The 57,671-nt window shown below is 62.5% G+C and carries 49 protein-coding genes (2 of these 49 running past the window's edge); 19 read left to right on the forward strand and 30 right to left on the reverse strand.

Annotated elements, in window-relative coordinates:
• A protein-coding gene (locus QTL56_RS07785) for a DUF4159 domain-containing protein (protein ID WP_245136383.1) crosses the window boundary here: on the forward strand, positions 1 to 155 show its end. 2,668 nt of this gene lie to the left of the window's left edge; 155 of the gene's 2,823 nt are visible here — the last part of the coding sequence; its start codon lies off the left edge, out of view; the stop codon is at positions 153 to 155.
• A 4-nt stretch (positions 156 to 159) separates the two neighbouring features.
• The gene (locus QTL56_RS07790) at positions 160 to 2,229 is read left to right on the forward strand and encodes a hypothetical protein (RefSeq protein WP_245136640.1); all 2,070 of its coding nucleotides are present in this window, start codon (positions 160 to 162) and stop codon (positions 2,227 to 2,229) included.
• 45 nt (positions 2,230 to 2,274) lie between these two features.
• Here QTL56_RS07790 and QTL56_RS07795 read toward each other — a convergent pair whose 3' ends face one another.
• The gene (locus QTL56_RS07795) at positions 2,275 to 2,787 is read right to left on the reverse strand and encodes a GNAT family N-acetyltransferase (RefSeq protein ID WP_245136382.1); all 513 of its coding nucleotides are present in this window, start codon (positions 2,785 to 2,787) and stop codon (positions 2,275 to 2,277) included.
• A 219-nt stretch (positions 2,788 to 3,006) separates the two neighbouring features.
• Between QTL56_RS07795 and QTL56_RS07800 the strand changes: the two genes are divergently transcribed.
• On the forward strand, positions 3,007 to 3,462 hold the full coding sequence (locus QTL56_RS07800) for a GNAT family N-acetyltransferase (RefSeq protein WP_245136381.1): 456 nt from the start codon (positions 3,007 to 3,009) through the stop codon (positions 3,460 to 3,462).
• A 35-nt stretch (positions 3,463 to 3,497) separates the two neighbouring features.
• On the opposite strand, the gene QTL56_RS20950 is transcribed toward QTL56_RS07800, so the two are convergent.
• On the reverse strand, positions 3,498 to 3,584 hold the full coding sequence (locus tag QTL56_RS20950; RefSeq protein WP_444875226.1) for a small membrane protein YohP: 87 nt from the start codon (positions 3,582 to 3,584) through the stop codon (positions 3,498 to 3,500).
• Positions 3,585 to 3,723: 139 nt separating this feature from the next.
• Positions 3,724 to 4,293, reverse strand: coding sequence for a GNAT family N-acetyltransferase (locus QTL56_RS07805; protein ID WP_229574145.1), 570 nt, complete (start codon positions 4,291 to 4,293; stop codon positions 3,724 to 3,726).
• Positions 4,294 to 4,541: 248 nt separating this feature from the next.
• On the opposite strand from QTL56_RS07805, the gene QTL56_RS07810 reads away from it, so the two are divergent.
• On the forward strand, positions 4,542 to 5,525 hold the full coding sequence (locus tag QTL56_RS07810; protein ID WP_245136380.1) for a glutathione S-transferase family protein: 984 nt from the start codon (positions 4,542 to 4,544) through the stop codon (positions 5,523 to 5,525).
• Positions 5,526 to 5,529: 4 nt separating this feature from the next.
• Here QTL56_RS07810 and QTL56_RS07815 read toward each other — a convergent pair whose 3' ends face one another.
• Positions 5,530 to 6,036 carry an NUDIX domain-containing protein gene (locus QTL56_RS07815; protein ID WP_370660334.1) on the reverse strand — a complete coding sequence of 169 codons (507 nt, stop codon included), beginning with the start codon at positions 6,034 to 6,036 and terminating at the stop codon, positions 5,530 to 5,532.
• A gap of 41 nt (positions 6,037 to 6,077) precedes the next feature.
• On the opposite strand from QTL56_RS07815, the gene QTL56_RS07820 reads away from it, so the two are divergent.
• Positions 6,078 to 6,986 carry a metallophosphoesterase family protein gene (locus QTL56_RS07820; RefSeq protein WP_245136379.1) on the forward strand — a complete coding sequence of 303 codons (909 nt, stop codon included), beginning with the start codon at positions 6,078 to 6,080 and terminating at the stop codon, positions 6,984 to 6,986.
• Positions 6,987 to 6,990: 4 nt separating this feature from the next.
• Here QTL56_RS07820 and QTL56_RS07825 read toward each other — a convergent pair whose 3' ends face one another.
• The 4 genes from QTL56_RS07825 to QTL56_RS07840 form a co-directional block, all read right to left on the reverse strand.
• A complete protein-coding gene (locus tag QTL56_RS07825; protein WP_245136378.1) occupies positions 6,991 to 7,767 on the reverse strand; it encodes an alpha/beta fold hydrolase in 777 nt (258 codons plus the stop codon).
• A 5-nt stretch (positions 7,768 to 7,772) separates the two neighbouring features.
• Positions 7,773 to 9,488: a 2-isopropylmalate synthase gene (gene leuA / locus QTL56_RS07830; RefSeq protein WP_245136377.1), complete on the reverse strand. Its 1,716-nt coding sequence runs from the start codon at positions 9,486 to 9,488 to the stop codon at positions 7,773 to 7,775.
• A 160-nt stretch (positions 9,489 to 9,648) separates the two neighbouring features.
• On the reverse strand, positions 9,649 to 9,855 hold the full coding sequence (locus QTL56_RS07835; protein WP_245136376.1) for a hypothetical protein: 207 nt from the start codon (positions 9,853 to 9,855) through the stop codon (positions 9,649 to 9,651).
• A gap of 106 nt (positions 9,856 to 9,961) precedes the next feature.
• Positions 9,962 to 11,140, reverse strand: a complete 1,179-nt coding sequence (locus QTL56_RS07840; RefSeq protein WP_245136375.1) for a benzoate/H(+) symporter BenE family transporter — start codon at positions 11,138 to 11,140, stop codon at positions 9,962 to 9,964.
• Positions 11,141 to 11,559: 419 nt separating this feature from the next.
• Between QTL56_RS07840 and QTL56_RS07845 the strand changes: the two genes are divergently transcribed.
• The 4 genes from QTL56_RS07845 (at position 11,560) to QTL56_RS07860 (ending at position 14,744) form a co-directional block, all read left to right on the forward strand.
• Complete coding sequence (locus QTL56_RS07845) at positions 11,560 to 12,657, forward strand: carboxynorspermidine decarboxylase (RefSeq protein WP_245136374.1); 1,098 nt, start codon at positions 11,560 to 11,562, stop codon at positions 12,655 to 12,657.
• A 50-nt stretch (positions 12,658 to 12,707) separates the two neighbouring features.
• Complete coding sequence (locus QTL56_RS07850; RefSeq protein WP_245136373.1) at positions 12,708 to 13,946, forward strand: saccharopine dehydrogenase family protein; 1,239 nt, start codon at positions 12,708 to 12,710, stop codon at positions 13,944 to 13,946.
• Positions 13,947 to 14,015: 69 nt separating this feature from the next.
• Complete coding sequence (locus QTL56_RS07855; RefSeq protein ID WP_280640722.1) at positions 14,016 to 14,150, forward strand: hypothetical protein; 135 nt, start codon at positions 14,016 to 14,018, stop codon at positions 14,148 to 14,150.
• Between the two features lie 90 nt (positions 14,151 to 14,240).
• Positions 14,241 to 14,744 carry a hypothetical protein gene (locus QTL56_RS07860; protein WP_245136372.1) on the forward strand — a complete coding sequence of 168 codons (504 nt, stop codon included), beginning with the start codon at positions 14,241 to 14,243 and terminating at the stop codon, positions 14,742 to 14,744.
• Between the two features lie 7 nt (positions 14,745 to 14,751).
• On the opposite strand, the gene QTL56_RS07865 is transcribed toward QTL56_RS07860, so the two are convergent.
• Together QTL56_RS07865 and QTL56_RS07870 are read right to left on the reverse strand one after the other, a co-directional pair.
• Positions 14,752 to 16,125, reverse strand: coding sequence for a putative bifunctional diguanylate cyclase/phosphodiesterase (locus QTL56_RS07865; RefSeq protein ID WP_245136371.1), 1,374 nt, complete (start codon positions 16,123 to 16,125; stop codon positions 14,752 to 14,754).
• A gap of 305 nt (positions 16,126 to 16,430) precedes the next feature.
• Positions 16,431 to 17,015 (reverse strand): ATP-dependent Clp protease proteolytic subunit, encoded by a 585-nt coding sequence (locus QTL56_RS07870; RefSeq protein ID WP_229574172.1) that lies wholly within the window; start codon positions 17,013 to 17,015, stop codon positions 16,431 to 16,433.
• 186 nt (positions 17,016 to 17,201) lie between these two features.
• Here QTL56_RS07870 and QTL56_RS07875 point away from each other — a divergent pair, with 186 nt between their 5' ends.
• Complete coding sequence (locus tag QTL56_RS07875) at positions 17,202 to 18,545, forward strand: HD-GYP domain-containing protein (RefSeq protein ID WP_280640721.1); 1,344 nt, start codon at positions 17,202 to 17,204, stop codon at positions 18,543 to 18,545.
• Between the two features lie 6 nt (positions 18,546 to 18,551).
• Here the strand turns inward: QTL56_RS07875 and QTL56_RS07880 are convergent, their stop codons facing one another.
• The gene (locus QTL56_RS07880; protein WP_245136369.1) at positions 18,552 to 18,983 is read right to left on the reverse strand and encodes an Lrp/AsnC family transcriptional regulator; all 432 of its coding nucleotides are present in this window, start codon (positions 18,981 to 18,983) and stop codon (positions 18,552 to 18,554) included.
• Positions 18,984 to 19,132: 149 nt separating this feature from the next.
• Here QTL56_RS07880 and QTL56_RS07885 point away from each other — a divergent pair, with 149 nt between their 5' ends.
• Entirely contained in the window at positions 19,133 to 20,236 is a 1,104-nt protein-coding gene (locus QTL56_RS07885; RefSeq protein WP_245136368.1) for a saccharopine dehydrogenase family protein, read from the forward strand.
• Between the two features lie 279 nt (positions 20,237 to 20,515).
• On the forward strand, positions 20,516 to 21,880 hold the full coding sequence (locus QTL56_RS07890) for a putative bifunctional diguanylate cyclase/phosphodiesterase (RefSeq protein ID WP_245136367.1): 1,365 nt from the start codon (positions 20,516 to 20,518) through the stop codon (positions 21,878 to 21,880).
• Between the two features lie 16 nt (positions 21,881 to 21,896).
• On the opposite strand, the gene QTL56_RS07895 is transcribed toward QTL56_RS07890, so the two are convergent.
• From QTL56_RS07895 to QTL56_RS07910, 4 genes are all read right to left on the reverse strand, one after another.
• Positions 21,897 to 23,351, reverse strand: coding sequence for a coniferyl aldehyde dehydrogenase (locus QTL56_RS07895; RefSeq protein WP_245136366.1), 1,455 nt, complete (start codon positions 23,349 to 23,351; stop codon positions 21,897 to 21,899).
• Between the two features lie 972 nt (positions 23,352 to 24,323).
• On the reverse strand, positions 24,324 to 24,578 hold the full coding sequence (locus QTL56_RS07900) for a GlsB/YeaQ/YmgE family stress response membrane protein (protein ID WP_245136365.1): 255 nt from the start codon (positions 24,576 to 24,578) through the stop codon (positions 24,324 to 24,326).
• Positions 24,579 to 25,328: 750 nt separating this feature from the next.
• The gene (locus QTL56_RS07905; protein ID WP_245136364.1) at positions 25,329 to 27,890 is read right to left on the reverse strand and encodes a GcvT family protein; all 2,562 of its coding nucleotides are present in this window, start codon (positions 27,888 to 27,890) and stop codon (positions 25,329 to 25,331) included.
• Positions 27,891 to 28,124: 234 nt separating this feature from the next.
• Complete coding sequence (locus tag QTL56_RS07910) at positions 28,125 to 28,562, reverse strand: pyridoxamine 5'-phosphate oxidase family protein (RefSeq protein ID WP_245136363.1); 438 nt, start codon at positions 28,560 to 28,562, stop codon at positions 28,125 to 28,127.
• Positions 28,563 to 28,808: 246 nt separating this feature from the next.
• On the opposite strand from QTL56_RS07910, the gene QTL56_RS07915 reads away from it, so the two are divergent.
• A complete protein-coding gene (locus tag QTL56_RS07915; RefSeq protein ID WP_229574192.1) occupies positions 28,809 to 29,339 on the forward strand; it encodes a DUF992 domain-containing protein in 531 nt (176 codons plus the stop codon).
• A 441-nt stretch (positions 29,340 to 29,780) separates the two neighbouring features.
• On the forward strand, positions 29,781 to 31,796 hold the full coding sequence (locus QTL56_RS07920) for a methyl-accepting chemotaxis protein (RefSeq protein WP_245136362.1): 2,016 nt from the start codon (positions 29,781 to 29,783) through the stop codon (positions 31,794 to 31,796).
• A 54-nt stretch (positions 31,797 to 31,850) separates the two neighbouring features.
• On the opposite strand, the gene QTL56_RS07925 is transcribed toward QTL56_RS07920, so the two are convergent.
• Positions 31,851 to 33,314: a protein adenylyltransferase SelO gene (locus tag QTL56_RS07925; protein WP_245136361.1), complete on the reverse strand. Its 1,464-nt coding sequence runs from the start codon at positions 33,312 to 33,314 to the stop codon at positions 31,851 to 31,853.
• A gap of 111 nt (positions 33,315 to 33,425) precedes the next feature.
• Positions 33,426 to 34,784 carry a chloride channel protein gene (locus QTL56_RS07930; protein WP_245136360.1) on the reverse strand — a complete coding sequence of 453 codons (1,359 nt, stop codon included), beginning with the start codon at positions 34,782 to 34,784 and terminating at the stop codon, positions 33,426 to 33,428.
• 205 nt (positions 34,785 to 34,989) lie between these two features.
• Between QTL56_RS07930 and QTL56_RS07935 the strand changes: the two genes are divergently transcribed.
• Both QTL56_RS07935 and QTL56_RS07940 read left to right on the forward strand, forming a co-directional pair.
• A complete protein-coding gene (locus tag QTL56_RS07935) occupies positions 34,990 to 35,493 on the forward strand; it encodes a hypothetical protein (RefSeq protein WP_245136359.1) in 504 nt (167 codons plus the stop codon).
• A gap of 226 nt (positions 35,494 to 35,719) precedes the next feature.
• Positions 35,720 to 36,292 carry a HupE/UreJ family protein gene (locus QTL56_RS07940; RefSeq protein WP_245136358.1) on the forward strand — a complete coding sequence of 191 codons (573 nt, stop codon included), beginning with the start codon at positions 35,720 to 35,722 and terminating at the stop codon, positions 36,290 to 36,292.
• Between the two features lie 78 nt (positions 36,293 to 36,370).
• Here QTL56_RS07940 and queF read toward each other — a convergent pair whose 3' ends face one another.
• From queF to QTL56_RS07955, 3 genes are all read right to left on the reverse strand, one after another.
• Positions 36,371 to 36,835, reverse strand: coding sequence for a preQ(1) synthase (gene queF, locus QTL56_RS07945; protein WP_245136357.1), 465 nt, complete (start codon positions 36,833 to 36,835; stop codon positions 36,371 to 36,373).
• A gap of 23 nt (positions 36,836 to 36,858) precedes the next feature.
• Positions 36,859 to 37,761 carry a cation diffusion facilitator family transporter gene (locus QTL56_RS07950; protein WP_245136356.1) on the reverse strand — a complete coding sequence of 301 codons (903 nt, stop codon included), beginning with the start codon at positions 37,759 to 37,761 and terminating at the stop codon, positions 36,859 to 36,861.
• A 270-nt stretch (positions 37,762 to 38,031) separates the two neighbouring features.
• The gene (locus QTL56_RS07955; RefSeq protein ID WP_229574207.1) at positions 38,032 to 40,215 is read right to left on the reverse strand and encodes an anthranilate synthase; all 2,184 of its coding nucleotides are present in this window, start codon (positions 40,213 to 40,215) and stop codon (positions 38,032 to 38,034) included.
• Between the two features lie 289 nt (positions 40,216 to 40,504).
• Here QTL56_RS07955 and QTL56_RS07960 point away from each other — a divergent pair, with 289 nt between their 5' ends.
• Positions 40,505 to 41,491 (forward strand): extensin-like domain-containing protein, encoded by a 987-nt coding sequence (locus QTL56_RS07960; RefSeq protein ID WP_245136355.1) that lies wholly within the window; start codon positions 40,505 to 40,507, stop codon positions 41,489 to 41,491.
• Positions 41,492 to 41,550: 59 nt separating this feature from the next.
• Here QTL56_RS07960 and QTL56_RS07965 read toward each other — a convergent pair whose 3' ends face one another.
• The 3 genes from QTL56_RS07965 to putA form a co-directional block, all read right to left on the reverse strand.
• Positions 41,551 to 43,797: a TonB-dependent hemoglobin/transferrin/lactoferrin family receptor gene (locus QTL56_RS07965; protein ID WP_245136354.1), complete on the reverse strand. Its 2,247-nt coding sequence runs from the start codon at positions 43,795 to 43,797 to the stop codon at positions 41,551 to 41,553.
• A 234-nt stretch (positions 43,798 to 44,031) separates the two neighbouring features.
• The gene (locus QTL56_RS07970) at positions 44,032 to 45,705 is read right to left on the reverse strand and encodes a formate--tetrahydrofolate ligase (protein WP_245136353.1); all 1,674 of its coding nucleotides are present in this window, start codon (positions 45,703 to 45,705) and stop codon (positions 44,032 to 44,034) included.
• Positions 45,706 to 45,890: 185 nt separating this feature from the next.
• Positions 45,891 to 49,010: a bifunctional proline dehydrogenase/L-glutamate gamma-semialdehyde dehydrogenase PutA gene (gene putA, locus QTL56_RS07975; RefSeq protein WP_245136352.1), complete on the reverse strand. Its 3,120-nt coding sequence runs from the start codon at positions 49,008 to 49,010 to the stop codon at positions 45,891 to 45,893.
• A gap of 107 nt (positions 49,011 to 49,117) precedes the next feature.
• On the opposite strand from putA, the gene QTL56_RS07980 reads away from it, so the two are divergent.
• A complete protein-coding gene (locus QTL56_RS07980) occupies positions 49,118 to 49,582 on the forward strand; it encodes an Lrp/AsnC ligand binding domain-containing protein (RefSeq protein WP_112240108.1) in 465 nt (154 codons plus the stop codon).
• 154 nt (positions 49,583 to 49,736) lie between these two features.
• Entirely contained in the window at positions 49,737 to 50,453 is a 717-nt protein-coding gene (locus QTL56_RS07985; protein WP_289393495.1) for a helix-turn-helix transcriptional regulator, read from the forward strand.
• 216 nt (positions 50,454 to 50,669) lie between these two features.
• Here QTL56_RS07985 and QTL56_RS07990 read toward each other — a convergent pair whose 3' ends face one another.
• The 7 genes from QTL56_RS07990 to QTL56_RS08020 form a co-directional block, all read right to left on the reverse strand.
• Positions 50,670 to 51,779, reverse strand: a complete 1,110-nt coding sequence (locus QTL56_RS07990; RefSeq protein ID WP_245136350.1) for a DUF2333 family protein — start codon at positions 51,777 to 51,779, stop codon at positions 50,670 to 50,672.
• Positions 51,772 to 53,067: a DUF6638 family protein gene (locus tag QTL56_RS07995; RefSeq protein WP_245136349.1), complete on the reverse strand. Its 1,296-nt coding sequence runs from the start codon at positions 53,065 to 53,067 to the stop codon at positions 51,772 to 51,774. The genes QTL56_RS07990 and QTL56_RS07995 overlap by 8 nt, the downstream gene beginning before the upstream one ends.
• Complete coding sequence (locus QTL56_RS08000; protein WP_245136348.1) at positions 53,064 to 53,474, reverse strand: helix-turn-helix domain-containing protein; 411 nt, start codon at positions 53,472 to 53,474, stop codon at positions 53,064 to 53,066. Before QTL56_RS08000 ends, QTL56_RS07995 begins: the two co-directional genes overlap by 4 nt.
• Positions 53,474 to 53,734, reverse strand: a complete 261-nt coding sequence (locus QTL56_RS08005; RefSeq protein WP_245136347.1) for a type II toxin-antitoxin system RelE family toxin — start codon at positions 53,732 to 53,734, stop codon at positions 53,474 to 53,476. The genes QTL56_RS08000 and QTL56_RS08005 overlap by 1 nt, the downstream gene beginning before the upstream one ends.
• A 51-nt stretch (positions 53,735 to 53,785) precedes the next feature.
• Positions 53,786 to 55,699, reverse strand: coding sequence for an AAA family ATPase (locus QTL56_RS08010; RefSeq protein WP_245136346.1), 1,914 nt, complete (start codon positions 55,697 to 55,699; stop codon positions 53,786 to 53,788).
• Positions 55,700 to 55,701: 2 nt separating this feature from the next.
• Positions 55,702 to 56,853, reverse strand: a complete 1,152-nt coding sequence (locus QTL56_RS08015) for a hypothetical protein (protein ID WP_229574222.1) — start codon at positions 56,851 to 56,853, stop codon at positions 55,702 to 55,704.
• A gap of 78 nt (positions 56,854 to 56,931) precedes the next feature.
• On the reverse strand, positions 56,932 to 57,671 hold the 3' portion of the coding sequence (locus QTL56_RS08020; RefSeq protein WP_229574223.1) for a coiled-coil domain-containing protein. The gene runs 349 nt beyond the window's last position; only the last 740 of its 1,089 coding nucleotides appear in the window; its start codon lies off the right edge, out of view; it ends in the stop codon at positions 56,932 to 56,934.

Raw genomic sequence — 57,671 nt, forward strand, 5'->3', positions numbered from 1 at the left:
ACGGCGCCAGCGTCCTGCCGGTCGTGCCCGCCGACGAGATGCAGCGCGAAATGTCCTTCCGCTCCGGCGTCAACATCATGATGTACATGCTGACCGGCAACTACAAGGCAGACCAGGTCCATGTACCTGCCCTGCTCGAACGACTGGGGCAGTGAGATCATGACGCTCGAATTCGCCCCCTTCATCCCCTGGATCGCAATTGCACTGCTGGCCGTGCTGGCCGTCGTCCTGTCCGTCCTCGGCTTCCTGCGCGGCGTCCGCGGCACCGGCATCCGCCTGGCCGCTTCCATTGCCGTTCTCGCCGCGCTCGCCAATCCGCTCCTCCTTCAGGAAGAACGCGATCCGCTGACGACAGTCGTCCCCGTGATCGTCGATCGCAGCCAGAGCCAGCAGATCGCAGGACGGATCGATCAGACCGATCAGGCGCTTGAGGGGATCCGTGAACGCCTCGGCCGCTTCGCCAATATCGAACCGCGCATCATCGAGGTCACCGATCCCGGCGACAGCGATGCCCCGTCCACCAAGCTGTTCGAAGCGCTCGCTGCAGCCACCACGGACGTGCCCCCGGCCCGTGTCGGCGGCGCGATCTTCGTCACCGACGGTCAGGTGCATGATATCCCGGCTGAGAACCAACCGCTCCCCTTCGACGCCCCGGTGCATTCGCTGATCACCGGCAAGGCGGACGAGTTCGACCGCCGCATCGAGATCCTCCGCGCTCCCCGCTTCGGTATCGTCGACGAGGAGCAGGAACTGACGTTCCGCGTCTTCGACGACGGCGAGGCCTCGAACCAGCCGGCCGACGTCTCGGTCAGGATGAACGGCGAAGACCTTGGCATCGTCCCGGCGGTCCCCGGCGCCGAAACCTCCTTCGCCTTCCGGGTTCCCCGCGGCGGCAACAACGTTCTCGAATTTTCCGTGGCTGCAACGCCTGGCGAAGTCACCGACGTCAACAACCGCGCCATTCATCTGATTGAAGGCATTCGCCAGAACCTGCGCGTCCTGCTCGTGTCCGGAGAGCCGCATGCCGGCGAACGCGCCTGGCGCAACCTGCTGAAATCGGACGCCTCGGTAGACCTTGTCCACTTCACCATCCTGCGCCCGCCGGAAAAGCAGGACGGCACGCCGATCAACGAACTCTCGCTGATCGCCTTCCCGACCCGCGAACTCTTCGTCGAGAAGATCAATGACTTCGACCTGATCATCTTCGACCGCTACCAGCATCGCGGCGTGTTGCCGATCCTCTACTACGATTACATCGCCGAATATGTCCGCAATGGGGGTGCCCTTCTGATTGCGGCCGGCCCCGAACATGCCGGCCAGGATTCCATCGCGCTCACACCGCTGTCATCGGTCCTGCCCGCCACGCCGACGGGCGACGTGCATCAGGCCGGTTTCTATCCGCGTCTCTCCGACCAGGGCAAACGCCACCCGGTGACCCGTGGCCTTGATGGCTCCGCCGTCGAGCCGCCGCAATGGGGCCGTTGGTTCCGCAGCGTCGATGTCGGGCGGACCGACGGCGAAACGGTCATGACCGGCGACGGCGACCGTCCCCTTCTCGTCTTGAACCGTGCCAATGAAGGCCGCGTCGCCATGCTGCTCTCCGACCAGGGCTGGCTCTGGGCCCGCGGCTTCGAAGGCGGTGGCCCCCATGTCTCCCTCTATCGCCGCATCGCCCACTGGCTGATGAAGGAACCGGAACTCGAGGAAGAGGCGCTGAAAGCCCGCGCCACCGGCCGCACGCTGGAAGTCACTCGCCAGACCATTGGCGATGCCCCCGGCCCTGCAACGATCACCACCCCTTCGGGTGAAGCCATCGCGCTTGATCTCAACGAGATCCAGCCCGGTCTCTATCGCGGCGAACGCCGCATGACCGAAACGGGCCTGTTCACCATCACCAATGGTGACTTCTCAAGCCTCGTCCATGTCGGTGCCGTCGACGCCCCCGAATTCCGTGGCATGATCTCGACCACCGATATGCTCGCACCGATCAGCGAGAAAGCCAGAGGCCTCACCACCCGCCTCGACGCCGGCAGCGATACGGTCCGCATCCCCGACATCCTGCCCGTGCGCGGCGAGGTCCGCGTCGCTGACGACCGCCGCATGCTGATCCGTCTGACCGATGAGACCGTGCTCAAGGGCGTGAATACGCTGCCATTGTTTGCGGGCTTTGCGGGATTGGGGATCTTGCTGCTCGCAGTCTCGGCCATGTGGTGGCGCGAGGGGCGCTAGATCGGTGCCACCATCTGCCGGGTTGCCGCCTGTGTTTCCGGCACCCTAAGCCGGCATCGCGGAATAGTGGCGATAAACCAGATCTCCTGGCGCTGGCCGTGCCGCTGTTCGGTCCAGCACTGCGCCGAGTCGCGTGGCAAGGTTCGCAGATCTCTGGTTTTCCGGATCAACATAGCTGACGAGGCTCGGGAGCCGTCGAACCTCTTTGGCCCAATGAAGCAGCGCCTTGGCAGCTTCAAGGGCATATCCCCGCCCTTCGAATTCCGGATAGACGAACCAGCCCAGCTCCCACTCGGGAAACAGCGGCCCGGCATTGATGCCCACCTGCCCGATGCATGCGCCTGTCGTCTGATCATCGATCATCAGCGCACCGCAACCCAGCAGGTCCCATTGTGCATGATCGCTGCAGAACATGCCCCAGGCGAGCGTGTCGGAAAATGGGCCGCCCATGAACCGAGCTCGCTCCGACGCCATCAGTTGGCGATACGCGGGCCAGTCCTCGAAACGCATGGCGCGTAGGTTGAGGCGCGGGGTCACAAGCGTCGGAATGGGCGGCATCAACATGTCTTTCGGCGAAGATCGGCAATTGATTTATGCAGATTGGGATGGAGCATGTCTAAACACAGACCATGACAGAATGGCCATACAGGTGAAATGTTCAGCGTAGTGCCATCTCTCGTCCCTTCTGGCTTGCGAAGGGAGTTGGCCGTATTATGGCAGGTTCTTTGAGCCCGCCCCTCCTCGACACTCCACCGCCCCGGGCCTAGTCTCACGCCCATGACCACGCCCCTCACCCTCACCGATACCGTTCCCGAGGCGGCCCGGGATGCCATCCTCGCCGGCATCAGGGCCCATAATGACATCTTGCTGGGTCCGACCGACCGGCGTGACCTCTTCATCCCGATCTCAACGGATGAGGGAACGATCGACGGCGGCCTTGTCGGTTATACCGGGCGCGGCTGGCTTTATGTGGAAATGCTGTCTGTGCCCGAACGGCTGCGCGGCAAGGGTTTGGCCGGGAGGCTACTGGCACTTGCTGAAGAAGAGGCAAAAGATCGAGGCTGCGTCGGGGCCTATATCGATACGATCAACCCGGTCGCCCGCCGCGCCTATGAGCGCGCCGGATACACGGTTTTCGGGCGTATTGAGAATTTTAGCCGGGGCGAGGATATCTGCTGGCTGATCAAGCGCTTCCCGCCCGGTGTCGGCTCTGGGCAACAAGACCGGATCTGAAAGGACCCGGCGTCAGCCGACCGACCCCGTCCGCGTCAGAAGATCAGCTTCAACAACAGGACCACAACGATCAGGCCGATGAGGAAAATTGCTCCGATCGTACCACCGATGAATTTCAGCATGCCTGTCTCCTGTCTGTTTCAATGCGGGTTGGACAGGGAAAACAGATCGAAGCCGACTTGGTTCCGCAGACAGGCAAGCGCCGCAGGCACATGAGCGCCTGTCGGCCCCGGAGCTTGTGATCCAGAGATGCAAACGCAGTCAGGCCGAGGCGTAGGCCTTCTTCGCTGCGGAATCGTCAAAACCCGATGCTGCGGCCTTTGCCGCCCCGCAGTCGCGCCAGGCGATCACACCCTTCAGCCTGTCATGCACATCGCCCGCCAGCGGCACCACCAGCACCCGGTTCGGATCAACCGGCCCGGGAAAGGCGAGCGCCTGATAGGCGACCTTCTCGAAACCGAGCGGCATGTAGTAGGGCGGGTCACCGATCAGGATGACGCCCTCGGAACCCTTGCGCCGCGCCGCCTCGATGGCGATGCGCACGAGTTCGCGGCCAATACCCCGGTTCTTGTGAGAAGGTCGCACCGCAAGCGGTCCGAGCAGATGCCCTTTCACGGCCCCGGCAAGCACCGGCGTCATGCGCACCGAGGCGATCGCCTCGCCATTGTCGGTGCAGATGAAGGAAAGCGAAAGGTCATGCGGTCCCTGCTCGCGAATGCGCGCCGCCGCACGGGTGTGCCGGCCAGGACCGAAGGCTTCTTCGTTGATGAGTTCGATGACAGCGTCGTGCGACGCATCCTCGGTGAGGTAGACAAGGCCAGAGTGAAACATGGATGACCGAAACCAGAAAGACAGACAGCAATAGGGTTCACGCGCACGTCAGCGGTGCGTTCGGGAGCTTCAGCGTCGTCGTGGGTTCCGTGCGATGGTCATCGGGGCCTTCAAATCTTGAGGTGTGTTCCGATAGCAGCAAAATTTCGCTTCGTCCAACGGAAAACGCACTGTTCAATCCATTGCCCCTCGCAATCGCGCCCAACACCCGTATCTTCCGGGGCAAGTTGAAACGAGAGGAAACGACCATGGGCCGACTGGTGGATGGCGTCTGGCAGGACGTCTGGTACGACACGAAATCGACATCCGGACATTTCAAACGCGCCGATTCGAGCTTTCGCAACTGGGTGACGGCAGATGGTGCCGCCGGTCCCTCGGGCAAGGCCGGTTTCAAGGCAGAGGCCGGGCGCTACCACCTCTACGTCTCCTATGCCTGTCCCTGGGCACATCGCACATTGATCTTCCGCGCCCTGAAGGGCCTGGAAGACATGATCTCGGTTTCGGTGGTCGATCCGCTGATGCTGGAAAACGGCTGGGAATTCCACGACCGCGACGGCGCCACGCCCGATCATCTCTTCGGCTCGGATTTCCTCTGGCAGGTCTATGTGAAAGCCGACCCGACCTTCTCGGGCCGCGTCACCGTCCCAGTCCTCTGGGACAAACAGCAGGGCACAATCGTCTCGAACGAGAGCGCCGAGATCATACGCATGTTCAACTCGGCCTTTGATCACCTGACCGGCTCGACACTCGACATGCGCCCGGAAGATCTGCACGCCGAGATCGACGAGGTGAACAGCCGGATCTACGACACCGTCAACAACGGCGTCTACAAGGCCGGCTTTGCCACCACGCAGGAGGCCTATGAAAGCGCGGTTTACCCGCTTTTCGAGACGCTCGACTGGCTGGAGCAACGCCTGAGCAACCAGCGCTATCTTTTCGGCAACCGCATGACGGAGGCCGACTGGCGCCTCTTCACCACGCTGGTGCGTTTCGACCCCGTCTATGTCGGCCACTTCAAGTGCAACATTCACCGCATCGCCGACTATCCGGCATTGTCAGCCTATCTGCGCGACCTCTACCAGACGCCGGGCATCGCCCGGACGGTCGAGATGCATCATATCAAGCACCACTATTATCGCAGCCACACCATGATCAATCCGACGGGTGTCGTACCCGCCGGACCCGATGAAGACCTGACGGTGCCGCACGGTCGCGAGACATTGGGCGCCTGACCCGTCACCAGTGATGCGTGGGGGAAATCTCCCCGCGCAGTTCCGCAATCCGCCGTCGCGTCGCTTCGGTCGTGCCGTCTGGCAGTGCATCGGTTTGGAAGAACCCGCATTCCGCGATCTCCCGGTCCCCCGGGCGATCCGCCGTCTGGCGAACATCGACGCGGTAAAGCAGCACGTGGTCGCGACCGCTGACCCTGGCATTGAAATAGACATGAAAGAGCTCAGGCGCGCTCACCGCCTCAAGATTGCCCTCCTCGCGCATCTCCTTCAACAGCGCCTCCAGCGCCGTCTCTCCGCGCTCCACGCCGCCGCCGGGCATATGCCAGCCCGGAACATAGGTGTGGCGCACGAGAAAGATGCGGCCCGCATCATCGAAGCAGGCGGCCCGCACTCCGAGCGTCATGCCGCGACTGACCGCGAAATAGATATGCAGGACACGAACAAGGAACCTCTTCGGCCATCCGAGCCTTTCGCTATCGACGCCGGTCCCGGCACCACCCGCTGGCCTCATTTTTCTTGCCCCTCGGTTTCAGCGCCGCTATGAGAAGCGCCATGTTCAAGCTTGCCCACATCTCCGACGTGCATCTGGGGCCACTGCCGAACCTGACGATCCGGGAACTGGCGTCCAAGCGGATTACGGGCTATGTGAACTGGCATCGCAACCGCCGCAAGCATCTTTTCCCCAATGCTCTGGAAATGGTCCTGGAGGCGCTGCGCGCAGAAAACCCGGATCACCTGGCGATCACGGGAGACCTGGTCAATCTCGCCTCGAAGCTCGAGATCAAGCTGGTTGCGGAATGGCTGAAGGAAGCCGGCGCGCCGCTCGACACGTCGGTCGTGCCCGGCAATCACGACGCCTATGTGCCCGGCGCCCATGAGCGCGCCGTCCAGGCCTGGTACGACTACATGCGCGGCGACGACGACCCGCTGATCTTCCAGGACGACCACAAGCTCTTCCCCTATATCCGCCGCCGTGGACCGGTCGCCCTGATCGGCTGCTCCACCTCGCTTGCCACCCCACCCTTTTCCGCCCAGGGTTATTTCAGCGGTCGTCAGGCCCGCGAAACGGCAGCACTCCTCAAGGCCGCCGGCGAAGAAGGCCTCTTCCGCGTGGTCATGATCCACCACCCGCCGATCCGGGGAGCGGCCCCGCAGCACAAGCGCATGCTCGGCATCCGCCGCTTTGCCGCCGCCATTCGCAAGGGGGGCGCAGAACTCGTGCTGCATGGTCACACGCATCTCAACACGCTCCACTGGCTGGCGGACCGCGAAAAACCCGTCCCTGTGGTCGGCATTGCCTCGGCAAGCCAGGGCCCGGGCGCCAAGAAGCCGGCCGCCGGCTACAATCTCTTCTCGATCGATGGCGAAGCAGGGAAATGGCAGCTCGACTGGCAGCGCTTCAAGATCGAGAGCGAGGACGCGCCGCTCAAGCTCGACCACAGCGAACGCCTGCTCGGGTGAGCCTTCAGCCTTCCGCTACCGCCGCCCGGATCGCGACCGCCACCATGTCAGGCGCCTCGTCGATCAGCATATGGCCTGCCCCCTCGATCAGCGTGACCTCGGCCCCTTGCCAGATATTTTTCGCCTGCGAGACGGGCAGGATCGGGTCGGCTGTTCCCCAGAGCAATCGCGTGGGGGTCTGAAGACCTGCAAAGGTGGAGAGCGGTAACGTCCCCTGCCCCATCGAGCCATCACGCTCGACCAGGAAGGACGCGAGGATCTGCATCAGCCGATCGATCGCGCCGGGAAGTCGTCGAGCATCGGCAAGCCGATCGAGTCCCGCCGCCTCGGGCGCAGCAGTCTGGGCGACCATCGCGGCCAAACCGTGGGCCAACTCGTCGGGTTCGACCGCCAAACCATAACGCAGCAAAGCCTCGTGGTTGATCTCCGACCCAAAGCCACCAGGTGCCACAAGTGTCAGGGACGCCACCCGATCATGCACCCGCAGCGCGATCAGACTTGCAACAGCCCCGCCCATCGAGTGGCCGCAGAGATGGAAGGCGGGCAATCCTCGCCGCTCGATATCGTCAAGGATGGCCATGGCCATCACGCCGGCATGCCCGACACCCTCAGCGTTAAGCGACTGCCCATGCCCCGGCAGGTCATAGATGATAACCGGCTGGCCTAGATCCAGCTTGGCAATGACCGGTGCCCACAGCGCTCCGATCCCGCCGAACCCGTGCAACAGCACGAGCGGAGCCTTCGCCGAGGACGGATGTCGAACCTCGGCGAAAAGCGTCATGGCGCTTAAGCCTTCTTCTGCTCGTCGAGCACGCGATTGGCCGCAGACACGATCGCCTCGAGCGAGGCCGTCACGATATTGGTGTTGATGCCCGCCCCGAACAGCTTGCCGCCGGCATGCGCCATTTCGACATAGGCAATCGCCGCGGCGTTCGAACCGTGCTGCAACGAATGTTCGGAATAATCCTGCACCGAGAGATCGATGCCGAGATAGGTCGACAGCGCGTTGACGAAGCCGTCGATCGGGCCGGTGCCCTGGCCCTCGATCCGCTTCGTCTCGCCCTTGTCGGTAATCTCGGCCGCAACGACGCGAATGCCCTTCTGGTCCGATCCGGCCGGATAGGTATGGTGATCGACAAACTTGATCCGCGCCTCAGGCTGCTCGACATAGCGCTCGATGAAGCGCTCATAGATCTTCTTCGACGGCAGTTCCTTGCCATCCTCGTCGGTGATCCGCTGGATATCCTCGCGGAACTCCACCTGCAGGGCGCGCGGCAGGTTGATGCCGTAGTCTTCCTGCAGGATATAGGCGATACCGCCCTTGCCCGACTGTGAATTGATCCGGATGATCGCCTCATAGGTGCGCCCGACATCCTGCGGATCGATCGGCAGATAAGGCACTTCCCAGACCGGATGATTGGCGGTCTTGATCGCCTTCATGCCCTTGTTGATCGCATCCTGGTGCGAGCCGGAAAAGGCCGTGTAGACCAGTTCACCAACATAAGGGTGACGCTCGGGAATGACCATCTCGTTGGAATATTCGTAGACCGCCTTGATCCGCTCGATGTCGGAGCAGTCCAGCTCCGGATCGACCCCTTGCGTGAACATGTTGAGCGCCAGGGTGACGATGTCGACATTGCCGGTGCGCTCGCCATTGCCGAACAGAGTGCCCTCGACACGGTCTGCACCGGCCATCAGGGCCAGTTCCGTCGCGGCAATGCCGGTACCCCGGTCATTGTGCGGATGCAGCGAGATGATGACGTTTTCGCGTTGGTCGATATTGCGGCACATCCATTCGATCTGGTCGGCATAGATATTCGGCGTTGCCATTTCGACGGTCGACGGCAGGTTGAGGATCAGCTTGTTGTCCGCTGTCGGCTTCACCTCGGCGATCACGGCGTTGCAGATCTCCAGCGCCACGTCCAGCTCCGTGCCGGTAAAGCTTTCCGGCGAATATTCGAAGCGATAACCACCACCGGCCTTCTGCGCCATATCCATGATCATCTTCGCCGCATCGACGGCGATCTGCTTGATGCCGGCGACATCCTTGCCGAACACGACGCGACGCTGCAGTTCGGACGTCGAGTTGTAGAAATGGATGATCGGCTTGTGTGCCCCTTCCAGGGCCTCGAAGGTTCGCGTGATCAGCTCCGGCCGGCACTGCACCAGCACCTGCAACGAAACATCCTCAGGCACGCCGCCCTCTTCCACGCACCAGCGGGCAAAGTCGAAATCGGTCTGCGAAGCCGACGGAAAGCCGATCTCGATTTCCTTGAAGCCCATGTCCAGCAAGAGCTGGAACATGCGAGCCTTGCGGTCATGGCCCATCGGGTTGACCAGCGACTGATTGCCATCGCGCAAATCGACCGAGCACCAGATCGGCGCCTTCTCGATCACTTTCGACGGCCAGGTGCGGTCGGAAATGGCGATCTGCGGATAGGGGCGGTACTTGGCCGAAGCGTCCGGCATGCCCTGCTTGACGGTATGGGTTCTCAAAATCATCGTCTTCGTCTCTTCTCGTCCTCGGGCGGCTGCCATGGCTGATAACAAATCAGCAAAGCTTTGGCACGCGCGCACAGACCCTTATCAAGGGATGGATTACATCAATTGGGGAAGTTCGAGGAGCAATCGCCAAACGGCTGACCCGGCCGCCGGGCGCTCCTCAATGGACCCGGCAACCGCGGATAAGGCCGAGAAGAAGAAGCGAGTTTGGCACCGACGCGACGAAAGAGGCCGCAGCGCGGGCCGTCATCTCAGTCGCAGCAATGGTTGTGCCGTTGGTCTTCATGGCAAGAGAAATAACGCGATGAAATGAATCGCGCAAGGGCGTTATTCGCCAGCGGATCGAGACTCCGTCGGACAGGTTCATCAACCCTCGTTGAAACGAGCCCATCGAGCGGCACCGCCGGACGTTTGGCAAAGGCCGCGACATTCGCGAAGGGTGAAGGCCTGACAGACACATGGATCGAAAGTTCTCAACCACGTCGTGCAACCCTCACCAGCCCCAGCATCGCCACGCCGGCAATCAGGCCCCAGAATGCCCCGGAAATCCCGAGAATGGAAATCCCGGACGCGGTGACCAGGAATGTCACCGCTGCCGCCTCACGCGTCTCCGGCACCTGGAAAGCTGCAACCGAGGAACCCGAAAATGCGCCGATCAGCGCCAGCCCAGCGACCGACTGAATGAGGATCGGCGGCGCCAGGGACACGAAACCGGTCACAGCACCGGCCGCAAGACCCAGAAGCACATAGCCGATGCCGGCAATGATCGCCGCCCAGTAGCGCCGCTTCGGATCAGGATGCGCATCCTCACCCGCACACATCGCGGCCGTGATCGCCGCAAGGTTCACAGCATGCCCGCCAAACGGCGCCGACAGCGCGGAAAACAGCCCTGTCACGGCAAACATCGGGCCCGGCTGAGGCTCATATTTGTTGACCTTGAGGATCGCGATACCCGGAATGTTCTGCGAGGCCATGGTGACGATGAACAACGGCAGCGCGATCGAGACGAGTGCCGGAAGCGTAAAGGCCGGAAGCACGAATGCCACCGGCGGCGCAAGAGATGCTGCCCAGCTCGCCATGGCGCCCGCGGGCAAATCCACCCCGAAGATGATGACCACGACAAAGGCGACCAGTGCTGCCGGCACCGCATAGAGCCGCTTGAAGGCTGCCACCACCGCCCAGACGACCAGGATCGGCAGGCCAAGCGTCGCATCGAAGGCCACGGCCTGAAACGGCGCAAAGCAGAGATTGAGAATGACACCGGCCAGCATCGCATTGGCGATCGGCGCCGGAATGGCTGCCACCGCCCGCCCGAACGGGCGGACCAGGCCGGCGAGCACGATCAACGCCGCACACACCAGAAACGCCCCGACCGCCGCCGGAAAGCCGCCAACGGGAATGCCCGCCGTCACCATCAGCGCCGCCCCCGGCGTCGACCAGGCGACCGACACCGGTAGCTTCGTCCACACGCTCAAGACGATGCCGCAAATGCCCATGGCCAACGACAGCGCCATAAGCCCCGAGGCCGCCTCGTAATCCGTGGCGCCCACACCCTTCAGTCCCTGAAGCACGACTGCAAACGAACTGGCAAAGCCGACAAAGGCGACGAGCACGCCCATGAAGGCGGCCTGGGGGGAAAAGTCTTTCAACATGGCAGGGCTCACAAAGTCGATCTTGATAGACGAAAGCGGAAACAAATTTTCGTCCGTCTGGCAAGCCAGACGCGACCGCAGAAAGACCTGCAACCGCTCAGGCGTCGCTGGCGGTCATGATCGCACCATCTCCAGGGTCTTGCTCCGCCCGGTCAGTGTCCGCATGCCGATGTCTGAACACGGCCCATACGCTTGAAAGCAGGGCTGCACGCGCAGACACCCAAGGCGGCAGGTCGATACTTGGGTGATCAGCAGCGTCATCTGCCCTTCATGGAAATCGGGCAGGCAATCTCCGGGGTGAAAACCCAAGCTTCCGCTTGCCTTTTCGCCCCCTTTTGCCTATGGACCCCCCTCCGATGCATTCGGGGACGTCCCGTTCACTTCCGCCTCATATGGCTGGGTTCACGAAGGATATGGCCTTGATCCAGACTCCCTATTACCTGATCGACAAATCCAAGCTCCTGCAGAACATGGAGAAGATCGCGACCCTGCGCGAACTCTCCGGCGCCAAGGCCTTGCTGGCTTTGAAGTGCTTCGCCACATGGTCGGTCTTCGATTTCATGCGAGATTACATGGATGGCACCACGTCCTCCTCGCTGAACGAGGTCCGTCTCGGCCATGAGCGTTTCGGCAAGGAGACCCATGCCTATTCGGTGGCCTATGCCGACTACGAGATCGACGAGGTCGTGTCCCATGCCGACAAGATCATCTTCAATTCGATCGGCCAGCTGACCCGCTTTGAGAACCAGTCCTCCGGCATTATCCGCGGCCTGCGCCTCAATCCCGGCGTCTCCTCCTCGAGCTTCGATCTCGCAGACCCCGCCCGCCCCTTCTCGCGGCTTGGCGAATGGGATCTGAAGAAGGTCGAGCCGGTCATGGACCTGATCTCCGGCTTCATGATCCACAACAATTGCGAAAACGGCGATTTCGATCTCTTCGACAAGATGCTCGGCGACATCGAACAGAAATTCGGCCCCCTGCTGAAAAAAGCCGACTGGGTCTCCCTCGGCGGCGGCATCCACTTCACCGGCGAGGACTATCCGCTGGAAAAATTCGCCGAGCGCCTGAAGCGCTTCTCCGGCGAATATGGCGTGCAGGTCTTTCTCGAGCCCGGCGAAGCCTCGATCACCAAGTCGACCACGCTCGAAGTCACCGTGCTCGACAAGCTTTACAACGGCAAGGATCTTGTCGTGGTGGACAGTTCCATCGAAGCGCATCTCCTCGATCTCCTGATCTACCGGGAAAGCGCGAAGGTCCATCCCAACCAGGGACCGCACCGGTACCAGGTCTGCGGCAAGTCCTGCCTCGCGGGCGACATTTTCGGCGAGTTCAATTTTGAAGCAGAATTGAACATCGGCGACCGGATCTCGCTGCAGGACACCGCCGGCTACACGATGGTCAAGAAAAACTGGTTTAACGGCGTGCAAATGCCGGCAATCGCCATCCGCGAACTGGATGGCAGCCTCAGGACGGTCCGTGAGTTCGACTACACGGACTACGAACAAAGCCTGTCCTGAACTCCCTCAGGAACAGGTTCTGACGATTGGACGCAAGGAGTGGTCCCATTATGAAGAAGAACGTGCTCATCATCGGCGCCGGCGGCGTCGCCCAGGTTGTCGCCCACAAGTGCGCGCAGAACAATGACATGCTCGGCGACATCCATATCGCCTCGCGCACCAAGGCGAAATGCGACGCCATCATCGCTTCCGTGCACGAGAAGAAGGCGATGAAGCAGCAAGGCGTGCTCGAATCCCACCAGCTCGACGCCCTCGACATCGAAGCGACCAAGGCGCTGATCAAGAAGCTCGGCACCGAGATCGTCATCAATGTCGGCACCGCCTTCCTCAACATGTCGGTGCTGCGCGCCTGCATGGACACCGGCGTCGCCTATATCGACACCGCGATCCATGAAGAGCCGAACAAGATCTGCGAAACGCCGCCGTGGTACGGAAACTACGAGTGGAAGCGTGCGGAAGAATGCGCGGAGAAGGGCATCACCGCCATCCTCGGCGCAGGCTTCGATCCGGGCGTCGTCAACGCCTATGCCCGCCTCGCCAAGGATGAATATCTCGACAAGGTGACCGACGTCGACATCGTCGACATCAATGCCGGCAGCCATGGCAAATACTTCGCCACCAACTTCGACCCGGAAATCAACTTCCGCGAATTTACCGGCGTCGTCTATTCCTGGCAGGGCGGCGAATGGCAGGTGAACAAGATGTTCGAGATCGGCAAGGACTACGACCTGCCGGTCGTCGGCACGCGTCGCGCCTATCTCTGCGGCCATGACGAAGTGCACTCGCTGGCGAAGAACATGGACGGCGCCGACGTGCGCTTCTGGATGGGCTTTGGCGATCACTACATCAACGTCTTCACCGTGCTGAAGTCGATCGGTCTGCTCTCCGAACAGCCGGTCAAGCTCGCCGACGGTTCTGAAGTGGTCCCGCTCAAGGTCGTCAAGGCCTGCCTGCCCGACCCCTCCTCGCTTGCTCCCGAATATGAAGGCAAGACCTGCATCGGCGATTACGTGAAGGGCATCAAGGACGGCAAGGAAAAGACCGTCTTCCTCTACAACGTCGCCGACCACAAGGAAGCCTATAACGAAGTGGGCAGCCAGGGCATCTCCTACACGGCCGGCGTTCCCCCGGTCGCAGCCGCCATGCTGGTCGCGACAGGCGAGTGGGACGTCAAGAAGATGGCCAACGTCGAAGAACTGCCGCCCAAGCCCTTCATCAACCTCCTGAACAAGATCGGCCTGCCGACCCGCATCCAGGACGAGGACGGCGATCGGGCCGTGGAGTTCTAAGATCGCGGATGAGCGTTTGAGGATTGAGGGAATGCGGACCCCGCCGGAGAAATTCGGCGGGGTTTTCTGTTGGCCCACAAGGCCCACCGCATCATGTCAGGGCGAACTGAGGAGCTAGCGCCGCCAGCGGCAGACGACGAGGTCGATGGCGGCGTCGAACTCGTGTTCAAGACGCTGACGGCAAGGAAAGCCGTGTCGATCTGACGCCGGAGGCGACCTCCCCGTATCCACCCCGCCCCCACCATGTTACGAGGCCGCCACCAACCACCCACCCACTCGCCGAGATACCCGCCCATGCCCCCTGCCCTCTACGCTGACCTCACCGCCGCCCTCCGCCCCCTGCTGGCGGAACTCCACCACACACCCGAGCTCTTCCAGACCTGGGACGTCCATCTGGAGCTTGTCGCGGCCGGTGGTCTCGTGGTGGTGAAATCGAAGCGTTCAAAGGGGCTGGTCGACAGCCTGTTCTGGGGCCGCGCGCCCGGCTCGACCGAAAACAAGCAGTTGCCGGAGGCGGTAGCCTTTGCCGCTGTTGACCGCTTCCTCGGCCTTGGCGCCCATCTGGCGCTGTCGGATGCGCTGCCGGAAGGTGCCGTGCTCGACGAGGCCTATCCCCATTGCGCGGTCAAATTCGCCTATCGCAAGAAGGGCGCCCCGAAGGCGAAATCGCTGTCGATGATCTTCATCGGCTTCAACGACGAGGCGGACGCCCTTGCTTATGCCGAGCGCGCGGAGGGCAACCTGCCGCTGGTGACAGCCAGGCCGTTTTCGGGCGAGAAACTCCACGAATGGCGCTGACAGGCGCCTAGGCTGCCGCCGACCGCTGCGCCAACAACTCGCAAACCGGCACCGGCCGGCCGTAGAGGTAGCCCTGGAAACACTGGCAGCCGGCGGCCTCCAGTGCTGCGCGCTGCGCTTCCGTCTCCACCCCCTCGGCGATCACGGCGAGCCCCAGGCTGACGCTCAGCCTCATGATTGTCTCGACGATCGCCCCGTTGCGCGGGTCGGTCAGCAGTTCGCGCACGAAGGACTGGTCGATCTTGACCTGCTCGAAGGGCAGGTTCTTCAGCGAACTGAGCGATGAATATCCGGTTCCGAAGTCGTCGAGCGACCAGCAGATGCCGAAATCCTTCAGCGCCTTCATCTTGGTCTGCACCACGCCCATGTCGTCGGCCAGCACGCTTTCCGTCAGCTCCAGCTTCAGCGCCTGCGGCCGGGCGCCGGACAGTGTCACGATCGCCCGCACCTGCTCGACGAAATCCGGCTGGCGAAATTGCGTGGCGCTGACATTGACGGCGATGGTCAGGTGCTGGGTCTCGGGCAAGCGGGACCAGGCCTGCAGCTGGGCAGCGGCGGTTCTCAAGACCCATTCGCCGATCGGAATGATCAGCCCCGTCTCCTCAGCCAGCGGAATGAAGGCATTCGGCGGCACCATGCCCTTTGTCGGATGGCGCCAGCGCAAGAGCGCCTCGACCCCGGTCATTGCCCCCTTGAGGTCAACCTGCGGCTGGTAATGCAGCTCGAACTCGCCGCGCGCGATCGCCCGGCGGACCTCGCCCTCCAGCGCCCGGCGTGCATCGACATCGGCCTGCATGATGAGCACGACCACACAGGTCGCGACGGTCCCGGTGATCTGATTGGCGAAGACCTCGATGGTCCCTGCCCCCTGCATCACGCCGGGGATCGCCACATGCGGCATGATATCGAGTGAAAAGCCGAGAAAGCCGGCAAGCCCCAGAGAGGGAAGCAGGACCCGGAGATAGAAGCCCTCGCGCTGAAAGACGAGATAGCTGGCGGCCACCACCGGCAGGAAATTGAAGTGCACGGAGGCCTGGATCCCCGGCGCCGGATCTTCGCAGAGCGCTGCAAGCAAAATGCTCAGCAAGAGCCCATGCGACATCACCAGGGCGCCGGTCCGGATCCGGTTGCCAAAGGCCAGTGCCACCATGGCCAGCCCCAGCGCAAAGGACAAGGATGCGGTCAAGGCGGACCCCGCTGACAGAAGCGTCATCGAGGCCCCGAGCCAGAGTGCGCTCACGATCACGACGACCATGCCGCCGATCAGAACGAGATTCTTGACGCGCCTGTTGTGCCGCCCGTCAGCTGTCCAGCGGGACAGGTCGGACGCCGCGCGCTGGTAGGAAGGTGAGAAGAGGGAATCGGAGGAACTTGAACGCATCAGCCGTCACCAGGAAAAGAAGGGCTATCGGTGGTCGTCCCTGCATGAACGGAAAGATCAGCAATCGGATCAGGGAAAAACATGGGAAGCGTGAAAATCCGGAATGTATCGAGGGTCATGGCAGGTCTATCCGGTTACGGCGTCGGCCAAGCGGCGCAAAGCCCCGGATGGCATCGGCCCCGGCCCTCCGCGACCGCATGCCCAAACGCGGCTACGATCCGCTGGTCTGACCGCAGCAACGCCCAGATACGAAAAAGCTGCCGGATCGCTCCGGCGGCTTTCTTGATGTTTCCCGAAAATCGACCTCAGCCGATATCGGCATGGCTTTCGATTATCCGGCCGACCAGGCCATAGGTGACGGCGTCTTCTGCCGTCAGCCAGTAGTCGCGGTCGATGTCTTTCGCGATCTTCTCCTGGGTCTGCCCGGTGGCCTTGGCGTAGATCTTGATCAGGCGCTCGTTCATCTTGATGATTTCGCGGGCCTGGATCTCGATATCGGACGCCATGCCGCGCGTGCCGCCAGACGGCTGGTGCATCAGGAAGCGGGTGTTCGGCAGGGCCAGACGGCGCTCCTTGGGAACCGCGACGAAGATCAGCGAACCGGCAGAGGCGGCCCAGCCGGTGGCGATAATCCAGACCTTCGGCTTGATGAACTTGATCATGTCATGGATCGCATCGCCGGCTTCCACATGGCCGCCCGGCGAGCAGACGAACACGCGAATGTCTTCATCCGAAGCGGCAGCAAGCGCGACGAGCTGCGTGCAGACCTTCTGCGCCAGCTCCATGGTGATCCCGCCATAGATAAAGATCGAACGCGACTTGAAGAGGTTCGCTTCCGTTTCCTTGCCGATCGGCAGTTCCTTGCTCTTGTCGTCTTCGTCTTCGTTCATCACAGGGGATAGTCCTTCTTGCGTTTGGCTCATCCGCACATAGTGCGTCTGCAGGCTTAAGACAATGCGGGAAAAAGACAAGCATGGAAGCGATGAACAGGAGGTTACGCCGGTGCTCCGGCTTGCCGCGTTCGACACCCGTTCTTAACGCAAGCAGGCTAGGCTTCGCTCATGGAGGAGCCACCCGTGACCGACACCATCCGGCTTGCCGAACTGATCGAGGCGCTGAGCCATGCGCTCGACATGACCGAGGGACAGCCCCCCGGCCATTGCGTCCGCTGCTGCTTCATCGGCACGCGCATCGGCCGTGCACTTGGTCTCAGCGAAGAGGCACTGAGCGACCTCTATTACACGCTCCTGCTCAAGGATCTCGGCTGTTCGTCCAATGCCGCTCGTATCTGCGAACTCTATCTGGCCGATGACCTGAAGTTCAAACACGACTTCAAGCTGGTCGACGGCTCCTTCCCGCAGATCCTGAAATTCGTGCTGTCCCACACCGGCATGGAAACTGGTCTCGCCGAACGCTTCCGCGGCATCCTCAACATCGTCAAGAATGGCGGGGAACTCTCCACCAGCCTCATCCAGACCCGCTGCCAGCGCGGCGCCGAAATCGCCCGCCAGATGCGTTTTTCCGAAGAGGTCTGCCGCGGCATTCTCGATCTCGACGAACATGTCGATGGCGGCGGCCAGCCGCTTGGCCGCAAGGGCGCGGAAATCCACCTCTTCGCCCGCATCGCCCTGATGGCTCAGGTGATCGACGTCTTCTTTGCCCATGAAGGCGCGGAAGCCACCTTGAAGGAAGTGCGCAAGCGCGCCGGCGGCTGGTTCGATCCCGATCTCGTCGCCATTTTCGAGACGCTTGCCACACCCGTCTTTTTCGCCGAACTCGGCTCGGCCAATCTCGAAGCCTATGTGCTTGCCATGGAGCCCGGCCGTCAGGCCGTTCTGGCGGACGAAGATTATCTCGACGATATCGCCGCCGGCTTCGCCCGCGTCACCGATGCCAAAAGCCCCTACACGTCAGGCCATAGCGACCGCGTCGCCCTCTTCTCCGACCTGATCGCCGAGGAACTCGGCATGCCGCTTGCCGGGCGCCGCCGTCTCAAGCGCGCCGCTCTGCTGCATGACATCGGCAAGCTCGGCGTCTCCAACAGCGTGCTCGACAAGCCCGGTCGCCTCGAAGGCGAGGAATGGGAGCAGATGAAACGCCATGCCGAATTCTCCGAAACCATCCTCTCGCGGATCGCAGCCTTTGCCGATCTCGCCCTGATCGGCGGCGCCCATCACGAAAAACTCGATGGCACCGGCTACCCGCGCGGCCTGAAGGGCGACGAGATATCCTTCGAAACCCGTATCGTCGCAACCGCCGACGTCTTCGATGCGCTGACAGCCGATCGTCCCTACCGGGCTGCCATGCCGGTCGAAAAAGCGCTCGCCATTCTCTGGGAAGGGGCCGGCCGCCACCACGACGAAAGCTGCATCGCAGCGCTGGAGAGGGCACTCGCGCGGGCGGATCTGAAGGCGGCGTAGGACGTCCTACCGTGCAATCCGCGTCGACAGGATGATCGACGACAGCGTCCGCTCTACCCCCGACAAGTCCCCGATCCTGTCGATGATCCGGTCCAGTTCGGAGATCGACGGCGCAGCCACGACCGCGATCAGGTCGTAGGGTCCGTTTACCGAATAGAGTGCCGAAACCTCGCGGATCGCGTTGAGTTCGCTCGTGACCGCCGCCAGTGCCTTGGGCGCAATCGTGATCATCACATGGGCCCGGATCAGTCCGCTCTGATAGGCGTCCGACAACCGCACCTGATATCCGGCGATCACCCCCTGCCCCTCCAGCCGCTCCAGTCTCGCCTGCACCGTGGTGCGCGAGAGATCGAGTCGCCGCGCGAGCTCGGCCACCGGCGTGCGCGCATTTTCCGAAAGCAGGGAGAGCAGCTCCCGGTCCTTGTCGCTCAACTGCATTTTGCACATTCCATTCGTCGATCTGATCAGACACATACCCCATATCGTTCATATCGTCACTTGGAATCGACACGCCATGGGGGCAAGCTGGTTCGACCAAAACAAAGGCCCGTCCTGAACGGGTCATGCTGCATGCGAGGGGCAAAGCCATGAAAAACGTTACCATTATCGGGGCCGGCAAGATCGGCGGCGCAATTGCCCGCATGCTGGCCGAGACCGGCGACTACCAGGTTACGGTCGCCGACCGCAGCGCAGAACAGCTGTCCAAGCTCGACGCCCATGCGGCGGTGAAGACGCTTGAACTCGACATTTCCGACGCAGCCGCCCTGGATAATGCGCTTGCCGGCCAGTTTGCCGTGCTCTCCGCCGCCCCCTTCCACCTCACGGGCGCGATCGCCGAAAGCGCCGCCCGCACCGCGACGCACTATCTCGATCTGACCGAGGATGTCGCGACGACGCGAAAGGTCGAGGAACTGGCCCGTGGCGCCCGATCAGCCTTCATTCCGCAATGCGGCCTCGCGCCCGGCTTCATCTCGATCGTCGCCCAGGATCTGACGAAGCATTTCGACGCGCTGGATACGGTCCGCATGCGCGTTGGCGCACTTCCGCAATATCCCTCGAACGCGCTGAACTACAATCTGACCTGGTCGACCGACGGCTTGATCAACGAATACATCGAGCCCTGCGAGGCGATTGTCGAAGGCAAGCTCACAGTCGTGCCCGCCATGGAAGAGCGCGAGGAATTCTCGCTCGACGGCGTCACCTATGAGGCCTTCAACACCTCTGGCGGCCTCGGCACGCTGGCCAAGACGCTGGACGGGCGAGTGCGCACGATGAACTACCGCACCATCCGCTATCCGGGCCACCAGGCGATCATCAAGGCATTGCTCAACGACTTCAACCTGAAGAACCGCCGCGATGTGCTCAAAGACCTGTTCGAGAACGCCCTGCCCGCCACCATGCAGGATGTCGTGGTGATCTTCGTGACTGTCTGCGGCTGGAAGGATGGCCGCTATCTGCAGGAAACCTACGCCAACAAGGTCTATGCCGGCGTCGTCGCGGGCAAGAAGATGAGCGCCATCCAGATCACCACCGCAGCCGGGATCTGCACGGTTCTCGACCTGCTCGCCGACGGAACGCTGCCGCAGGCCGGTTTCGTCCGCCAGGAGGAGATCGACCTTCCCGCCTTCCTTGCCAACCGCTTCGGCCGGGTTTATGACCCCGAGGTCGTCAAGGTCGCCCGGGCGGGCTGACCAGAGCGGGCTGACCAGAGCGGGCTGAAATGCCCGACAGAGAGTTCTCCGGGGGGAGGCAGGACCGAACGGTCCTCGATGAAACGGCCGGCCAGCAACGGCTGGCCGTTTCCTTTTTCCTGAAGCCGAAGCAACCGTGATGGGAGCGGCTGTCCAATCAACGCCTGAAGCATCGCTGCATACTGTTTCTTTCCGATCGAAATGTTAGCATGTGCTGACTGGACCTTTCCACCTGCGCGTGAAGGGGTCTCACCACGGCGCGGTGCTGACGGGCGGGGCATGACAGGCAGAGGCAGCGAAGAGCAACAGACCACGAGGGTGATCCGCGCCTATCAGGCTGCAACGCTCGCGGTCGCATTGTTCTCGGCGCTCTGGGCCGTCATCTTCGCCATCAATGGCCTGCCCGCTGTCGCCATCGCCGAAAGTTACCCGGTTACCATTGCGCTGGTCTGCTTCGTTCTGGTCAGCCAAGGCAAGTTCGGTCTGGTCAATCTGGTCGTGCAGATCTCTTTTCTCGCTTTCACCATCGGCTTCTGCCTGATGTTCGACGTGCCAGAAACGGGTTCACCGCGGGTCACACATCTCTTCCTGCCGGTGCTCGGCATGCTCGGCTACCTGAACCATCTGCGCCATCCCTCGCGCCTGCAATTCGCCATCATCGCATCCAGCCTCGTCGCCTTCGTCGTCCTGCATGCGGCGGACCTCAGATTGCCCTTTGCCGAGCCTCTGCCGCCGGAACTGCGCATCGTCGGCATCTGGATGAACCCGACCATTGCCACGCTCGTCTTCTGCAGCACGATCTACATTCTCCAGAAACGCCTCTCGGCCCCGGGCGGCATGGCGCGTGATCTCATGCGGGCCATGCGGCGCGGCGAACTTACCCTCGCCTATCAGCCGCAGGTGGATCGCAAGGGCAAGGTGATCGGGGCCGAGGCACTGCTTCGCTGGAACCATCCGACGAGAGGCGCGATCGCGCCCACCACCTTCATTCCCGCCGCAGAAGAGGTGGGTCTGATGCCGATCCTCGGCGGTTTCGTGCTCGAAGAGGCGCTGACCACCCTCGCCCGCTGGCAGAAGGATCCACGAACAAAGGGACTCACCCTCTCGGTCAATGTCAGCGCCAGCCAGTTCAACGAGAGCGATTTCTGCGCCGTCGTGCGCGGACTTCTCACCCGCCATGCCGTCGATCCGGGCCATCTGCAGCTGGAACTCACCGAAAGCGTGCTGATCGCCGGGCTGGAGCCGGTCGCAAGGAAAATGGCGGACCTCACCGCGCTCGAGATCCGCTTCTCGCTGGATGATTTCGGCACCGGTTTTTCCTCGCTCGCCTATCTGCGCAGTCTGCCGGTGGCCGAGCTGAAGATCGACCGCAGTTTTGTCGCCAGCATCACCGAGAGCGATCGCGACGCCGCCCTAGTTCGATCGATCCGCGCGCTCGCCCGGGATCTCGGCCTGCGGACCGTGGCCGAAGGGGTGGAAATGCCGGCGCAATTCGCCTTTCTCCACGACATCGGCTGCGATGTCTTCCAAGGCTGGCTCTTTGGCCGGGCCATGCCACTCGACGAATTCGAGACCTCCCTGTCCGCACCTCCCAGGCTGCCGGCCACCGTGCCTCTTAGGCCTGCCCGGACCGCCAAGGGCTGACCGGCAGCCCACGCCTTCAGCCGAGCCGGCCAAGCAGTTTCAGCATCCAGGTCGCAAGCCGCCCATAGGGCGGATAGAGCAAGCTCACGCCCGAAAGCACCGACTGTCTCAAGACTGGCTTTTCCTTGCTGAGCGCCAGGAACCCCGCCTCGCCGTGATAGGCGCCATAGCCGGAGGCCCCGACCCCGCCGAAGGGCAGATCGTCCTGGGAAAGATGCAGGATCGTGTCGTTGATCGTCACGCCGCCGGCGATCGTGCCCGAAAGCACCCTTGCCTCGGCCGCCTTGTCGCTCCCGAACCAGTAGAGGGCCAGCGGCCGATCACGCAGGTTGATATAGGCGATCGCCTCGTCCAGCGTGTCATAGGGGACAACCGGGAGGATCGGCCCGAAGATCTCCTCGGCCATGACGCCGGTATCGTCAGGTGCGCCCACCACCGCAACCGGCGAAAACACGCGCCGTTCGGGATCATGCGGCCCGGCAAGCTCCACGACTTCGGCGTCCCTCTCGCGCGCCTCCTCGACCAGCCGCACGAGGCGATCGAAATGGCGCGGACTGATGATCGTGGTGTAGTCGGCATTGCCAGGCAGTCCCGGATATTGCTCTGCCACCTCCGCCTTGACCGCGGCGAGGAAATCCGGAACCCGCCCGCGCGGTACCAGCGCATAATCGGGCGCCACGCAGGTCTGGCCGGAATTGAGCAGTTTGCCCCAGACGAGCCGCGGCACGGCTTTGCCGAGATCGACGGACGGATCGAGGATGACGGGCGACTTGCCGCCGAGCTCGAGGGTGACAGGCGTCAGGTTCCTCGCTGCCGCTTCCGCAACCTTGCGGCCAACAGCGGTCGAGCCGGTGAAAATCAGGTGGTCGAAGGGTGCAGCGGTAAAGGCTGTCGCGACCTCAGGCCCGCCGGTCACCACGGCCACTTCGTCCTCGGCAAAGGTTTCGGCGACGGCCTTGGCCAGCACCTCGGAAAAGGCGGGGGTCAGTTCCGACGGCTTCAGCAGCGCCCGGTTGCCGGCCGCGAGCGCCCCGACCAGCGGCGAGAGCATCAGGTTGAGCGGATAATTCCAGGGCGCGACGATCCCCACCACGCCGAGTGGCTGGCGCAGGATTTGCGCCGAGGCCGGCTTGCCCGTCCAGGCCAGCGAGACGCGTCGCGGCCGCATCCAGCGCTTCAGCTCGCGCCGCGCATGGCGGATCGCGGCGCGCACCGGCACGATATCGGTCAATGTCGTGACCACCGCCGGCCGATTGCCGAAATCCTCCGAGATCGCCGCGGCAAAACGCGACTCCCAGGCCACCACCATCCGGTCGAGCCGGTCGAGCCGGCCGTCCCTGACGGCATGGCTGGGTGTGACGTCGGTCGACCAGGCGGCCTTCTGAGCGGCGAGCAGGACGGAAATGCGCGCGGCGGGATCCGCAATGCCGACCGCCGTCTCGTCCATCCTTGCTGCAACCTGTCCGTCCATGACCGTTTCCTCTCGTTTTTCTTCTGATCCAATGTGGGCAATGTAGGCTCAATTGTTCAAGATCGAACAAATGATTTTGATGTGTTGGGCGACGATCAGCCGTGTTCCCGGCATCTTGCTGAGATGCCCCGGCCGTCCGTGAACATCCGGCACACCGGCAGATCGGGGCCATGCGTGCGAGTTCGTGCCGCTCCCGCCTCGGCATCGGGGACAACCTGCGCCCAAACGCATCCGCCGGTCGGGATCGCTCCCTCCGGAGGTGGGCTTTCAAGTCTCGGACGAGGCGCCAGAAGCAACCTGTCTAAGTAAGCAATGTGGCTCCTTCCGGCGCCCCGTTCGGCGTCTATTCCCGCTGCATGCGTCTCTCTGGCAAGGCGGCGACGGTCCTCGTCATCCTCGTCCTCGGGTTTAACCCGAGGATGACCCGAGGACCGAGGAATGACCGGGCGCGGGTGCGGCTGCGGTGTCACCACGAAAGTGACGCATCAGCCTGGCCGGTGGCCCGGGAGGTTCCCGCCGAATGGTGCACCATACCGACCGGGACCCTCGCCCGGGGGATGATCGTCTGGCCATTCGCGACCTCACTGTCATCCCCGCCGTTCTATCCGCCCCCGCCGCCGGTTAAGTTCGCGACGGCGTGGGCGCCTTGTCTGTGTGCCTCTGAGGCACGTCCTTCCGATCGGGGTATCCAGTCCTCGGGGCATCCGACCCCAAAAACCTTCGTCCAGCCCCTCGTCCGGAGGGAGACCGTTACAGCGGGCCGGGGCTTCAGGTTTGCGACAACCCTCCATTCCGGCGCCGGTCCCGCCTCGCCTGACATCGCATCGTCAGGTGTATCCGAGGGCGGGACGGGTGCCAGGATAGAGGGCTGGAAAAGGTGGGGGATGAAAAAACATGTGCGACATTGATTCCGTTGGAAAATGTCTTGAATTCATCCCCCTCGCTCTGGTGAAATTGAGGGGTTTCCAGCGGCTAGCGTCGGATCATTCTGCCGATGGCGATCAGCATGCAGGCGCCGATAAAGCCGATGATCAGATAGGCGATTGCCCCGCCAAAGGCCACGTTGAACACAGCGGCCAGGATGAAATTCAGGGCGATGGCGCCGACGATGCCCAGCAGAATGTTCATCACGAGCCCCATATCGCTGCGCATGAACCGCTCTGCGAGCCAGCCTGCGAGGCCGCCGATCAAGATTGCGCCGAGTATACCTACGCCGTTCAGATCCATGGTCTTTTCTCCATCATTATTCGACTGATGGAACAATGGATTCTGTCAATAAATGTTCCATGCCAGCCGGCCCTCTTTTATGCGCTTGGGAGAAGCTGGAGCCCGCTCCTTACCCCGAATTCTCGGTTCTTGCCCCTCACCCTACCCTCTCCCCGCAGGCGGGGAGAGGGAGGGGCAAGCGGTGGCCATCTTGGCCTTCTCCCCGCCTGCGGGGAAAGGTGCCCCGAAGGGGCGGATGATCCTCGGGTCAAGCCCGAGGATGACGGAGTTCGGGGAGGAACGTTGTATCCTCCGCAGACGTCGCAACATGCCGGAGCAAGAGAGGAGAATACCAACCCCTCGCCACAGTCGTCATCCTCGGGCTTGACCCGAGGATCCAGACACAAGCCGTTCAGGAGCAACCGTTAAGGGCCAAACCTCAGATTTGGCGGTGAGGGGCTCGGTGAGGCTGGTTCCGACGGAACCTTGCCCCTCTCTTGGCAAATTGGAAGTTTAGGCGGCTTGCGCGGTCCTCAAGCCTTCGATTTTTCCGTCCTCCCCCACATGGGGGAGGTGGGAACCGGGTTGCCCGTCTTTGCCCCCGACCAGCAAGGCCGAATGCTTGAGTCCCAGGGCCTTCCGCATGAGCCTTTGAAAACACTTGAAACGCCTTCCAGCGGAGACGCAACAGTTGCTAGACGACCAGCTACAAACAGACCCGCCGGCCTTTCGACCGACGGGTCCATAACCCACTGAAACAGATGCGCAGCCTTAGCTGCGCGGCTTCAGATTCTCCGGATCATAAAGCGGCTTGTAGCCCACCGCCGCGACCTCGACCGGGAAGCTCTCGGCGAAATACTCGACATTGAGCTTCCGACCCACTTCGCAGTATTCCGCCGGCAGATAGGCAAGCGCGATGTTCCGGCCGATGGTCGGGCCATAGGCAACAGACGTCGTGTAGGAGCGACGGCCGAGGCTGTCGATCAGGACTTCGCCGGTTGCGGGGTCGACGACCGGCATGGAGCCGACGGGGTAGCGGGCAACGCCTTTGCTGTCGACATTGTCGGTCATCACGAGCGTGCAGAGCATGGCCGGCTGCTGGGCGCGGGCCTTGTATTCGAGATGCTTGGCCTTGCCGCGGAAGTCGGCTTCCTTGACCTTCGGGCGGGCGAGATCCGCCTCGATCAGGTTGTACTGGGTCAGGAGATCGCCGTTCTGCAGGCGCAGGCTCTTTTCCATGCGGCGCGAGTTCGCATAAGTCTCGACACCGAAGGCCATGACGCCGGTGGCACGCAGCGCATCCCAGACGGCAAGCCCGTCTTCGTATTTCATGTGCAGCTCCCAGCCCTGCTCACCGACATAGGAAATGCGGAAGGCGGTGACCGGCTTGCCTGAGATTTCGATCGGCTTGATCGCGGCGAAGGGGAAGTTCTCGATGTCGAGGCCGGCCGGGTCGGCAACGACCTTCTTCAGGTTTTCGCGGGCGTTCGGGCCCCAGATGCCGATCGTGATGAACTTTTCCGAGACGTCGGTGATCGTGACGTCGAGGCCGCGATCTTGCGCCACGCGCTTCATGTAGTGGAAGTCGCGCGGGCCGGCATCGGCGCCGTTCACCAGGCGGCAGCGGTCGGCCAGCCGGAAGACGGTGAAGTCGGCGCGCACCATGCCCTCGTCGTCGAGGAAGTGGGTGTATATGCCCTTGCCGATGTTTGCGTCGCCGCCGATCTTGGCAGCGCAGAGCCATTCGAGCAGCTCGACATGATCAGGACCTTCGATGTCGACCATGTGGAAATGGGAAAGGTTGACGATGCCGCAATCCTCGCTCATCGCCAGATGTTCGGCATTCGAAACACGCCAGAAATGTCTGTTATCCCATTCGTTTTCACGAACCGGAACGCGATCGCCGTATTTCTCCAGCAGGTGCTCGTTGGCGGCGTAGCCATGCGCACGCTCCCAGCCGCCGAGTTCCATGAAGTGACCGCCGAGCTCGACTTCGCGTTCATACATCGGCGAGCGCTTGGCGCCGCGACCGGAGGCATAGGGTTCGCGGGTGTGCACGGCCGGGAAATAGATCTTCTGGGCGGCCTCGTAGCAACGGCCGGCGATGAAGTCTTCGGTCAGCTGGTGCGGGTAGAAGCGCGAGTAGTCAATCGAGTTGTGGTCGATTTCGGTGCGGCCGTCGGTCATCCAGTCGGCGATCAGCTTGCCATAGCCGGGGCCGTCCTTGACCCAGATGGCGACGCAATACCAGAGGCCCCGCACCTTCTGGCTTTCGCCACAGGACGGGCCGCCGGCAGCGGACACTTGGAGAAGGCCGTTGAAGCTATGGCTTTCGTTATAGCCGAGCTCGCCGAGGATCGGAGTGAGTTCCATGGCCTTTTCGAGCGGCTCGAGGATCTGCTCCATGTCGAGATCGCGCTGCGAGGGCGACAGCCGCGCCTCGTGCTTTTCGAGCAGTTCGCGCGGATGGCACATGCGCGGATGGGTGGTCTCATAGTAGCCCCACTCGATCTGGCCGCCTTCTGACGTTTTCGGGTCGCCGGTGTCGCGCATGTAAGCCGAATTGCCCTGGTCGCGCAGCAGCGGATAGCCGATATCCTTGCCGGTGCCTTCGAACTCGTTATAGGGACCGAAGAAGGTGAGCGGGTGGTCGACCGGCATGACGGGCAGGTCTTCGCCCACCATTTCGGCAATCAGGCGGCCCCAGAGGCCGGCGCAGACCACGACGTGATCGGCCATGATCGTGCCGCGATGGGTGACGACGCCCTTGATGCGGCCACCCTCGACGATCAGCGACTGGGCCAGCGTATTGCCGAACATGGTGAGCTTGCCAGACTTTTCAGCGGCATCGACGAGCTTGCCGGCCACGGTCTGGGAGCGCGGAATGACAAGACCTGCATCGGGATCGAACATGCCGCCCATGACCTGATCTTCCTCGATCAGCGGGAAGAGCGCCTTGATTTCGGCGGGCGACACATAATGCGCGCGGGTGCCGAAGGCGCGGGCAGACGAGAGCTTGCGCTTGATCTCTTCCATCCAGGTGTCGTCGCCCGATCGGGCGACTTCGAGACCGCCGATGCGGGCGTAGTGGCCCATCTTCTCGAAGAAATCGATGGAATACTGCGTGGTCCAGACCGAGAGATAATCGTGGGACGTGGTGTAGCAGAAGTCCGAGGCATGGGCGGTGGAGCCGATGTCGGTCGGGATGCCCGACTTGTCGATGCCGACGATATCGTCCCAGCCGCGCTCGATGAGATGATGGGCGATCGACGCGCCGACGATGCCGCCTAGACCGATGATGACGACTTTCGCCTTGGTCGGAAACTCTGCCATAGCCTTGTGAACCCTGATGTCTGGGAGTGGATGATGTGGCGTCGATCTTAAAAGCCCCGCCGGGGCATTTGCAGCCTGTCTGCGACATTCTGCAAGAGACCCACGACCACTTGTCCACGCCCTCATCCGCCGGATCGCGGCGAGAGACCGGGTATCAGTGTCGCATCGAGAACGAGAAAGGGCGGCGGCGATGGCCGACGCCCTTCATGCGGCGCCCTTGCGGTCATCACCTGGTCAGGGTCTGATGCGGATCACGCCATTGTCCTCGCCATCCCAATACTGGATCGTGTCGGCATGCACCTTGATCAGCACAAGGCCGGGTGTGTCGATACCTTCAGGGAACCAGCGATCGAGATCCGAGGTCCAGTGGGCCTCGAAGACGGCCTTGTCCGCAATGAGGCTGGCGCGGCCCTCGACGGCGACGAAGATGCCGGGCTTGCCGAGCAGGCTTGGCGGCGCGGTCAGGGTCAGCGACACGGTCGGGTCTGCCGTCAGTTCACGGATCTTGCGGGTGTCGGTATAGGAAAAGAAGAAGCTGTCGCCGTCATAATCGACATCGCCATTGTTGCTCATCGGCCGGCTGGCGATGGCGCCGAATTCGGATTTGGTGAGCATCATGCAGAAATCGATCTTCTGCATCTTCTTGGCGAGTTCGGGAAGGGTCAATGTCATGGCTCAGTCTCCGGCTGGGGTGTCCCAGACAAGCGCCGGCTGTCACATTTGTTCCGGAAAGCCGCGTCGAAGCGCCGATGCAGCAAGCGGCCCCGATAGGCCGATAAGCCGGTGGATCGCCTTCTTGCCGCCTATCTTCAGCCTCAGTTGGATCAATCTTTGCCGCTAGGCGTTGTTCCACGCTGCCCGAGAAGCCGAAAACGGCCACCCTCCCCGCGGGCAGCCGAACATGGAAGGAGAATTGCCATGAAGACACTGCTCACCCTGAGCCTCGCCGCCCTGCCCGTCCTGACGACCGCCGGCATCACCGCAGCGGCCGACATGACCGGTGCCGCCCCGGCGCCCATAGCCATCGAAAGTGACCGCGTCGGCGGTGTGCGCATCGGCTATCTGGATTGCCAGATCGGCGGTGGCCTTGGCTACGTGCTGGGCTCTGCCAAGACGGCAGACTGCGCCTTCACCTCGGTCATCGACGGCGAGCCGCTCGACACCTACACAGGTTCGATCAAGAAGCTCGGCGTCGACCTTGGCTTCACCACCCGCAGCCGCGTCGTCTGGGCCGTCTTTGCCCCGACCGCCGGTTACCACAAGGGCTCGCTCGGCGGCCTCTATGGCGGTGCGACTGCCGAAGCGACCATCGGTGCCGGCATCGGCGCCAATGTCCTCTTCGGCGGCACGGCAGGCTCGATCCACCTGCAGCCGGTCAGCGTGTCCGGCCAGATCGGCCTGAACATCGCCGCCACCGGCACCTCGATGACGCTGCAGCCCGCAATCTGATCGGCATCAGCATTCGGATATGAAAAAGGCGCCTCGCAAGGGGCGCCTTTTTTGCATACGCGACGGAGGAAGAACACAAGGCGGGCTGCCAGTTCGGGTTCAGTCGCGCGACAGCAGGACGGCGCCACACTTGGCCGTCATTTCCTTGCCACCACACCCATGCCGGCAAGCGAGGAGGCAATTGCCCGTTGTCCGGGCGAATGGGTCACGACCAGCCGCCGGTTAAGATTTCCTTTGGGATTCACCATTAGAAATCAGGGGGAGAAATGTTGGGGAGAGCAGCTAAGCGCTTCAGCGCGTCGACCTTTGAGCCCGCTGGACGGGACAGCGACCTCCGACCCGATCAACGTACCACACGTACCAATCATCAATCATCACCCGAAACGGCAAAGACCCGCTCTTTGCTGGGTCTGTCCCCCTGCGAAACGGAAAGCGACTTCCATGAAACTGCGCATGCTCATTCCCATCGGCATCATGTCCCTTTCCACGATCGCTGCCGGCGCACTCGGACTTTCCGACTATCTGACGGAGAGGCAGTTGCAGGCAGGCATGGAAATTTTCAGTTCCGAGAGAAGCCTGAGCGGCCGGGTCCTGCAATTGGTGAGGCTGCAGAAGGGCATCGAACTCGACATTGTCAGCACCCAGGAATCGCTGACCGACGTCTCGGCAACGCAGGGCAAGGACGGCCTCGATGACGGGTTCCAGCTGGCCGAGGCTTCGGCGACGGCGCTGCGCGAAAAGGTCCAGCAGTTGAAATTGCTGGCAACCGAACTCGGCGAACCGGCAATGGCAAACCAGATCGGCAAGGTGGAAACCGGATATCTGGCGTTTTACGACGCGGGTCGGCGCATGGCGGAAAAATATGTCGCCGGTGGCCCCGAAGCCGGCAACCAGATGATGGGCGAATTTGACGGCATCGCCGACGTTCTTCAGTCCGAGGTCGATGCGACGGATGTGCTGGTGGACGGCATCGTTGAGACCGCAGCGAAAAATGCCGAAGTCAATTTCCAGACGATGGAATCGCAAGCCTATACCCTGAGCATGGTCATGAAAGCCCTGATGGCCCTGGGCCTGCTCAGCGGTGCCGTTCTGTCCTATTATCTCAATCGCAAGGCGCTGGCCCCGCTGCGCGCGATCGAGGGATATATGGGCCATCTGGCCGGGGGCGACTATTCCCAGGACGTCCCCTACGTGACACGAACCGACGAAATCGGAGCCATAGCGAACTCGGTCTCGGTCTTCAGGGCCAATGCCATCGAGCGCAATCAGAACCGCGAGCAGCGGGAAGCCGCGCGCGAGCAGGAGATCGCACGCGAGCAGGCGATTGCCGCAGAGAAGATGGCTGAAGACCAGAACCGGCAGATGGTCATCGGCCGCCTCAACGAGGGCCTGACCGAACTTGCTGCGGGCAACCTGGCTTTCAGAATTGCCGAACCCTTCACCGACGCCTATGAAAATCTCCGCGTCGGTTTCAACACCAGCCTCGAGACCCTGGCCGGCTCCCTGGGCGAAATCGCGTCCTCGACCTCCGTGGTCCGCAATGGCGCGGCGGAAATGACGAATGCGACAGAAAACCTGTCGAAGCGAACCGAACAGCAGGCTGCAACGATCGAGCAGACCGCCGCTGCGCTGGACGAGGTCACGGCGACGGTCAAGAACGCGACAGAACGCGCGAACGAAGCCAATTCCATGATGGCAGCCACACGCAGTGGAGCCGAAAGATCCGCTATCGTCGTCAAGGACGCGATCGCCGCAATGGACGAAATTGCCAATTCGTCGAACCAGATCGGCCAGATCATCAATGTCATCGACGAGATCGCCTTCCAGACCAATCTGCTGGCGCTGAACGCAGGCGTCGAGGCCGCCCGCGCAGGTGACGCCGGCAAGGGCTTTGCCGTGGTTGCCCAGGAAGTGCGCGAACTGGCACAGCGATCGGCATCTGCCGCGAAGGAGATCAAGACGCTCGTGACGACATCGTCATCGCATGTCTCGAATGGTGTGTCCCTCGTCAACCAGACCGGCACGGCCTTGATCGAGATCGAGGGACAGGTTCTCAAGGTCACGGATCTGATCGGCGAAATCGTCACGGCGTCGAAAGAACAGTCGATCGCCATTTCCGAGATCAACAGTTCGGTCAACCAGATGGACCGCGTGACCCAGGAAAATGCGGCAATGGCAGAGCAGACGACGGCCGCCTGTCGCGCCCTGAGCGACGAAGCCCAATCGCTGGACGGCGTCGTTGTACGGTTCAAACTCGGACATGGCTCTGATGCCAACCAGTACAGACAGGCAAACGCGCCGCGTCCCCTCGCCCCTGCACCGGCGAGCGGCAACCACAAGTCGTCCAGGGGACACAGCCCCTCCCCCGTGCAGCGCCTTGGCAACAGAATTGCCACGGCATTTTCTGGCAGGGGCAATGCTGCGATCGACACTTCGAAAGACTGGCAGGAGTTCTGAGCCGAAGACCTCTTGCAGCCGATCAGACCTTGCCGGGGCAATACTCCGGCAAGGTCACGTCCCGCAGAAGGTCCGTGTCACCCGCTCATCCGGCGTCGGCGGCAGCCGGAGATCGGCCGTATCGGGATCTTCGGCGTAGGGTGTCGCCAGCGCATCGACCAGTCGGTGAAAGAAGGAGTAGTCGCCGTAAATGGCCGCGGCAATCGCCTCCTCGATCCGGTGGTTGCGGGCAATGAGTGCCGGATTGATAGCCTCCATCGCCGCCTGCCGCTCGGCGTCCGAACGGCCATCATCGAGACGGGCGCGCCAGCGCGTGAGCCAGCCGGACAGACCCGGCGGTGACGCCGTGAAGAGATCAACCAGCGTCTCGTCCCCGGCGCCGCCAGCGACCTTGGAGAGGGTGCGGAAGGCCAGCGTGAAATCCGCCTCGCCCTGATGCAGGAGTTCGAGGAAATCGGTCACCAGGCCAATGTCGTCAGCGCCCTCGCCCGTCACGCCGAGCTTGGCCTTGAAGAGATCGAGCCACGCCTCCTGGAAGACATCGCCGAAGGCCTTCAGCACACCGTTCGCCGCTTCGATCGCCACGTCTTCGTCCGCATCGAGCAGCGGCAGCAGGCATTCGGCAAACCGGGCGATGTTCCACTGGCCGATACCGGGCTGGTTGGCATAGGCATAACGGCCGCGCTGGTCGATCGAGGAAAAGACTTTGCGCGGATCATATTCGTCGAGGAAGGCGCAAGGGCCGAAATCGATGGATTCGCCCGAGATCGCCATGTTGTCGGTGTTCATCACGCCGTGGATGAAGCCGATCGACAGCCATCGCGCAACGAGCCTGGCCTGCTGTTCCGCGACCATGGTGAGCATGGCGAGATAGGGATTTTCGGCTTTGCGGGCCTCCGGATAGTGCCGGTCGATGACATGTTCGGCCAGCGTTTGCACGGCCTGCTCGTCGCCTTGGGCGGCAAAGAACTGGAAGGTGCCGACGCGGACATGGCTGGCAGCGACCCGGGTTAACACAGCGCCCGGCATGATCGTCTCGCGCATGACCTGTTCGCCGGTCGCGACAGCCGCAAGCGCGCGCGTCGCGGGAACCCCGAGCGCGGCAAAGGCTTCCGAGACGATGTATTCGCGCAAGACTGGCCCAAGCGCCGCCATACCGTCACCATTGCGCGAAAAGGCGGTGGGGCCAGAGCCCTTCAGCTGGATGTCGCGGCGCTGGCCCCGGCGATCGATGACTTCCCCGAGCAGGAGCGCGCGCCCGTCGCCGAGCTGCGGATTGAAATGTCCAAACTGATGCCCGGCATAGGCCTGCGCCAATGGCTCGGCGCCGACAGGGATAACCTGCCCACCGAGCAATTGTGCAAGCCGCGCCTCGTCGGCCCCTTCCAGATCGAGCCCGAGCTCCTCGGCCAGCGCCTGATTGAAGCGGATCAGTTTCGGTGCACGGGCGGCGGCGGGTCTGGCCGGCCGGTGGAAGGTCTGCGGCAGGCGGGCATAGCTGTTGTCGAAGGAAAACAAGTAGACACTCCCTGTGCGGCATGACGCCGGACATGTGTTTCGATCTGTCACTCCAATATGGGGAGGCGCTGCGCAGGGGACAAGTTTGTCTCCGGCCAAGCCTTGGGAGTGTCAGCGCGGTAGCGCCTCTTCGCCATGGCGATGATCCGCCCGGCGCGCGCGGATGGCGGCGGCAACGAAATTGCGCGACAGGCCGTGGTAGAGCGGCTCCGGTGACAACAGGCGCGAGGTGACGTAACCGATCATCGACACCGCCATGATCGGCAGGACGGCGTGGTTGTTGCCCGTCATTTCCAGGATGATCACGAAGGCGGTCATCGGCGCCTGCACGACACCGGCAAAATAACCGGCCATGCCGAGCACCGCACCGAGTGCGACACTCGTTCCCATGATTTGCCCGATCGTGCTGCCGAAGCCGGCGCCGATCGACAATGACGGGGCGAAAATCCCGCCGGGAATGCCGGAGATCATGGAGAGGAAGCTGGCTGCAAACTTCTCGATGAAGAAGATCAGCGACGTCGGCTCCCCGGCCAGTGCGCCGCGCGCCTGCTCATAGCTGGTGCCGAAGGTGGTGCCACCCGAGATTACCCCGATCAGCGCCACCCCGAGCCCGCATGCACCGGCGAACAGCACCATGCGCTTGACAGGCGCCGGCTGCGCCCAGCGGCGGATCCGCAAGCCCAGATGGAGCGCCAATCCGCTGAAGACGGCGCCCAGCGCACCGCCGCCAATGCCGCAGATCGGCACGAGCGCCCAGTCACGCACCGAGACGGGCACGGCCGAGGTCGAGCCAAAATAATGATAGCTGCCGGCAAGGCCGAGCGCTGCAAGGCCTGACAGGATGACCGCCGTCAGCACGATGCCGTTGGCCCGGCTCTCATAGGCACGGCTCATCTCCTCGATGGCAAAGACGATGCCGGCAAGTGGCGTGTTGAAGGCTGCAGCGATCCCGGCGGCGGATCCAGCAAGGATCAGCCCCCGCGCCTGGGCCATACCCCCGAAACGGGCAGCCGCCAGCATGAAGGAAGCGCCAACCTGCACGGTCGGCCCCTCGCGCCCGATCGAAGCCCCGGTGAAGAGGCCGAGCGTCGTCAGAGCGATCTTGCCGACGGCAATCTTGAGAGACAGGAGACGCGCACGGTCCTCGTCCTCGTTCAGATGCCGGGCGGCGATCGCCTGCGGAATGCCGCTGCCCTGGGAGTTGGGGAAATAGGTCATGGCAAGCCAGGAGCACGCGATGAAGCCGAGTGGAGTGACCAGAAGCGGCAGCAGGAAATTCCACTCGCCTGCCACGGTCATATGCTGGAAGGTTTCCTGTGCAAAATCCGCGATCCAGGCAAAGCCCACGCTGGTGACGCCGATGGCGATAGCACCTGTCCAGAACACCAGACGCGGCCGCCAGAGTCCGAGCGACCCGCGAAACACCCTCGACCGCCGGACGAGCTTCGACTTGCTGTAGGATTTCTGCATCTTCTCCACCGGTGCCAATCCGATCGAGGCCGCTTATCGACCCCCTGACCGCGAGACGCAAGCACCGACCGCCTTTTTGCAGGAAAGGAAAGAACACGGCGCGTGCCACCTGTGGCGATTCGGCCCGGGACACTGGTCCGGGTCACTTGCGGCGCAGCGGGGCTGCAGGCTAGGATCGGCGCAATCGAACCCCTCGAGGAAGTCCATGCGAATTCACAGCGCTCTTGCCGCAGTCCTGATCCTGGGCGCGAGCGTCGTTTCAGGGTGCACGACGACCGAAGACGCCAACCGAGCGCTGCAGTCCCGCTGGATCGGCCAGCCCGTCGAGCGCTTCTTTGCAGCCTATGGCCCGCCGATCGATGAGTACCCGCTCTCTTCGGGCAAGATCTACACCTGGCGCGGCGGCGACAAGACGCGATACATCCCACCCGTCTACACCCGATACGAACCGGCCCGCACCATCGTGCGCACCGAAACCCGCCAGGACGGCTCGGGCCAGACCGTCACCCAGACCCGCGTGATCACCCGCGACCCCTTCTGGGAGCCGGAACTGATCACGCCCGGACGCTACGAGCAGCTGTTCTGCGAATTGCAGATCAACACGGACAAGGGCGGGGTGATTTCCACGATCCGCGCCAGCAACGACACCACCGGCAACGGCTTGAGCCTGTCCCGCTGCGCGGAAATTCTCGGTGTGGAGAAACAATGAACGAAGAAAAGTGACGGGTGCCACTCTCCTGTGCCCTGTCCTTTCCGCGTCATGGCCTGCCGCTGACACCATCACCCATTCAGGCCATTCGGCATAGGCTGATCCCAAGCTTTCCCGTGGACATCCGCGGACGGGTTACGTTAGGTTGAGCAATGGTTTAAGGGGACGATTGGCGGGACCGAATTCCGGCCGCCTTGAGTTGACCAAATAGAGGGACGAATAAGACATGTTGAAGCGCCTTTCATTCACCGCTGCCCTGATGACGATGGCAGCAAGCCCAGCCTTTGCCCATCTTGATCCGGCAGCCCACGGCTCGCTGATGGCCGGCATTTCGCATCCGCTCTTCGGCGCCGACCACATCCTGGCCATGGTCGCCGTGGGTATCTGGGCAAGCCAGATCGGCGGTCGCGCGTTCTGGGCCGTGCCAGCAGCCTTCGTCTCGATGATGGCCGTCGGCTTTGGCCTGTCTGTCGCCGGCGTATCCCTGCCCTTCGTCGAGCCGGCAATCCTCGCTTCCGTGATCGGTCTCGGTCTGCTGGTGGCTGCCGCCGTCCGTCTGCCGGTCGCAGCCTCTGCTGCCGTTGTCGGCATGTTCGCCCTCTTCCATGGCCATGCCCATGGTGGCGAGCTCGGCTCCGCGGGTGCGCTGTCCTTCGGCCTCGGCTTCCTCGTCGCAACCGCCGCCCTGCACGGTGCTGGCGTGGCCCTCGGCCTCGGCGTCACCCGGCTTGGCCCGACGGTTGCCCGCGTGCTTGGCCTTGCCACCGTCGTCGGCGGCGCCGCAATCGCCTTCGGCTGATCCAGCCTCCATTCGATCTTGCAAACGGCGGCTCTCGGGCCGCCGTTTTTCTGTGCGCGACGTCTTGGGGATCCGGTCTCAGCCGCGGCCGCGATAGGTCGCCACACCCTGCTCCGGCAGCCACACACCCTTGGGCGCCTCGCCCGTCTGCCAGAAGACGTCGATCGGGATCCCGCCGCGCGGATACCAGTAGGCGCCGATGCGAAGCCACTTCGGATCGAGCAGTTCGACGATGCGCTTGGCGATATAGACCGAGCAGTCCTCGTGGAAGGCGCCGTGATTGCGGAAGGCAAAGAGGAAGAGTTTCAGCGACTTCGATTCCACCAGCCAGTCACCGGGAATGTAGTCGATGACGATATGGGCGAAATCCGGCTGGCCGGTCATCGGACAGAGCGAGGTGAATTCGGGCGCCGTGAAGCGCACGACATAATCGGTGCCGGCATTGCCATTCGGTACCCGCTCCAGAACGGCTGTTTCGGGGCTGGTGGGGGCATCTACGGACTGGCCGAGCTGGGTCAGCCCGGACGTATCGGTCTTGCTCATGAATTTTGTCCTTTCATCATGTCTCAGAGTTCGACGCCGGCGCCATGCGCCATTTCGTTCTCCGGCTCGACGTGAATGGTGACGCGCGTGCCGGGCAAGGCCCTGTGCAGGGCCAATTCCAGCCGATCGCAGATCACATGAGCGTCGCGCACCGTCATGCCTTCCGGCACCACGAGGTCGAAGGCAACGAAGGTGGCAGCCCCGGCGCGGCGCGAGCGCAAATAGTGCACGCCGAGCGAGCCTTGCGAATTCTCCTTGATCGCCTGGCGAATTGCTTCCGCCTCCTGCGGCGACACAGCGACATCCATCAGCCCGGCCACCGACTGCGCGATGACCTTCCAGCCCTGCCAGATGATGTTGAGGGCAACCAGGATGGCGAGAACCGGATCGAGGATGGCATAGCCCGTCGCCAGGGCCAGCAGAAGGCCGATGATCACGCCGATCGAGGTGACCACATCGGACATGATGTGCTGGCCATCAGCCGACAGCGCCGGCGAGCGATGGCTGCGCCCCACCCGGATCAAGAGCGTCGCCCAGGCGGCATTGAGGACCGCTGCAAACGTGTTGATCGCCAGCCCCAGGACCGGTGCTTCCGGCAGCGAGGGGTTCTGCAGCGCCGGCACCGCCTCGCGGATGATCAGAAGTGCCGCGATCACGATCAGCACGCCCTCGAGGACCGCCGACAGATACTCCGCCTTGTGATGGCCGTAGGGATGGTCGTCGTCAGCCGGCTTTTGCGCATAGCGGATGACGAAATAGGCGATGAAGGCAGCAATGACGTTGACGGTCGATTCCAGTCCGTCCGAGAGCAGCGCCACCGATCCGGTCACCCACCAGGCGAGAAGCTTGAGCCCCATGACACCGAAGGCGAGCGGGATGCCCCAGAAGGCAATCCGCCGAACCAGATTGTTCTCATCAGCCGCCATGGCCTTCTTCCCTGCAGATGCGAGTGAATTGCAGACGCAATTCCAGAAACGACAAAACCGCCCGGCAATGCGGGCGGTTCGGTTGGATGTCGGCAGTGTAATGGCGAAGGGATGAGGCGAGGTCAAGGCGGGATATGGGTGTGTGCACAGGTGCGCATGCCCGTCAGATCCCAGGAAGTCCCGGTCGGATCGCAGTCAGCCATGCAGATCCGTGCCGTCCACGGTCCTGACGTCACCTGCGCCGACCAGCCACGTCCGTATTCTTGACCCTCAGGCCGCCTTGACCTTCTTCCGCTTCGCCAGCTTCTCCACGACGTTTTCGATCATCCGCATGCCGGCGTCACCGCCAAGTGTCATGATCGATTCCGGGTGGAACTGGACGGCGGCAACCGGTTCCTTCGCGTGTTCGATGCCCATGACCGTCCCGTCCTCGCTTTCCGCCGTGATGATGAAATCACGCGGCAAGGTCGAAGGGTCGGCGAAGATCGAGTGGTAACGGCCGACGGTCACTTCCTTGCCCAAGCCCTCGAAGACGAGGCCAGCTTCGAGCACGCGGATGCGCGACGGCTTGCCGTGCATGGGAACGGCGAGCTGGCGCAACTCCCCGCCATAGGCTTCCGCCAGCGCCTGAAGGCCGAGGCAAACGCCGAAGATCGGAAGCTCACGGGCGCGGGCCTTCTTGATCGTTGCCTTGCAGTCGAAATCTGCCGGTGAACCGGGGCCGGGCGACAGCACCACGAGATCCGGATTGAGCCGGTCGAAGATCTCCTCCGGCACCGGCGTTCGCACGGTGTTCACCGTGGCGCCTGTCTGGCGGAAATAGTTGGCGAGCGTGTGGACGAAGCTGTCCTCGTGATCAACGAGCAGGATGTTGACGCCCTGGCCGACGCTCGCAACACCGCGCTTGGATTTTTGGTCGGACGTGGCGTCGCGGATGGCAGCAATCATGGCGGAGGCCTTCAGTTCGGTTTCGGCTTCTTCCTCATGCGGGTCGCTGTCGTTCAGAAGCGTGGCTCCGGCGCGCACTTCGGCGATGCCGTCCTTGATGCGCACGGTTCTGAGTGTCAGGCCCGTGTTCATGTCGCCGTTGAAGCCGACCATGCCGATTGCCCCGCCATACCAGGCGCGCGGGCTCTTCTCGTGCTTTTCGATGAAACGCATGGCCCAGAGCTTGGGCGCGCCGGTGACCGTGACCGCCCAGGCGTGGCTGAGGAAACCGTCAAAGGCGTCCATGCCGTCCCGCAGCCGTCCTTCGATGTGATCCACCGTATGGATAAGACGCGAATACATTTCGATCTGGCGGCGGCCGATGACCTTGACCGAACCCGGCTCGCAGACGCGAGACTTGTCGTTGCGGTCGACGTCGGAGCACATGGTGAGTTCGCTCTCGTCCTTCTTGGAGTTCAAGAGCTTCAGGATCTGCGCCGAATCCTCGATCGGGTCGGCCCCGCGCTTGATCGTGCCCGAGATCGGGCAGGTCTCGATGCGGCGGCCGTTCACGCGCACGAACATCTCCGGCGAGGCGCCGACGAGATATTCCTGGTGACCGAGATTGATGAAGAAGGAATAGGGCGACGGATTGATTTCCTTCAGCCGCTTGGAGATCTGCGACGGCTTCGAGTCACAGCGCTCCATGAACTTCTGGCCGGGAACCACTTCGAACAGGTCACCCTTGCGAAAGCTCTCCTTGGCCTTGGTGACCAGATCGGCATATTCGCCGGGCCGATGATCGCCGCGCGGCGGGATTGTGTCGGTATGCCGGAAGGGCTCAGCCTGGATCTCTTCCGATTGACCGACCGTCGTCACCTCGCCCTTGGTAAAGTCGTAACGGTCGATCCAGGCCTTGGCCGAGTAATGATCGACGACGAGGATCTCGTCGGGCAGGAAGAGGACCATGTCGCGCTGGTCGTCGGGACGGGCAAGCTTCAGATCGATGGCGTCGAACTGGAAGGCGAGATCATAGCCGAAGGCGCCGAACAGGCCGATGGCGGCATCTTCTTCCGAATGGAACAGTGCTGTGACGGCGCGCAACACCGTGAAGACCGTCGGCATCTTCGAGCGTTCTTCTTCGGTGAAGACGCGCGAGGGAAGCTTGACGTCGAGATCGAGACGCGTGGCGGTCTGTTCGCCCAGCGCAAGGTCCTCGACGGAGGCCAAGGCCTCGGCGATCATGGTGAGCAGTGCCTCGCCGCGGCCGTTATAGGCCTCGATCCAGACCTTGCGACCGAAGGAGGAAATGCCGAGCGGCGGATCGACGATCGCCGTGTCCCAGCGGGTATAGCGGCCGGGATATTCATAATTGGACGAGAAGACCGCGCCGCGCCGCTCGTCGAGCTTGTCGACATAGCTGGAGATCGCGTCGGCATAGGATGTCGGCCGACGCCTGCGCGTGACGGTCACACCGCCGCGCGTCTGATAGGCTTCCGAGCCGTCTTCCTGCAAAATCGTCGACATGTCTGTCCTTCTCCATTCTTCAAGGCCCGTCTCCGGGGCGCCTTGAATACAAAAAAGCCGCCTCAGAAGTGTTTCCGGGCGGCTTTGGGGTCAATCGTCAAAAAGACATGACTGGTCAAGGCCGCGTCAGCGTGCCCACCACCAAGCAATGTTCTTCGATGCGATCTTCATGGCGAAATGCATAACGCGCAGGCCGCGCCTTAGCAAGGGCGTTTTGCCCGGCACGCGTCATGAACTTTTCGACCGTTCGCGGCTTATCGATCAGGGGGACCGGAGAGATGGAGGCGAGATGAAGAAGATGAAATTGCCGATGGCCATCGGCCTGCTTCTCGCCTGGCCGATTGCGACAGGGCTGACACTTCCCCTGCGCGGGCCATTGCCGAAATCACGCCCGGCAGTGACCGCGCCGGCCCCAGAGACGAACACGGTCATGTCTTCGCAAGGCACTGCAGGCAGGGCCGCGGCGGGTATTGCCATCCCGCAGAACAAGCCGACACCGCCTGTGGCGAAACAAAGTACCACGAGGGAAGAGCCTGAAGCGCCTTCCAGCGCAGCCGAGGCGACGGATACCGGGCCCACCGCAGACCCGCAGCACCAGGAGGCCCCGCTTGAAACCGGGGGTGTGGCCAAGGATGACGCACCGGGTGATGGCAAGGCAACCGACGCGGAACCGGCAAAGCAGACCGTGCCTGCCGACCCGCCGCCGCCGGCTGAGGAACCGGAGGCGCTGGCTGCCTGCCTTGCCGATCTGCGCGCCATCGGCGCAAGCTTCGAGACCCAACCCGCCATCGACGGCGACACCGGTTGCGGCATGGCCGCCCCCATCGTCCTGAAGACGCTTCTGCCCGACGTCACCCTCGAGCCGGAGGCCACCCTCCGCTGCGAGACCGCCCTGCAGCTCGCACGCATGACCCGGGACATGCTGAAACCCGCAGCAGAAGCCGCCTTTCCCGACAAAAAGGCCCTCACCGGCATCCGCCATGCTTCGGGCTATGTCTGCCGCAATCGCAACGGCGCAGAGACAGGCAAGGTCTCCGAACATGCCTATGGAAATGCAATCGACATCGCGGCCCTGCGCTTCGGCGACGAGGAAATGCCTGTCCTGATCGCGCGCCAGGACGACGGCACGGCGGAGGCCGCCTTCCAGCGCGCCTTCAACGCCATTGCCTGCCTGTATTTCACCACCGTGCTTTCGCCGGGCAGCGACGCGACGCATCAGGATCACATGCATCTGGACGTGATCGAGCGGAAGAGCGGGTTCCGGTATTGCCGGTAAACGAAAAAAGCGGCGCCCCCCGTTGGACGCCGCCGCAGGCGGTGGACTATGACATTGGCTTAGAAGGTCTTCGTGATCGAGATCTTGAAGTGCCGGCCGGGCTCGGAATAGAAGGCCAGCGGCTGGTTGGTATTGGAGTTCGACGGTGTCGACGTGCTCAGATCGCGATAGGCAACGCCATCCCAATACTGCTTGTCAAAGATGTTGTAGATGCCAGCTTGGATACGCAGGCCCTCGACCTGCTTCGGTTCCCACCAGGCCGTGAGGTTGGCAACTCCGTAGCCCGGCGCATTGAACACATTGGCAGTTGAGGTTTCCCGCATGGCGCTGCCGAAAATGCCAGTCAGGTCAGCACCCCAGCTCTCCGCACTATAGCCGATGCCGGTGATGGCGCGGAAAGGCACGACGGTGCGAACATATTCGTCCTCGTCCACATCCTTCGCGCTTGTATAGGTAAGCGAGCCGCTGACATGGAAGCCATTGGCGAACTCATGGGCGCCGCCGATTTCGACGCCCGCAATGCGCACATGGCTTCGATTGTAGTATTCGGTATAGCTGGAATAGCTCCCCACCGGCCCGATATCACGGCTGTCGATGAAATTGCGGTAATCGTTGTAGAAGCCGACGACGCGCAGCTTGCTTGCGCCGCTGTCATAATCGGCACCAAGTTCGAAGCCTGTGCCCGTTTCCTCCTTGAGATCAGGATTGCCAGCGACAGCATAGGTCGTGGGACCGCCTTGGCCCGTGTAAAGCAGATAAAGCTCGTCCACGGTCGGAGCGCGATAGGCCATCGAGACCTGGCCGAACACCTGGAGATCCGGCGAGACATCATAGCCGACGAGCAGTTTCGGCGAGAAGCGGTTGCCGCTGCGCCCATCCGGAAGCCCCGCATAGCCGGGATTGCTTTCATAACCATCGCTGGCCTTCGGATTGTAGTCGAACCAGTCGAACGACAGACCTGGCGTCACGAAGAAGGCGGAGTCGCGCAGGCGCATTTCGTCATCGACCCGGACGGACAGACGGCTGCCGGTGACGTCGGGCATGTCGGACTGGTCGGCATGGAGCGAGTTGCATGCGGCGCCGACATAGGTGCCGGCAATGCAGCCATCCATGCCATCGGTGAAGGATTGCGTCCAGAAATAGGAATAGCTGCCGGCGATGGTGAGCTTGTGGTTCAGGTCGCCGGTGTCGAAGTCCTTGCCGAGCTCGCCGCTCAGGCCGAGGGATTCCTCCTCCAGCGCGTTGTTGCGGTACCAGTAGCCGGTCGGGTTGGCGAGACGCGTCCCCTCATTGCCAGCCTCGCGCTGGACCTTCTGCCAGTAGAGTGTCGACTGAACGGTGTCGAAGAACCCGGTGCCGGCATAGTCATAGTCTAGCGACACACGGTCACGCCGGCTATCCTCGAAGCCGACGAGCCCGTTGTAGCCACGCGACGATGTTGTGCCCCCGGCAATCGTTTCAAGGTCGGTGTCCAGGTCGCGATTGTAGTGCTCGGCGGTGACGCCGATTCGATGGCCACCTTCCAGTTCCTGGCGCAGCTTGAACAACAGGTTGCGTTCCGTGAAGTCGGCTGGATTGGCTTCGCTCCTGAGATAGCCGATGCCCCCGGCATCTCCGGTGCTCTCCGTTTCGTGGCCCTTGGTATAGCCTCCCTGCAACAAGGCGCTCGTATTTCCGGAGCGGCCGGCAACCGCCAGGCTTCCACCGAGCGAGCGGTTGGAGCTGTCATAGGTGGATTTGGCAATCGCACCCCAGTTGCGGCCCTCGCGGATGAGGTCTTCCGGTTCCAGCGTGCGCAGGACCACCGCGCCACCCAGAGCGCCCGAGCCAGCACGGCTCGAATCCGCACCCTTCACGATATCGACCGAGGATAGGGCATTGAAGGAAAATGTCGTTGCCCCGCCATTCGCATTGGTCGAGGTGGAGGGTCCACCAGCGCGGGCGGAATTCGACAGATAGGGGATCGGAATACCATCAACCAGTGTGGTGACGCGGTTGCCATCCATCCCACGGATGACGAAGCCCTTGTCCGTCGACGAGTACTGGACACCGGTATCGATCTGCTTGAGATCGGAAACGGAGTTCACTTCCTTCCTGCGCAGTTCCTCGGCCGTCGTCTGGGTCGCCAGCGGCGTATCCGCCACCGATCCGGCCGGAACGCGTTTGCCCTTGACCACGATCGTCTCCAACTGCGTCTCGTCCTGGCTTGCCGTCGTGGCGTCCTGGGCATGTGCGGGGAGAATGGCGGAGACTGCCACGAGCGCTGTGCAAGCGAGCAGGAGGGGGCGGAGAGGCCGGGAGCCCATGCGAATATCCTTTCAAAAGGCCAGGAACCAACGATCCCGCACCCCGAAACTGGGTGCAGGCTGGCCGAACGTGATTGCGTCAAAACCGGGGCGGCGATGAATTTTCGCCGCAATCACGCCGTATAAAACATGATCGGATGAGTCAACATATAAATCATGATTCATTTTATCATGATTTGTGATCGCCATCACCGTGATGAAAATATCACGCTCGAACGATGAAGGCCGCGGCGGCTAGAACAGCCCCTCGATCGCGCCCGTGCCGTCGAGGCGGATCTTTTCCGACGATGGCACGCGTGGAAGCCCGGGCATGGTCATGATTTCGCCGGTGATTGCGACGACGAAGCCGGCGCCGGCGGATAGCCTGACTTCACGGACATGCACGGCATGCCCCTCCGGCGCGCCGCGCAGGCTCGGATCGGTGGAGAAGGAATATTGCGTCTTCGCCATGCAGACCGGCAGATTGCCATAGCCCTGACGCTCCCAATCGACGAGCTGGTCACGCACCGCCTTTTCGGCCGTCACCTCCCCTGCCCGGTAGATTTCGGTCGCGATCCGCTCGATCTTGGAGAAGAGCGGCATGGCATCCGGATAGAGCGGCCGAAATTGCGAGGGCGTTTCGGCAATCCGGACCACGGCTTCGGCAAGCGCGGTGATCCCGGCAGAGCCGTCGGCCCAATGCCGACACAGCACCGCTTCGGCGCCGAACCCGGTCGCGACCGCCTTGACGGCAGCGACTTCGGCCTCGGTGTCGCTGGTGAAATGGTTGATCGCGACAACGGCCGGTACGCCGAACTTGGCAAGGTTTTCGAGATGCCGCGCAAGATTGATCGCACCCCGTTCGACGGCTGCGACATCCTCGCGTCCGAGATCCTCCTTGCCCACGCCGCCATTCATCTTCAACGCCCTGATCGTTGCGACAATGACCACGGCGGACGGGGAAAGACCCGCCTTGCGGCATTTGATGTCGAAGAACTTTTCCGCGCCCAGATCCGCTCCGAAACCGGCTTCGGTGACGACATAATCGCCAAGCTTCAGCGCCGTCTTGGTCGCGACGACCGAATTGCAGCCATGGGCGATATTGGCGAAGGGGCCGCCATGCACGAGGGCCGGGTTGTTTTCCAGCGTCTGGACGAGATTGGGCTGCATCGCTTCTTTCAGCAGCACCGCCATGGCGCCGTCGGCCTTCAGATCGCGCGCGAAGACGGGCGTCTTGTCACGCCGATAGCCGATGATGATTGCGCCCAGCCGCCGCTCCAGATCTTCCAGGTCGGTTGCGAGGCACAAGATTGCCATGACCTCCGAGGCGACCGTGATGTCGAAGCCGGCCTCGCGCGGATATCCGTTCGAGGCACCGCCAAGCGAAGTGACAACCTGGCGCAGCGCCCGGTCGTTCATGTCCAGCACACGCCGCCAGGTGATCCGGCGCGTGTCGATATTCAGCTCGTTGCCCCAGTAGATGTGGTTGTCGATCAGCGCCGAAAGCAGATTATGGGCCGAAGTGATGGCATGGAAATCACCGGTGAAATGGAGGTTGATGTCCTCCATCGGCACGACCTGGGCATAACCACCGCCGGCCGCCCCGCCCTTCACCCCGAAACAGGGGCCAAGCGATGGTTCGCGAATGCAGATGATCGCTTTTTTTCCGATCCGGTTCAGGCCGTCGCCGAGCCCGACCGTCGTCGTCGTCTTGCCCTCGCCGGCCGGCGTCGGGTTGATTGCCGTCACCAGGATCAGCTTGCCGTCTGGACGCTGCGACAGGCCCTTGATGAAATCGGCGGAGATCTTCGCCTTGTCGTGGCCATAGGGGATCAGGCTTTCGGTGGGAATGCCGAGCCGGACGCCGATCGCCTGTATCGGCTGTTTGGACGCCGCGCGGGCGATATCGATGTCGGATGCTACGGTCATGGTGTCCCCTCGGCGTGATTTTCGCCGAAGATCGACCCCGGCACGGCCTCTTGGCAAGTCGCAAACGCCCGAATCTTGTGCCGCAGTGCCGAAGGGGCACAAGAAAAAGGGCGGCACCCTCAAAAGGTTACCGCCCGGAGCGCCGATCGGGAGCCTGTTCCGATCGGAAGTGGGTATCGACCGCCTTAACCCTCGCCGATCGCGATCAGGCTCGCATTGCCGCCGGCAGCCGCCGTGTTGACCGAAATCACCTGCTCGACCGCAAAGCGGCTGAGATAGGCGGGGCCGCCGGCCTTGAAGCCGGTACCGGACATGCCCGAACCGCCGAAGGGCTGGGTGCCGACAACGGCGCCGATCATGTTGCGATTGACGTAGATATTGCCGGTGTCGAGTGCCTCGGTCACCGTACGGATGGTGGACTCGATGCGGCTGTGCACGCCAAGGGTCAATCCGTAGCCGGTGGCGTCGATCGAGGCGATCACCTGATCCAGCGCCTTCGCCTTCCAGCGCACGACATGCAGCACGGGACCGAAGATCTCCCGCGTCAGCGCTTCGGGTCGATCAAGCTCGACGATATGCGGGGCGAAGAAATTGCCCTTCGCGGGCACCTTCCCGGCATAGCGGACCTTCTGGCTCCGCTTCATCTCGGCGATATGGCTTTCCAGCATCGCCTTCTGCTTTTCGTCGATGACGGGACCGATGTCGGTGGTGATGTCCAGCGGATTGCCGAGGTTGAGCTCGCGTGCCGCACCTTCGATCATCTCCAGCATGCCGTCGGCAATGTCTTCCTGCAGATAGAGGATGCGCAGTGCCGAGCAGCGCTGGCCGGCCGAGCGGAAGGCGGAGAGCACCACATCGTCAGCGACCTGTTCGGCAAGCGCCGTCGCATCGACGATCATCGCGTTCAGACCGCCGGTTTCGGCGATCAGCGGCACGATCGGGCCGTCCTTGGCGGCGAGCGTCCGGTTGATAGCCTGGGCGGTCGCCGTCGACCCGGTGAAGGCAATGCCGGCAAGTTTGGGATGGGCGGCGATCGCGGCGCCGACATCGCCGGCTCCGGGCAGCAGCATCAGCACGTCTTCGGGCACGCCGGCCTTGTGGAAGAGTTTCACGGCCTCAAACGCGATCAGCGGCGTCTGCGGCGCCGGTTTGGCAACGACCGCATTGCCGGCGACCAGCGCTGCCGAGACCTGGCCGAGGAAGATGGCGAGCGGGAAATTCCACGGCGAGATGCAGGCAAACACGCCGCGGCCCCGCCAGGAGAGCCGGTTGAGTTCACCCGTCGGCCCTGGCATGACCTCGGCCTCGCCGAACTGGCGACGCGCTTCGGACGCATAATAGCGGCAGAAATCGACCGCCTCGCGGATTTCGGCGACACCGTCGTCCAGCGTCTTGCCAGCTTCGAGGGCCAGCAGCGACAGGAGACGGTCGCGATCGGCCTCCATCAGATCGGCCATCTTGTCGAGCGTTGCGGCACGCTCCGCGACGGGACGCCGTGACCAGCGGGCGAAACCCAGGCGACCGGCGGCAAAGGCGCGATCGACATCGGCGGGCGTGGCGTTGCGCACGGTCCCGACCTTGCGGGAGCGATCGGCGGGCGCAAGCACGGCCTCCTCGCTCGTCGCACCTGTCGCACCCGGGACCAAGGGACGCGCCGCGATCTCGGCAAGCGGCTGGGCGATGCTTGCCATCAGGCTTTCCAGATTGTCGCGATGGCCGAATTCGAAGCCGGCGCTGTTCCGGCGATCACCGTAGATGCCAAGCGGCATGGGGATCTGGCTGTGGCGGGCGCTCTGGCCATTGCTGACGCCAAGCTTCTCGCTCGGCCGCTCCAGGAGTGCAGTCACAGGGATATTCTTGTCGCCGGCGACAGCGACGAAGGAGGAGTTTGCCCCGTTTTCCAGGAGACGACGGACGAGATAGGCGAGCAGGTCGCGATAGCCGCCGACGGGCGCATAGATGCGGCAGGCGATGCGGTCATTGCCTGACAACAGCGTATCGTAGAGCGCCTCGCCCATCCCATGCAGCCGCTGGAACTCGAAACCGGTGCGATCGGAACCGGCAAGCTCGATGATCGTCGAGACGGTCAGGGCATTGTGGGTCGCAAACTGCGGGAAGATGCGCGCGCGCTTCTCCATCATCATGGCCGCACAATGCAGATAGGCGAGATCGGTCGCGGGCTTGCGCGTCCACACCGGATAGTCGTCGAGGCCGCGCTCCTGGGCGCGCTTCACTTCCGTATCCCAATAGGCACCCTTGACGAGGCGCACCATCATGCGGCGGCCATATTGCTGGCAGAGACCGTCGATGAAGTCGATCACCTGCGGCGACCGCTTCTGATAAGCCTGGATGGCGAGGCCAAATCCGTCCCAGCCGGCAAGCGAGGGATCTGCGAAGACCGCGGCGATCACATCGAGCGAAAGCTCGAGGCGGTCGGCCTCCTCGGCATCGACGGTGAAGTTGAGCTGATGGGCCTTCGCCATCTGCGCCAGCTTCAGGAGATCAGGCACCAGTTCGCGCATGACGCGGTCGCGATGCGTGGCGAGATAACGCGGATGCAGCGCCGAGAGCTTGACGGAAATGCCCATGCGGTTCGGCAGCTGCTGGCTCTTGCCGTGTTTGGCCATATGCCGGCCGATCGCCTCGATGGCGCCGGCATAGGACTGGAAATAGCGCTTGGCGTCTTCGGCCGTGCGGGCGCCCTCGCCCAGCATGTCGAAGGAATGGCGATAGCCGCGCTCTTCGCTCTTGGCGGCACGGGACAGCGCATCCTTGATGGTTTCGCCAAGCACGAAATGATGACCGAGGAAGCGCATCGCCTGCTTGGTGGCGGAGCGCACGGTCGGCAGGCCGAGACGCTTGACCAGGCCGCGCATCACACCCTCGGGCGTTTCGCCGGGACGAATGACGCGGGCAGACATTCCGAGCGCCCAGGCCGAGGCCGAGACGAACCAGCTGTCGCCATGCGCCTCATGTTCGCTCCAGCCGCCCTCCTTCAGCTTATCCTCGATCAGACGGTCCTGGGTGAGCGCGTCGGGCACGCGCAGCAATGCTTCGGCCAGAACCATCAAGGCCAGACCTTCGCGCGTCGACAAGCCGTACTCGCGCAAGAAGTCCTCGACGCCACCGATCGAGCCGGAATTGTCCCGGATCGCTTCGATATAGGTCGCGGCGCGGCGGTCGATCGCGGCATTCTGGCTTTCGGACAGGGAAAGCCGTGCGGCAAAGCTGCGAATGAGCTGGTCGTCGTCGCCGGCATAGGGGGCTTCGAAGCGCGGGAAATCGGTCGTGGCTGGCTTGATCATTGTCACCTCCGTGGTATTCGCAACATATCTCCTGATATGACGCATTTCCCGCTATTCTTTTGGCACTTTTCTGGTTTAATCACTGCCAGAACGGAGATTGATAGAGAATGAGCAAGGAAATCGACCGCCTCGACCGTAAGATCCTTCGCGCACTCCAGGCCGAGGGCCGGCTGACCAATATCGAGCTTGCCGAGCGGGTGAACCTGTCTCCGACGGCCACCGCCGAGCGGGTGCGCCGTTTGACGCGTGAAGGCTACATCACCGGCTATATGGCCATGCTGTCCCCTCAGAAACTCGGCCGAAACCTGCTCGTCTTCATCGAGGTGAAGCTGGACCGCACCACGGCCGACGTCTTCGACACCTTCGCAGCCGCCGTGAAGCGGTCAGACGATGTCATGGAATGTCACATGGTGGCAGGTGGTTTCGACTACCTCGTCAAGGCCCGGGTCGCCGGCATGGAGGCTTATCGGCAGTTCCTCTCGGAAGTGATCCTGCCCCTGCCCGGTGTGCGCGAAACGCACACTTACGCCGTCATGGAAGAGGTCAAGGCCGTGTCCGCCCTCCCCGTGTGAAGATCGCGATAACGGGCCATTGCCATTTTGACTGGCACCGGTGAGAAATTAGTCATATTAATGGCGACAACCCCGAAAAACTGCTAGCTTTTCGCCCGGGCTGATATATTGAACATAAACCTAGCCTTGGTTGTCAACTTTCGAAATTGATAAAATGTTGTCAGAACGACAGACGCTCTTGAGCAAGGATATCGGGAGCAGTCAGAGCCGCAGCGAGCTTATGGAAGGCTGGCGAAACGCGGCGCGCGAATACGGTCTCGATCACGTCACGCTGTCAGCGGCACCGACGGCGCAAGACCGTCACATCGGTCCCCTGGTGCGCGAAACGACACTGCCGACGGAGTTCTATCGCGAATTCGATCGCCTCGAATTCCTGCGCCACTGCCCGACCATACCACATATCGCCCGCTCGATCATGCACAACACCTGGTCGCTCGGAAACGATGGCAAAACGCCCGATTTCGATTGCCCGCCAGAATTCAGCGACCTGATGCGCCGCTTCGACCTGTTGATGGGCATCATCTTCTCACTCACCTCCGTCGACGGCCATCGCTACGTTGTGCGCTACGATGGCAAGCGGTCCTCGCTAGCCCAGCCCGAGATCAACGAACTCTCCATGCTGAGCACCCAGGCTTTCGACGTGTTCGACCGTCTGCGCCGCACGGCCGGCAATACCAACGTCCTTTCGGCTCGCGAGCTCGAGGTCGTGCGCTGGACCGCCCAGGGCAAGACCTCGCTCGAGATCGGCCAGATCCTGTCGCTCTCCGACCATACGGTCAATGCCTACATGACCAATGCAATCCGCAAGCTGGATTGCGTCAACCGCACCCAGCTGGTTGCCAAGGCCATCCGGATGAAGATCATCAGCTGAGCCGACGATCAGCGAGCGCCGGAACGCCATGGCGCCCGGCAGGAAGACCACGTCCACAGTCCCCCGATCGGAAACGCCTGCCGCCGCTCCGGCAGGCCGCCCCCCCCCCGCATCTTGCCCGACAGGGTGACGGACTTTCGCCCGTGCGGATCAGCGCGGCCTGAGGCGCACTCGCCCCCCCGCCGGAACGGCCGGCAAGGGACGCGGGCACAGCGATCAGCGATCGAGAATGGACTGGATCTCGACCATGTTGGAGCGCACCCGCAGGATGTAGAAACCCATGGTGGCGAGATGGGTCGGCATGATCCAGCCGTCCTCGCTGCCATTGGAAATGATCGCTGGCTGAATACGCAGGGCCGATTGCATCTGGCGTTCCATCTCGGTCCAGATCGCCGTCAGATTGCGATCACGAATAACGCCGCTGAAATCGGCGCGCGTCGCCTGCAACAGGGCGTATTGCGCATAGAGCTGGCCATAGGAGAACCAGAAGCGATCATCGGCGCGCGTGTCGAACCAGCCGGCATTGAACTCCTCCGAGCGGCGGCGCAGGATGTCGGACGTGTTGCCGAGATCGCTCGCCATGCCATCCAGAAGCTTCAGCAGGTTGTCCGAGCGTGTATCGAAGACCGCATCGCAGGTGCCAAGCGAGGTATTGAAACGGTTCCAGCTTTCGACAGCGGCCCGGTAGTAGCTCGGCGTCGGCGTCTTGAAGCCGAAGGGGTCGGTGCCGAAATACCAGGTGCTCTCGTCGAACTGGATATTGCCACGGGCATCCTGCAGATCGTTGTTGATGCCGGAAGTGCCGCGAACGCGGCCGAGATTGTCGGCGAGTTCGATTGCCGTACGGCGCACGACCTGGTTCACCCCGCGCTGGAACGACGCCTTGTTGTCCATAAAGGGCGTATTGTCCCAGTCGAGACCGAACAGGCCCAGCTTGTAAAGCAGCGTCGAGGAGATCCAGCTGTTCTGGTTGACGTTCTGATCGGTCAGGGCGGCATTCATGATGACGACCGCTGAATTCTGGCAACGATTGGTCTCTCCGGGAAGCGGCGAGCCTGCCGGGACCGTCCGCTCCTCGAACTTGTAGCTCTGCACGAAGGCGGGATCGAAGCCGTGCCAGATCTGCGTGCGGTAGATGAAGTGGCCATAGACGACCAGCAGCAGCACGAGAACCACCAGGATCGGTCCCTTGATGATCCAGCTGCGATCGCGATACCACCCATGGGCCGCGAGGAAGGGCCAGAGAAACCAAGCGACCACCATGCCGATACCACGACCGATCGCGGCAAAGATGCGCTGGAAGAACGCGATGATCGGGTCAAGCATGGTCATCTCCTAGTCCATAGAGGCGTTTGCGGAACGCAGCCTTGTCCTTCAGATAAGTGTCGGACAGGCGGGATACAACATAATCGCGATAAGCTTCAGGATAGCGTTCATAGGCGCGGTAGAAACCCTGCTTGTCGAAGACGAAGCGGGAGACGAAATCCTCTGCCGTCAGATGCGCGATCAGCCGGTTTGTCAGCCACTGGTCGGGATGGCTGGGCTCCGCACGCACGAGCCAGAGCCGCAGTTTCGGATCGATGTCGGCCATCCGCAGATTGCCGGTGCGGCCAAGCGTGCGCAGCGCCTCCTGGAGCATGGGATAGACCCCGCGCTCGTTGATCGCTTTTGCATTGCGATGCAGGAATGTCTGCATCCAGACGGCATCGGTGCGGCTTAGATCCGGCACCGGATCGAGAGAGGCAGCGACCGAAAGCAGTGCCATTTCCAGCCGATGGGCAAAGAGCCCAGAACTTTCCACCCAGCTCGCCCGCGGCAGTTCGAGCCGGCCGGTACGCGCGAGAAAATCGCCGACCAGGCCTGCATCATGGATCGAGATATAGCTGACCTGCCAGGGCCGTGACCGACGGAAGCCCGGCGCCTCGGGATCACAGATCACGGTGGTGATCTTCTCGTCGACGAAGACGAAGACGCCGCCGAAATGGTCGGCCCAGAAAGCGTCATGGCGGAAGACAAGCTTGTCCGGCACCAGCGTGTTCTGGCGGATGTCACCGGTCTCCTTCGCCAGCGCCACCATGCGGTTCAGCATGTCGTCATCGCGCCAGGCATCCGGGCTCGACACCAACGCATCGCAGAGCTGCCGCAACTGCCCGGCCTTGCCGAGCAGGTCTTCCGCCGAGAGGACCTTGAACTTGACCTCATTGATCGACAACAGGTCTTCCAGCGTCTTCACCTCGGACACACTGTCCTCGATCTCGCCGTAGAGCGTGTCCCGAAGCGTGATGGCATGGATGGCACGGGCATTGGCCGCGAAGAATTCGTGCATCAGGCCGGCCGTGTTGGAAAAGCTCGTATGCACGACCGGCAGACTGTCCTGCTCCGGTGTGAGGATGATGAAGCGCCTGTTGACCTTGAGCGGATCGAGATAGTCGGGATCGCCAAGCTCGGCTGCCACCTGCGGCGAGAAGCCGGTAATGTCGATGTCGAATTCGGCGAGTTTGGTCTCAGGCAGACCGAAGGCGACGAGCGCCTTGTTGTAGCGCGCGACGAGATGCGGCTCGCGGATGGGAAGCAGGCGGCCATAGATGAGTTCGGCTTCGAGGAGGCGGTTCATGCGGTATCTGTGACCTTCCTGTCCTCGTGCCGCCAGTAGAGGTCATCAAGGTCGAGCTTCAAGACATCGGCGATCGCTTTGAGTGTTGCGACACTGCCGTCCTTCTTGCCGGTTTCGATCTCGGACAGATAAGCGGTGCTGATTCCGGCAGCAGCAGCAAGGTCCTTGGCCGCCATGCCACGAAAATCGCGCCAGACGCGGATCGGGCTTTCACCTTCACCCATCCGGTTGACGTACTCGGCAGGGATCAGTTCCTCCTCGCTCGCAGCAAGTTTCCTCTCGAAATCGGCGACAGCCAGACTGTCTTCCAAATCCTCGATGCGCGCGATGAGCGCTTCGTAGTCCTTGCGGCTGAGTACGATCATCTCTTCGCCATTTGGCGTCGTAAACGATGATGCGATCGTCATCAGAGCTCTCCCTCATAGGCTTCACCGCGTGCTGCGACACGCACCACGTCAACGACGGTTCCGTCTTCACGAAAGATCACGCGCCAGTCCCCGATCCTCAGGCGATGGTAACGGCTGTCACGTAACTTTTTGACATTGTTGGCGAGGGAAGCCGGGTCGGTGGCATACTGAAGAACCTTCGACCGGATACGTCGCGCCTCGTTTGCCGGGATCCGGTTCAAGCTACGAATGGCATCCTTGCTGTAAACAACGTCCCGCACATCCTACCTCTCAACCCAGGCCACGACAACCAAATTCGCAAATAGCGAATTTCACCACATCCCCTCCCCCTTCATGCGCTCGATCTCGGCAATCGCCCGCTCGCGCTGCCGCTCCCGGCGAATGATCTCGGACACGGCTGCATCGTCCGACTTGTCGGCGTAGCGGAATTCGCTGTCGGCGTATCGGTTGATTTCCTGCAGGATCATCTCCATCGTCACAGGCCCGCGCATCTCGGAGATCATCGCCTTCTTCTCGTCGTAGCTCTTGTGGACGAAGGTTTGCGGGCTTTCGAACCAGGCATCGGGCAGTTCGACATCCATTGCCCGCATCTTGATCGCATCGGTGATGTTCTTGATCGCACGGCCGGTGAAGCGCGGTTCGGCGAGCTTGATCGCATGCAGATAGGCGCCGACATCGGCCAGGGTCTCGATTTTGCCCTCGGACGTCCCGTAGCGTTCCCAGACGGCAACCAGGCCGTCTTCCCTGGGGCGGTCGTGCTCGCCATAGGAGCGGCTGACGGCCTTCTGGATCTCCTGACCGGCGAACAACTGGTGTTCGCCAAGCGGGATGGAATGGTTCTTGCCGACCAGCAGCGAGAAGATGTCGATATAGTCCTCGCGTGTCTGCGGCCCGTCGACCAGCCAGCGGGCACCGGCGCGCTGGCGCAGCGCATCGTCGACGTTTTCAGGATAGTTGGAGAACATCCCGAAAGTGGCATTACCGCGCACCACGGTCGAGGCGCCGGCAAAGCTCTCCATCAGCACGGCCGTCACCTCGTGCTGGCCGGCGGACGCCCGGTCGTCCGAGCGCTTGGCCGTCACCTGGTCGATGTCATCGATCGTGCCGAAGCCGATGACGCGCGGGTTGAGCACGGCGTTGACGAAGCTCTTGGCATTCTGGCCCGACTTGCCCTGATAGGACGAGATCTGGTCGACGCCGAAATTCTCGTAGTGAAAGGCGTAGCCGGCCATCTGGCAGTAGTCGTTCAAGAGACCCGCCAGCATCTGGATCAGGATCGTCTTGCCCGTGCCCGGCATGCCGTCGCCGATGAAGGTGAACAGAAAACCGCCGAGATCGACGAAGGGGTTCATCTGCCGGTCGAAATCATAGGCCATCAGCATCTTGGCGAGCTTGAGCGCCTGATATTTGGCGATGTGGTTGCCGACGATCTCTTCCGGCTTCTTGAAGCTCATCGTCAGCGGCTTCGACTTTGCCCCCGGCACAGCGTCGAAACCACTGAGGGTGAAATCGTCCTGATCGACGCGGATATGGGCGTTTTCGAAGACGCCGAGATGCTCGAAGCGCGCCTTGCGGGTCAGAAGCCCGTCCAGCGCGAGATCTGCGACACCACGCACCCGGCCGATCAGCGTCGCATCGTCACCGGCACCCTGCACGGCCGTATCGATGCCAGCGATCATGCTTTTGAGCGCATCCTGCGCCGTATCGAACAGGAAATCCGGCGCACGGATGCCATCGAGCTGCTCCCCCTCGCCAGCCACTGTGGACTTCAGGTAAGCGGCGAAGGCAAAGGCCGCGACATAGGCCTGGGAGGTGAGAAGCGCCTTGAACCGGGCGGCTTCCTCGCCCTGCAGGGGCGCACTGATATTGCGGGCCTGCAAAGGCTCCAGCTCGCTCTGCCGGGCAAAAACGTCCGATATCGCAAGCGCCACCTGCACGCCGCGGCGCACGCGGTAGAGCACGGTATGCTGGGCAGGCGTCAGCAGCGGATCGGCAGTGCCGCTCGCCTGGATGGTCTTGGCAAGCTCGATCTCGCGGGTGCGCCGCACGGACCCGGTCGAGACCGTCGAGACGAAACGCCGTCCGGTACCGGCGATCGGCGCACCGGAGGTAGCCTCGCCCTGATCGAGCACCACGAACCGCGTCACGAGCCCCTGAGCGACCGCGAGATGTTTGGCGATATCGTCTTCCCGAAGCGTGGTCAGCCCTGCCGTCAGTTCACTCATGCTCAGACCTCGCTCACGACCTGGTTGCCGGAAATCACGTGCACCTTGAAATTGCCGAAGATCGGCTTGATCTCGCCGGCCGCATACAGAGCCTGATAGGCGTCGTGCGGCACCAGCGCGTGCTTCTCATAGGTCGAGACCCCCATGCGCGCGGCCTCCAGATCATGCGTCTCGATGTGGAATTCCTGTGAGGCCGGCGTCGAGGAGAAAAAGCCCTTCACCGCCGGCTGCTCGCGCTTGGAAAACACCTCCTGCACCGTCCAGGTCATCACCCAGGCATTTTCAGGTCTGCGCACCCGGTCGAGAATTTCGGTCACGCGGCCGGAATTCTGGGTCAAACCCGTCGAATAGAGCGGCCCGAGCACCACGCGCCGGACGGACTTCGGATGGAGGTTGGGAAAGTCCCGGTCCATATTGGTGGCGATCGTGGCCGGGGTCAGGGAGTAGGCCGAGTTCTTCGCACAGAAATCGTCGAATATGCGGGCGAGTTCGGGATTGAGCAGGCCGCCGACGGGTAGCGGGATCTCGACGGTATCGTTCAGCCTGCCGTCGTCTGAAACCAGGATCTTTGTGACGTTCTCGGAGGAATCCTCGATCGTCGCGAGATAGATCATGGGCAGCGTGTTCACCCCGTCGAACGCGGCCCATGTGACCAGATAGGACGGCCGGCGCGATTGCGCATTGACGCTCACGGCAACGGTCGTCGGCAGCACGAAGGGCGAGAAGATCTCGCCCGCACTGACCTGTTCCAGATAGAGCCGTTCGGCGATCTGCTGCTGCAGGGCGGCGGGAAAATCCTTCTGCCGCAGAATGAAATCGACCATTTCGGCGCGCAGCTTGTCGACGGCAGGGATCGTGGAAAGCCTGGACGTCGCTCCCGCCCGATCGTTCTCCAGTTCCAGCACGTTCTGGAAGATCGGAAAGCCGCTTTCGGCCTGGGCGATCTTGAACTGGCCGGTGAAGCCGATGCGGTTTTGCCAGGAGGTGAAGGAGTTCCTCAATCGGTCGAGATAAGGCAGGAGATAGAGCGTCGGCGGCCCCGTCTCGCCGAAGCGGCGATCGGACTGGCCGAAGAACTGCTCGAGCCCTGACAGCGCCGAGGCCATGGTGGCGAAATAGTGCGACACGGCACTGTTACGATCGACGACGTTCATGACCCTCCCCCATCGATTCGACCGCGCACCGCGAGCGCGGCACGCGGCCTGATGGCCGCGTCCACATCAACGGCATGCTCAAGGCTTCACGTAATTGGCCGCATTGTGCTTGTCGAGAACGGACTGGAAGCGGCGCGCAAAGGCCTCGTCGGCGAGCTTCTTGCGGCGCTGAATGTCCTGCGTCGAGAGCATGTTCTTCTCGTGCAGCTCCAGGAGATCGCCGATATGCCGCTGTGCGGCGGCTCCGATGCCGGCCATGGTCTCTTCTGCGGCCGTATCGACCTGGCTTCCGAGCGTGTTGATCCGGTGTGCCACATCCTGCTGGGCAGCAGTCTTCAGCGAATCTTCGAGGGCCTTGTAGAGAACGATGCGCTGCTCGGTGTCGATGGTCAGCTTGTTGATCAGCGTGTTCTGCGCGGCGATCTGGTTGTTGAGGCTGTCGACGAAGGTCTGGAACATCGAGGTATAGCGTTCCAGCGTCTGGCTTTCGGCCAGCAGTTCCTGTTCGCGCGCCTGCGCCTGATTGTAATCGGTCGCCAGCTTCGAACGATCGGCCTCGAGTGCCGTGCGTTCCGACGTGTCGGTGGACGCGGCGATCTTGTTCTCGATATCGAGCAGCGCCGGGTTGAGCGTCTCGATTTTGTTCTGGGTCTCTTCCAGATTGGCGATCGTCTGCTTGCGCCGCTCGATCACCTGCACGAGGCTCGCCTCGGATGTCTTGTAGCGCTCCTCGAGAACCATTTTCTGCTCTTTGAGAATGCCGACGATGCTGTCGGACTTGGCGAGCAGTTCCTGCAGATTGCCGGCCAGCGACATGT

This window comes from Peteryoungia algae (assembly GCF_030369675.1).
GTDB classification, from domain to species: domain Bacteria; phylum Pseudomonadota; class Alphaproteobacteria; order Rhizobiales; family Rhizobiaceae; genus Allorhizobium; species Allorhizobium algae.

Bases quoted from the DNA above. Each gene is read 5' to 3' on its own strand.
- QTL56_RS07790 (WP_245136640.1), top strand. From the start codon at position 160: ATGACGCTCGAATTCGCCCCCTTCATCCCCTGGATCGCAATTGCACTG.
- QTL56_RS07795 (WP_245136382.1), bottom strand. From the start codon at position 2,787: ATGCCGCCCATTCCGACGCTTGTGACCCCGCGCCTCAACCTACGCGCC.
- QTL56_RS07800 (WP_245136381.1), top strand. From the start codon at position 3,007: ATGACCACGCCCCTCACCCTCACCGATACCGTTCCCGAGGCGGCCCGG.
- QTL56_RS20950 (WP_444875226.1), bottom strand. From the start codon at position 3,584: ATGCTGAAATTCATCGGTGGTACGATCGGAGCAATTTTCCTCATCGGC.
- QTL56_RS07805 (WP_229574145.1), bottom strand. From the start codon at position 4,293: ATGTTTCACTCTGGCCTTGTCTACCTCACCGAGGATGCGTCGCACGAC.
- QTL56_RS07810 (WP_245136380.1), top strand. From the start codon at position 4,542: ATGGGCCGACTGGTGGATGGCGTCTGGCAGGACGTCTGGTACGACACG.
- QTL56_RS07815 (WP_370660334.1), bottom strand. From the start codon at position 6,036: ATGAGGCCAGCGGGTGGTGCCGGGACCGGCGTCGATAGCGAAAGGCTC.
- QTL56_RS07820 (WP_245136379.1), top strand. From the start codon at position 6,078: ATGTTCAAGCTTGCCCACATCTCCGACGTGCATCTGGGGCCACTGCCG.
- QTL56_RS07825 (WP_245136378.1), bottom strand. From the start codon at position 7,767: ATGACGCTTTTCGCCGAGGTTCGACATCCGTCCTCGGCGAAGGCTCCG.
- leuA (WP_245136377.1), bottom strand. From the start codon at position 9,488: ATGATTTTGAGAACCCATACCGTCAAGCAGGGCATGCCGGACGCTTCG.
- QTL56_RS07835 (WP_245136376.1), bottom strand. From the start codon at position 9,855: ATGAACCTGTCCGACGGAGTCTCGATCCGCTGGCGAATAACGCCCTTG.
- QTL56_RS07840 (WP_245136375.1), bottom strand. From the start codon at position 11,140: ATGTTGAAAGACTTTTCCCCCCAGGCCGCCTTCATGGGCGTGCTCGTC.
- QTL56_RS07850 (WP_245136373.1), top strand. From the start codon at position 12,708: ATGAAGAAGAACGTGCTCATCATCGGCGCCGGCGGCGTCGCCCAGGTT.
- QTL56_RS07860 (WP_245136372.1), top strand. From the start codon at position 14,241: ATGCCCCCTGCCCTCTACGCTGACCTCACCGCCGCCCTCCGCCCCCTG.
- QTL56_RS07865 (WP_245136371.1), bottom strand. From the start codon at position 16,125: ATGCGTTCAAGTTCCTCCGATTCCCTCTTCTCACCTTCCTACCAGCGC.
- QTL56_RS07870 (WP_229574172.1), bottom strand. From the start codon at position 17,015: ATGAACGAAGACGAAGACGACAAGAGCAAGGAACTGCCGATCGGCAAG.
- QTL56_RS07880 (WP_245136369.1), bottom strand. From the start codon at position 18,983: ATGCAGTTGAGCGACAAGGACCGGGAGCTGCTCTCCCTGCTTTCGGAA.
- QTL56_RS07885 (WP_245136368.1), top strand. From the start codon at position 19,133: ATGAAAAACGTTACCATTATCGGGGCCGGCAAGATCGGCGGCGCAATT.
- QTL56_RS07890 (WP_245136367.1), top strand. From the start codon at position 20,516: ATGACAGGCAGAGGCAGCGAAGAGCAACAGACCACGAGGGTGATCCGC.
- QTL56_RS07895 (WP_245136366.1), bottom strand. From the start codon at position 23,351: ATGGACGGACAGGTTGCAGCAAGGATGGACGAGACGGCGGTCGGCATT.
- QTL56_RS07900 (WP_245136365.1), bottom strand. From the start codon at position 24,578: ATGGATCTGAACGGCGTAGGTATACTCGGCGCAATCTTGATCGGCGGC.
- QTL56_RS07905 (WP_245136364.1), bottom strand. From the start codon at position 27,890: ATGGCAGAGTTTCCGACCAAGGCGAAAGTCGTCATCATCGGTCTAGGC.
- QTL56_RS07910 (WP_245136363.1), bottom strand. From the start codon at position 28,562: ATGACATTGACCCTTCCCGAACTCGCCAAGAAGATGCAGAAGATCGAT.
- QTL56_RS07915 (WP_229574192.1), top strand. From the start codon at position 28,809: ATGAAGACACTGCTCACCCTGAGCCTCGCCGCCCTGCCCGTCCTGACG.
- QTL56_RS07920 (WP_245136362.1), top strand. From the start codon at position 29,781: ATGAAACTGCGCATGCTCATTCCCATCGGCATCATGTCCCTTTCCACG.
- QTL56_RS07930 (WP_245136360.1), bottom strand. From the start codon at position 34,784: ATGCAGAAATCCTACAGCAAGTCGAAGCTCGTCCGGCGGTCGAGGGTG.
- QTL56_RS07935 (WP_245136359.1), top strand. From the start codon at position 34,990: ATGCGAATTCACAGCGCTCTTGCCGCAGTCCTGATCCTGGGCGCGAGC.
- QTL56_RS07940 (WP_245136358.1), top strand. From the start codon at position 35,720: ATGTTGAAGCGCCTTTCATTCACCGCTGCCCTGATGACGATGGCAGCA.
- queF (WP_245136357.1), bottom strand. From the start codon at position 36,835: ATGAGCAAGACCGATACGTCCGGGCTGACCCAGCTCGGCCAGTCCGTA.
- QTL56_RS07950 (WP_245136356.1), bottom strand. From the start codon at position 37,761: ATGGCGGCTGATGAGAACAATCTGGTTCGGCGGATTGCCTTCTGGGGC.
- QTL56_RS07955 (WP_229574207.1), bottom strand. From the start codon at position 40,215: ATGTCGACGATTTTGCAGGAAGACGGCTCGGAAGCCTATCAGACGCGC.
- QTL56_RS07960 (WP_245136355.1), top strand. From the start codon at position 40,505: ATGAAGAAGATGAAATTGCCGATGGCCATCGGCCTGCTTCTCGCCTGG.
- QTL56_RS07965 (WP_245136354.1), bottom strand. From the start codon at position 43,797: ATGGGCTCCCGGCCTCTCCGCCCCCTCCTGCTCGCTTGCACAGCGCTC.
- QTL56_RS07970 (WP_245136353.1), bottom strand. From the start codon at position 45,705: ATGACCGTAGCATCCGACATCGATATCGCCCGCGCGGCGTCCAAACAG.
- putA (WP_245136352.1), bottom strand. From the start codon at position 49,010: ATGATCAAGCCAGCCACGACCGATTTCCCGCGCTTCGAAGCCCCCTAT.
- QTL56_RS07980 (WP_112240108.1), top strand. From the start codon at position 49,118: ATGAGCAAGGAAATCGACCGCCTCGACCGTAAGATCCTTCGCGCACTC.
- QTL56_RS07985 (WP_289393495.1), top strand. From the start codon at position 49,737: ATGTTGTCAGAACGACAGACGCTCTTGAGCAAGGATATCGGGAGCAGT.
- QTL56_RS07990 (WP_245136350.1), bottom strand. From the start codon at position 51,779: ATGCTTGACCCGATCATCGCGTTCTTCCAGCGCATCTTTGCCGCGATC.
- QTL56_RS07995 (WP_245136349.1), bottom strand. From the start codon at position 53,067: ATGAACCGCCTCCTCGAAGCCGAACTCATCTATGGCCGCCTGCTTCCC.
- QTL56_RS08000 (WP_245136348.1), bottom strand. From the start codon at position 53,474: ATGACGATCGCATCATCGTTTACGACGCCAAATGGCGAAGAGATGATC.
- QTL56_RS08010 (WP_245136346.1), bottom strand. From the start codon at position 55,699: ATGAGTGAACTGACGGCAGGGCTGACCACGCTTCGGGAAGACGATATC.
- QTL56_RS08015 (WP_229574222.1), bottom strand. From the start codon at position 56,853: ATGAACGTCGTCGATCGTAACAGTGCCGTGTCGCACTATTTCGCCACC.